This is a genomic window from Burkholderia sp. IT-111MI5, from assembly GCF_949752865.1.
In the GTDB taxonomy this organism is placed as follows: Bacteria; Pseudomonadota; Gammaproteobacteria; order Burkholderiales; family Burkholderiaceae; genus Burkholderia; species Burkholderia pyrrocinia_C.
The window spans coordinates 339,471-395,317 of the sequence record NZ_CATKIF010000066.1 but is presented as its reverse complement, the minus strand read 5'-3'; the positions used below and the strand labels follow the sequence as shown (position 1 = coordinate 395,317).

Annotated in this window: 55 protein-coding genes and 1 tRNA gene (2 of these 56 cut by a window edge); 32 read left to right on the top strand and 24 right to left on the bottom strand. The window is 66.5% G+C overall.

From position 1 onward, the window contains the following. From ftsZ to lpxC, 3 genes are all read left to right on the top strand, one after another. Positions 1-981, top strand: the 3' portion of a protein-coding gene (gene ftsZ, locus ACM6JT_RS31250; RefSeq protein WP_006477012.1) for a cell division protein FtsZ. 216 nt of this gene lie to the left of the window's left edge; only the last 981 of its 1,197 coding nucleotides appear in the window; its start codon lies beyond the left edge, outside the window; its stop codon occupies positions 979-981. Between the two features lie 188 nt (positions 982-1,169). Further along, positions 1,170-1,676, top strand: coding sequence for a peroxiredoxin (locus tag ACM6JT_RS31245; RefSeq protein WP_217588323.1), 507 nt, complete (start codon positions 1,170-1,172; stop codon positions 1,674-1,676). Positions 1,677-1,916: 240 nt separating this feature from the next. Then, positions 1,917-2,834 (top strand): UDP-3-O-acyl-N-acetylglucosamine deacetylase, encoded by a 918-nt coding sequence (gene lpxC / locus ACM6JT_RS31240; RefSeq protein WP_105389884.1) that lies wholly within the window; start codon positions 1,917-1,919, stop codon positions 2,832-2,834. 77 nt (positions 2,835-2,911) lie between these two features. Here the strand turns inward: lpxC and ACM6JT_RS31235 are convergent, their stop codons facing one another. Beyond that, positions 2,912-3,391 (bottom strand): DUF721 domain-containing protein, encoded by a 480-nt coding sequence (locus tag ACM6JT_RS31235; protein ID WP_034182644.1) that lies wholly within the window; start codon positions 3,389-3,391, stop codon positions 2,912-2,914. Positions 3,392-3,646: 255 nt separating this feature from the next. Between ACM6JT_RS31235 and secA the strand changes: the two genes are divergently transcribed. The 4 genes from secA to ACM6JT_RS31215 all read left to right on the top strand — a co-directional run bounded on the left by secA (position 3,647) and on the right by ACM6JT_RS31215 (position 9,175). Beyond that, the gene (secA, locus tag ACM6JT_RS31230; protein WP_105389882.1) at positions 3,647-6,445 is read left to right on the top strand and encodes a preprotein translocase subunit SecA; all 2,799 of its coding nucleotides are present in this window, start codon (positions 3,647-3,649) and stop codon (positions 6,443-6,445) included. 144 nt (positions 6,446-6,589) lie between these two features. Beyond that, positions 6,590-7,831, top strand: coding sequence for a bifunctional glutamate N-acetyltransferase/amino-acid acetyltransferase ArgJ (argJ, locus tag ACM6JT_RS31225; protein WP_105389881.1), 1,242 nt, complete (start codon positions 6,590-6,592; stop codon positions 7,829-7,831). Positions 7,832-7,850: 19 nt separating this feature from the next. Then, on the top strand, positions 7,851-8,720 hold the full coding sequence (locus tag ACM6JT_RS31220) for an ATP-binding protein (RefSeq protein ID WP_034182647.1): 870 nt from the start codon (positions 7,851-7,853) through the stop codon (positions 8,718-8,720). Beyond that, positions 8,717-9,175, top strand: coding sequence for an NUDIX domain-containing protein (locus ACM6JT_RS31215; RefSeq protein ID WP_034182648.1), 459 nt, complete (start codon positions 8,717-8,719; stop codon positions 9,173-9,175). Before ACM6JT_RS31220 ends, ACM6JT_RS31215 begins: the two co-directional genes overlap by 4 nt. 60 nt (positions 9,176-9,235) lie before the next feature. Here the strand turns inward: ACM6JT_RS31215 and ACM6JT_RS31210 are convergent, their stop codons facing one another. The 9 genes from ACM6JT_RS31210 to ACM6JT_RS31170 form a co-directional block, all read right to left on the bottom strand. Then, the gene (locus ACM6JT_RS31210; protein ID WP_034182649.1) at positions 9,236-9,436 is read right to left on the bottom strand and encodes a DNA gyrase inhibitor YacG; all 201 of its coding nucleotides are present in this window, start codon (positions 9,434-9,436) and stop codon (positions 9,236-9,238) included. A gap of 28 nt (positions 9,437-9,464) precedes the next feature. Beyond that, entirely contained in the window at positions 9,465-10,220 is a 756-nt protein-coding gene (gene zapD / locus ACM6JT_RS31205; protein WP_034182650.1) for a cell division protein ZapD, read from the bottom strand. Between the two features lie 109 nt (positions 10,221-10,329). Next, positions 10,330-10,938 (bottom strand): dephospho-CoA kinase, encoded by a 609-nt coding sequence (gene coaE / locus ACM6JT_RS31200; RefSeq protein WP_034182651.1) that lies wholly within the window; start codon positions 10,936-10,938, stop codon positions 10,330-10,332. A 1-nt stretch (position 10,939) separates the two neighbouring features. Then, positions 10,940-11,851 (bottom strand): prepilin peptidase, encoded by a 912-nt coding sequence (locus tag ACM6JT_RS31195; RefSeq protein ID WP_414857870.1) that lies wholly within the window; start codon positions 11,849-11,851, stop codon positions 10,940-10,942. Between the two features lie 45 nt (positions 11,852-11,896). Continuing rightward, on the bottom strand, positions 11,897-13,108 hold the full coding sequence (locus ACM6JT_RS31190; protein ID WP_414857869.1) for a type II secretion system F family protein: 1,212 nt from the start codon (positions 13,106-13,108) through the stop codon (positions 11,897-11,899). Positions 13,109-13,110: 2 nt separating this feature from the next. Further along, positions 13,111-14,388 carry a GspE/PulE family protein gene (locus ACM6JT_RS31185; RefSeq protein WP_414857868.1) on the bottom strand — a complete coding sequence of 426 codons (1,278 nt, stop codon included), beginning with the start codon at positions 14,386-14,388 and terminating at the stop codon, positions 13,111-13,113. Between the two features lie 83 nt (positions 14,389-14,471). Then, positions 14,472-15,764, bottom strand: a complete 1,293-nt coding sequence (locus tag ACM6JT_RS31180; RefSeq protein WP_414857867.1) for an HlyC/CorC family transporter — start codon at positions 15,762-15,764, stop codon at positions 14,472-14,474. A 142-nt stretch (positions 15,765-15,906) separates the two neighbouring features. Beyond that, a tRNA-Pro gene (locus tag ACM6JT_RS31175) sits at positions 15,907-15,983 on the bottom strand. 181 nt (positions 15,984-16,164) lie between these two features. Beyond that, positions 16,165-17,160: a polyprenyl synthetase family protein gene (locus ACM6JT_RS31170; protein ID WP_034182656.1), complete on the bottom strand. Its 996-nt coding sequence runs from the start codon at positions 17,158-17,160 to the stop codon at positions 16,165-16,167. Between the two features lie 210 nt (positions 17,161-17,370). Here ACM6JT_RS31170 and rplU point away from each other — a divergent pair, with 210 nt between their 5' ends. The 4 genes from rplU (at position 17,371) to proB (ending at position 20,478) form a co-directional block, all read left to right on the top strand. Continuing rightward, complete coding sequence (rplU, locus tag ACM6JT_RS31165) at positions 17,371-17,682, top strand: 50S ribosomal protein L21 (protein WP_006025184.1); 312 nt, start codon at positions 17,371-17,373, stop codon at positions 17,680-17,682. A 24-nt stretch (positions 17,683-17,706) separates the two neighbouring features. Next, the gene (gene rpmA / locus ACM6JT_RS31160) at positions 17,707-17,970 is read left to right on the top strand and encodes a 50S ribosomal protein L27 (protein WP_006476999.1); all 264 of its coding nucleotides are present in this window, start codon (positions 17,707-17,709) and stop codon (positions 17,968-17,970) included. A gap of 186 nt (positions 17,971-18,156) precedes the next feature. Beyond that, a complete protein-coding gene (gene obgE, locus ACM6JT_RS31155; RefSeq protein WP_034182657.1) occupies positions 18,157-19,269 on the top strand; it encodes a GTPase ObgE in 1,113 nt (370 codons plus the stop codon). Between the two features lie 90 nt (positions 19,270-19,359). Beyond that, on the top strand, positions 19,360-20,478 hold the full coding sequence (proB, locus tag ACM6JT_RS31150; protein ID WP_034182658.1) for a glutamate 5-kinase: 1,119 nt from the start codon (positions 19,360-19,362) through the stop codon (positions 20,476-20,478). Between the two features lie 96 nt (positions 20,479-20,574). Here the strand turns inward: proB and ACM6JT_RS31145 are convergent, their stop codons facing one another. Then, positions 20,575-21,132: a CNP1-like family protein gene (locus tag ACM6JT_RS31145; protein WP_034182659.1), complete on the bottom strand. Its 558-nt coding sequence runs from the start codon at positions 21,130-21,132 to the stop codon at positions 20,575-20,577. A gap of 63 nt (positions 21,133-21,195) precedes the next feature. Beyond that, the gene (locus ACM6JT_RS31140) at positions 21,196-21,843 is read right to left on the bottom strand and encodes an RNA pyrophosphohydrolase (protein ID WP_034182660.1); all 648 of its coding nucleotides are present in this window, start codon (positions 21,841-21,843) and stop codon (positions 21,196-21,198) included. Between the two features lie 218 nt (positions 21,844-22,061). On the opposite strand from ACM6JT_RS31140, the gene ACM6JT_RS31135 reads away from it, so the two are divergent. Together ACM6JT_RS31135 and ACM6JT_RS31130 are read left to right on the top strand one after the other, a co-directional pair. Next, the gene (locus ACM6JT_RS31135) at positions 22,062-23,798 is read left to right on the top strand and encodes a proline--tRNA ligase (RefSeq protein WP_034182661.1); all 1,737 of its coding nucleotides are present in this window, start codon (positions 22,062-22,064) and stop codon (positions 23,796-23,798) included. A 21-nt stretch (positions 23,799-23,819) separates the two neighbouring features. Then, complete coding sequence (locus tag ACM6JT_RS31130; protein ID WP_034182662.1) at positions 23,820-24,422, top strand: MarC family protein; 603 nt, start codon at positions 23,820-23,822, stop codon at positions 24,420-24,422. 79 nt (positions 24,423-24,501) lie between these two features. Here ACM6JT_RS31130 and ACM6JT_RS31125 read toward each other — a convergent pair whose 3' ends face one another. Next, entirely contained in the window at positions 24,502-25,053 is a 552-nt protein-coding gene (locus ACM6JT_RS31125) for a hypoxanthine-guanine phosphoribosyltransferase (RefSeq protein WP_034182663.1), read from the bottom strand. Positions 25,054-25,147: 94 nt separating this feature from the next. Continuing rightward, a complete protein-coding gene (gene ffh, locus ACM6JT_RS31120; RefSeq protein ID WP_034182664.1) occupies positions 25,148-26,515 on the bottom strand; it encodes a signal recognition particle protein in 1,368 nt (455 codons plus the stop codon). Between the two features lie 89 nt (positions 26,516-26,604). Here ffh and ACM6JT_RS31115 point away from each other — a divergent pair, with 89 nt between their 5' ends. The 7 genes from ACM6JT_RS31115 (at position 26,605) to ACM6JT_RS31085 (ending at position 34,516) form a co-directional block, all read left to right on the top strand. Next, positions 26,605-27,498, top strand: coding sequence for an inner membrane protein YpjD (locus ACM6JT_RS31115; protein ID WP_414857866.1), 894 nt, complete (start codon positions 26,605-26,607; stop codon positions 27,496-27,498). A gap of 13 nt (positions 27,499-27,511) precedes the next feature. Then, on the top strand, positions 27,512-27,820 hold the full coding sequence (locus ACM6JT_RS31110; protein ID WP_034182666.1) for a PP0621 family protein: 309 nt from the start codon (positions 27,512-27,514) through the stop codon (positions 27,818-27,820). Beyond that, positions 27,817-28,407: a 1,6-anhydro-N-acetylmuramyl-L-alanine amidase AmpD gene (ampD, locus tag ACM6JT_RS31105; protein WP_131947293.1), complete on the top strand. Its 591-nt coding sequence runs from the start codon at positions 27,817-27,819 to the stop codon at positions 28,405-28,407. The genes ACM6JT_RS31110 and ampD overlap by 4 nt, the downstream gene beginning before the upstream one ends. A gap of 452 nt (positions 28,408-28,859) precedes the next feature. Then, entirely contained in the window at positions 28,860-31,850 is a 2,991-nt protein-coding gene (locus ACM6JT_RS31100) for a ribonucleoside-diphosphate reductase subunit alpha (RefSeq protein WP_105389875.1), read from the top strand. Positions 31,851-32,213: 363 nt separating this feature from the next. Beyond that, positions 32,214-33,425: a ribonucleotide-diphosphate reductase subunit beta gene (locus ACM6JT_RS31095; protein ID WP_034182669.1), complete on the top strand. Its 1,212-nt coding sequence runs from the start codon at positions 32,214-32,216 to the stop codon at positions 33,423-33,425. Between the two features lie 82 nt (positions 33,426-33,507). Then, positions 33,508-33,834, top strand: coding sequence for a hypothetical protein (locus ACM6JT_RS31090; RefSeq protein ID WP_072436369.1), 327 nt, complete (start codon positions 33,508-33,510; stop codon positions 33,832-33,834). 28 nt (positions 33,835-33,862) lie between these two features. Then, entirely contained in the window at positions 33,863-34,516 is a 654-nt protein-coding gene (locus ACM6JT_RS31085; protein WP_034182670.1) for a histone H1-like DNA-binding protein, read from the top strand. A gap of 213 nt (positions 34,517-34,729) precedes the next feature. On the opposite strand, the gene ACM6JT_RS31080 is transcribed toward ACM6JT_RS31085, so the two are convergent. The 10 genes from ACM6JT_RS31080 to ACM6JT_RS31035 form a co-directional block, all read right to left on the bottom strand. Next, positions 34,730-35,203, bottom strand: coding sequence for a glycine zipper 2TM domain-containing protein (locus ACM6JT_RS31080; RefSeq protein WP_034182671.1), 474 nt, complete (start codon positions 35,201-35,203; stop codon positions 34,730-34,732). 19 nt (positions 35,204-35,222) lie between these two features. Continuing rightward, entirely contained in the window at positions 35,223-36,161 is a 939-nt protein-coding gene (locus ACM6JT_RS31075; protein ID WP_034182672.1) for a carbohydrate kinase family protein, read from the bottom strand. Between the two features lie 85 nt (positions 36,162-36,246). Then, positions 36,247-36,750: a thiol peroxidase gene (gene tpx / locus ACM6JT_RS31070; protein WP_034182673.1), complete on the bottom strand. Its 504-nt coding sequence runs from the start codon at positions 36,748-36,750 to the stop codon at positions 36,247-36,249. Between the two features lie 73 nt (positions 36,751-36,823). Further along, the gene (locus tag ACM6JT_RS31065) at positions 36,824-38,176 is read right to left on the bottom strand and encodes a DUF3426 domain-containing protein (protein WP_414857865.1); all 1,353 of its coding nucleotides are present in this window, start codon (positions 38,174-38,176) and stop codon (positions 36,824-36,826) included. Positions 38,177-38,221: 45 nt separating this feature from the next. Further along, on the bottom strand, positions 38,222-39,124 hold the full coding sequence (gene prmA, locus ACM6JT_RS31060; RefSeq protein WP_034182675.1) for a 50S ribosomal protein L11 methyltransferase: 903 nt from the start codon (positions 39,122-39,124) through the stop codon (positions 38,222-38,224). 2 nt (positions 39,125-39,126) lie between these two features. After that, positions 39,127-40,494 carry an acetyl-CoA carboxylase biotin carboxylase subunit gene (accC, locus tag ACM6JT_RS31055; protein WP_034182676.1) on the bottom strand — a complete coding sequence of 456 codons (1,368 nt, stop codon included), beginning with the start codon at positions 40,492-40,494 and terminating at the stop codon, positions 39,127-39,129. Positions 40,495-40,578: 84 nt separating this feature from the next. Beyond that, positions 40,579-41,052, bottom strand: coding sequence for an acetyl-CoA carboxylase biotin carboxyl carrier protein (gene accB, locus ACM6JT_RS31050; RefSeq protein ID WP_034182677.1), 474 nt, complete (start codon positions 41,050-41,052; stop codon positions 40,579-40,581). A gap of 66 nt (positions 41,053-41,118) precedes the next feature. Beyond that, positions 41,119-41,571 carry a type II 3-dehydroquinate dehydratase gene (aroQ, locus tag ACM6JT_RS31045; protein ID WP_011350880.1) on the bottom strand — a complete coding sequence of 151 codons (453 nt, stop codon included), beginning with the start codon at positions 41,569-41,571 and terminating at the stop codon, positions 41,119-41,121. Between the two features lie 194 nt (positions 41,572-41,765). Next, positions 41,766-42,317 (bottom strand): TlpA family protein disulfide reductase, encoded by a 552-nt coding sequence (locus ACM6JT_RS31040; RefSeq protein WP_034182678.1) that lies wholly within the window; start codon positions 42,315-42,317, stop codon positions 41,766-41,768. A 7-nt stretch (positions 42,318-42,324) separates the two neighbouring features. Beyond that, the gene (locus ACM6JT_RS31035; RefSeq protein ID WP_034182679.1) at positions 42,325-42,969 is read right to left on the bottom strand and encodes a hypothetical protein; all 645 of its coding nucleotides are present in this window, start codon (positions 42,967-42,969) and stop codon (positions 42,325-42,327) included. A gap of 124 nt (positions 42,970-43,093) precedes the next feature. On the opposite strand from ACM6JT_RS31035, the gene mpl reads away from it, so the two are divergent. The 12 genes from mpl to ACM6JT_RS30975 form a co-directional block, all read left to right on the top strand. Beyond that, positions 43,094-44,590 carry a UDP-N-acetylmuramate:L-alanyl-gamma-D-glutamyl-meso-diaminopimelate ligase gene (gene mpl, locus ACM6JT_RS31030; protein ID WP_414857874.1) on the top strand — a complete coding sequence of 499 codons (1,497 nt, stop codon included), beginning with the start codon at positions 43,094-43,096 and terminating at the stop codon, positions 44,588-44,590. Further along, on the top strand, positions 44,587-45,156 hold the full coding sequence (locus ACM6JT_RS31025) for a YqiA/YcfP family alpha/beta fold hydrolase (protein WP_034182681.1): 570 nt from the start codon (positions 44,587-44,589) through the stop codon (positions 45,154-45,156). Before mpl ends, ACM6JT_RS31025 begins: the two co-directional genes overlap by 4 nt. Positions 45,157-45,236: 80 nt before the next feature. Continuing rightward, positions 45,237-47,324: an RNB domain-containing ribonuclease gene (locus ACM6JT_RS31020; RefSeq protein ID WP_414857864.1), complete on the top strand. Its 2,088-nt coding sequence runs from the start codon at positions 45,237-45,239 to the stop codon at positions 47,322-47,324. Then, positions 47,321-48,187, top strand: a complete 867-nt coding sequence (aroE, locus tag ACM6JT_RS31015; RefSeq protein WP_414857863.1) for a shikimate dehydrogenase — start codon at positions 47,321-47,323, stop codon at positions 48,185-48,187. The genes ACM6JT_RS31020 and aroE overlap by 4 nt, the downstream gene beginning before the upstream one ends. A 14-nt stretch (positions 48,188-48,201) precedes the next feature. Next, positions 48,202-48,939 carry a monofunctional biosynthetic peptidoglycan transglycosylase gene (gene mtgA, locus ACM6JT_RS31010; protein ID WP_414857862.1) on the top strand — a complete coding sequence of 246 codons (738 nt, stop codon included), beginning with the start codon at positions 48,202-48,204 and terminating at the stop codon, positions 48,937-48,939. Positions 48,940-49,365: 426 nt separating this feature from the next. Next, positions 49,366-50,976, top strand: a complete 1,611-nt coding sequence (locus tag ACM6JT_RS31005; RefSeq protein ID WP_181152194.1) for a S10 family peptidase — start codon at positions 49,366-49,368, stop codon at positions 50,974-50,976. An 82-nt stretch (positions 50,977-51,058) separates the two neighbouring features. Beyond that, the gene (locus ACM6JT_RS31000; protein ID WP_072436355.1) at positions 51,059-51,457 is read left to right on the top strand and encodes an EF-hand domain-containing protein; all 399 of its coding nucleotides are present in this window, start codon (positions 51,059-51,061) and stop codon (positions 51,455-51,457) included. Positions 51,458-51,806: 349 nt separating this feature from the next. Then, positions 51,807-52,706, top strand: coding sequence for an IclR family transcriptional regulator (locus ACM6JT_RS30995; RefSeq protein WP_034182687.1), 900 nt, complete (start codon positions 51,807-51,809; stop codon positions 52,704-52,706). Continuing rightward, positions 52,703-53,728 carry a 2-dehydro-3-deoxygalactonokinase gene (locus ACM6JT_RS30990; RefSeq protein ID WP_034182688.1) on the top strand — a complete coding sequence of 342 codons (1,026 nt, stop codon included), beginning with the start codon at positions 52,703-52,705 and terminating at the stop codon, positions 53,726-53,728. Before ACM6JT_RS30995 ends, ACM6JT_RS30990 begins: the two co-directional genes overlap by 4 nt. 23 nt (positions 53,729-53,751) lie before the next feature. Beyond that, positions 53,752-54,429: a 2-dehydro-3-deoxy-6-phosphogalactonate aldolase gene (locus ACM6JT_RS30985; protein ID WP_034182689.1), complete on the top strand. Its 678-nt coding sequence runs from the start codon at positions 53,752-53,754 to the stop codon at positions 54,427-54,429. Further along, complete coding sequence (locus tag ACM6JT_RS30980; protein ID WP_175750264.1) at positions 54,429-55,208, top strand: SDR family oxidoreductase; 780 nt, start codon at positions 54,429-54,431, stop codon at positions 55,206-55,208. The genes ACM6JT_RS30985 and ACM6JT_RS30980 overlap by 1 nt, the downstream gene beginning before the upstream one ends. Before the next feature lie 102 nt (positions 55,209-55,310). Further along, positions 55,311-55,847, top strand: the 5' portion of a protein-coding gene (locus ACM6JT_RS30975; protein ID WP_034182691.1) for an arabinose ABC transporter substrate-binding protein. Its footprint extends 459 nt past the window's final position; only the first 537 of its 996 coding nucleotides appear in the window; its start codon is at positions 55,311-55,313; the stop codon falls past the right edge of the window.

The window sequence follows — 55,847 nt, the reverse complement described above, 5'->3', positions numbered from 1 at the left end:
CCGGAAATGGGCCGTGCGGCAGCGGAAGAAGCGCGCGAGCGCATCGCCGACGCACTGCGCGGCGCGCACATGGTGTTCATTACGGCCGGCATGGGCGGCGGTACGGGCACGGGCGCGGCACCGGTGGTCGCGCAGATCGCGAAAGAGATGGGCATCCTGACGGTCGGTGTCGTCAGCAAGCCGTTCGAGTTCGAAGGCGGCAAGCGGATGCGCGTCGCCGAAGCAGGTTCGCAGCAACTGGAGGATCACGTCGACTCGCTGATCGTCGTGCTGAACGACAAGCTGTTCGACGTGATGGGCGACGACGCCGAGATGGACAAGTGCTTCCAGTGCGCGGACGACGTGTTGAACAACGCGGTCGCAGGCATCGCCGAAATCATCAACGTCGACGGCCTCGTGAACGTCGACTTCGAAGACGTGAAGACGGTGATGGGCGAGCAGGGCAAGGCGATGATGGGCACGGCGACGGTCGCCGGCGTCGATCGCGCACGCCTCGCGGCGGAACAGGCCGTGGCGAGCCCGCTGCTCGAAGGCGTCGATCTGTCGGGCGCGCGCGGTGTGCTGGTCAACATCACGTCGAGCCGTTCGCTGCGCCTGTCGGAAACGCGCGAAGTGATGAACACGATCAAGAGCTACGCGGCGGAAGATGCCACGGTGATCTTCGGTGCGGTGTACGACGACGCAATGGGCGATGCGTTGCGCGTGACGGTCGTGGCAACGGGTCTGGGCCGTGCGGCGAAGAAGCAGCAGTCGGCTCCGATGACGCTGCTGCGCACGGGTACGGACAACCAGCCGGTCAGCGCGGTGTCGCATGGCTATGCGCAACCGCATCACGTCAGCACGGCCGACTACGGCGCGCTCGATACGCCGGCGGTGTGGCGCAACTCGCGCGAAACCGCGGCATCGCACGTGCAGGCGCTGCAGGAGAAGGGTGTCGACACCTACGACATCCCGGCTTTCCTGCGCAAGCAGGCTGACTGACGCAAACACAGGCGAAGCCGCGGCGGATTCGCCGCGGTATCGCCGGCGTGACGGATGCTGCGGACCACGACAGGCCGCGTCGGATGCGACGCCGGGCCGGGAAACGTGCCCTCTTCGCTTCGGCGGGGCGGGATGGGCCGTGCTGTCCGCAACACGCCGAAAAACCGTATCGCTATGAGGGACCAGCCATGATTCAAGTGGGCGACGCGCTGCCCGACGTGCAGTTGTTCGAGTTCATCGACGACGCGCGCGAAGGGTGCACGCTGGGGCCGAATGCCTTCAGCGTGCGCGACCAGGTTGCGGGAAAGCGGGTGGTGATCTTCGGATTGCCGGGCGCTTTCACGCCGACCTGCTCGGCGCAGCATGTACCGGGCTACGTCGAACACGCCGAGCAACTGCGCTCGGCGGGTATCGACGAGATCTGGTGCGTGTCCGTCAACGACGCATTCGTGATGGGCGCATGGGGACGTGATCTGCACACCGCGGGCAAGGTGCGCATGATGGCGGACGGCAGCGCGGCTTTCACTCATGCGCTGGGGCTGACGCAGGATTTGTCCGCGCGTGGCATGGGAATTCGTTCCCTGCGCTATGCGATGGTGATTGACGGCGGTGTGGTCAAGACGCTGGCCGTCGAGGCGCCGGGCAAATTCGAAGTGAGCGATGCGGCGAGTGTTCTCGCGACGTTGACGTCCTGATCGTGCGGTGCGCCGTTGCCTGCCGGCAACGCTGCTCACCAGCCTCAGGACGGTTGTAACACGGGCTGATGACCGGAAACGCCTCCGTTCCGGGCATCGGCCCGTCCCGTATCGGCGCGGGTAAACTGCCGAAACAGATTGATACGCAGTTTCAAACAGCGTTGAATAGGGAATTACGCTATAATCCCATCTATCGAATATAACTCCTGATTGATATCTTCAATCAAGACGAAGAACACCATGCTGAAGCAGCGCACCATCAAATCGATCGTGAAGACCGTGGGTATCGGTCTGCACTCGGGCCGCAAGGTCGAACTGACGCTCCGTCCGGCGGCGCCCGGCACGGGCATCGTCTTCTCGCGCGTCGACCTGCCCACGCCCGTCGATATTCCCGCATCGGCCATGTCGATCGGCGACACGCGGCTCGCGTCGGTGCTGCAGAAGGATGGCGCGCGCGTGTCGACCGTCGAGCACCTGATGTCGGCGTGCGCGGGGCTCGGCATCGACAACCTGTATGTCGACGTGACGGCCGAGGAAATCCCGATCATGGACGGCAGCGCCGCGTCCTTCGTGTTCCTGATCCAGTCCGCCGGCATCGAGGAGCAGAACGCGCCGAAGCGGTTCATCAAGGTGACGAAGCCGGTTGAAATCCGCGATGGCGACAAGTTCGCGCGTCTCGATCCGTTTTTCGGCTTCAAGCTGAAATTCACGATCGACTTCCGTCACCCGGCCGTCGACAAGACCGGCCAGGAACTCGAGGTCGATTTCGCGAACACGTCGTACGTGCGCGAGATCGCGCGTGCGCGCACGTTCGGGTTCGCCCATGAAGTCGAAATGATGCGCGAGCTCGGCCTGGCGCGCGGCGGCAGCATGGACAATGCGATCGTGCTCGACGAGTACCGGATCCTGAACAACGACGGGCTGCGCTACGACGACGAGTTCGTGAAGCACAAGATGCTCGACGCGATCGGCGACCTGTACGTGGTCGGCCATCCGCTGCTGGCGTCGTACACCGCGTACAAGTCGGGGCACGGGCTGAACAACGCGCTGCTGCGCGAACTGCTCGCGCACGAAGACGCATACGAGATCGTCACGTTCGACGATCCGCAGGCCGCGCCGAGCGGCTTCGCGTTCGACGCGCAGACTGCGTTCGCCTGACCGGCGTTCGGCACCAGCGATAAAAAAACGGCCTGCGGGCCGTTTTTTTTATTGGCAGGCCGCCGCCGGCGGCGCGCTCAGCGCGGCGATTTCGCGCCGTGCCGGGCCGCCATCCTCGCGAGCGCGGCCTGCAGCGGCGACGGTTCGAGGTGGTCGGCGAGGTCGCGCAATGCGGCGGCACCGACCGAGGTCATCCGCGCCTGCTTCACGTGCGGCGGCTCGGGCGCGTCCTTCGGACGCACGCGCACGCGCAGCGTCGCGACGGGCCAGCCGCGCTTCTGGAGATCGCCGAGCAGCCGCGGCTCGACCTGCCGCAGCCGCGCGGCCAGCGCATTGTGCGCGGCAAAGAGGGTCAGGGTGCCGTCCTTGACGAAGCCCGGTTCGACATGATTCGCAAGATAGTCGGGCAGGAGCGCGGACAGATCGCGCTGCAGCGACGCGATCTGCTCGACGCCGGCGCGCAGCGCGGTGAACGCGTCGGTGCGGCCGAGCACTTCGGACACGGGTTGCGGGCGATGCGCGGCGAGCGGGCCGAAACGCTTGGAAAATCGGTTCATCGAGGCATTCTTCGGGCGCGCACGCGCGCGGACGTTGACGCCGATTGTACCCGCGCCGGCCCGTGCACGGGCGGCTTTCGCCCCGTCCGCCCGGCCTCGGCGCGCAATGCCCGTCCGGCCGAGACGCGGGCGCACGCGCCCCCGCGTGCTAAAATTCACCGTTTGAGTCCACTAATTCGCTAAGCCGCCGAGGCTCGGGCGTCGAGGCGCGCAACACGCGCCGGACGCCGGTGCTGCGACGCAGGATCCGATCCGATGACAACCGGTTTTCTCCAGAAAATTTTTGGCAGCCGCAACCAGCGGCTCGTCAAGCAATACCAAAAGACCGTCACGACGATCAATGCGCTCGAAACGCAGATCGAGAAGCTGACGGACGACCAGTTGCGCGGCAAGACGGATGAATTCCGCCAGCGGGTCGCGGCCGGCGAGTCGCTCGACAAACTGCTGCCCGAAGCGTTCGCGGTCTGCCGCGAGGCAAGCCGTCGCGTGCTGAAGATGCGGCACTTCGACGTGCAGTTGATCGGCGGCATGGTGCTCCACTACGGCAAGATCGCGGAAATGCGCACCGGCGAAGGCAAGACGCTCGTCGCGACGCTGCCCGTGTACCTGAATGCGCTGGCCGGGCGCGGCGTGCACGTCGTGACCGTCAACGACTATCTCGCGCAGCGCGACGCCGAATGGATGGCGCGCCTCTACAACTTCCTCGGTCTGTCGGTCGGCATCAACCTGTCCGGCATGGAGCACGACCAGAAGCAGCAGGCCTACGCGGCGGACATCACGTACGGCACGAACAACGAGTTCGGCTTCGACTACCTGCGCGACAACATGGTCTACGAGACCGACGCGCGCGTGCAGCGGGCACTGAATTTCGCGGTCGTCGACGAAGTGGACTCGATCCTGATCGACGAGGCGCGCACGCCGCTGATCATCTCGGGCCAGGCCGAGGATCACACCGAACTGTACGTGCGGATGAACGCGCTGCCGCCGCTGCTCGAGCGCCAGATCGGCGAGGAGAAGGCCGACGGCACGGGCGTCGAGAAGCCGGGCGACTACACGCTCGACGAGAAGTCGCGCCAGGTGTTCCTGACGGAATCGGGCCACGAGAAGGCCGAGCGGCTGCTCGCCGAATGGGGCCTGATCGGCGATGGCGAGAGCCTGTACGCGCCGCAGAACATCACGCTGATGCACCACGTGTACGCGGCGCTGCGCGCCCACACGCTGTTCTACAAGGACCAGCACTACGTCGTGCAGAACGGCGAAGTGGTCATCGTCGACGAATTCACGGGCCGCCTGATGGCCGGCCGCCGCTGGTCCGACGGCCTGCACCAGGCCGTCGAGGCGAAGGAACACGTGAAGATCCAGAGCGAGAACCAGACGCTCGCATCGATCACGTTCCAGAACTACTTCCGGATGTACGCGAAGCTCGCGGGCATGACGGGTACCGCGGATACCGAAGCGTACGAATTCAACGAGATCTACGGTCTCGAGACGGTCGTGATCCCGACCAACCGTCCGCCGAAGCGGATCGACAAGCAGGACCAGATCTACAAGACGGCCAAGGAGCGCTACGACGCGGTGATCCGCGACATTCGCGACTGCTACGAGCGCGGCCAGCCGGTGCTGGTCGGCACGACGTCGATCGAGAACTCCGAGCTGCTGTCGCACCTGCTGAAGCAGGCCGGGCTGCCGCACGAAGTGCTGAACGCGAAGCAGCACGAGCGTGAAGCCGCGATCGTCGCGGAAGCCGGGCGTCCGAAGCGCGTCACGATCGCGACCAACATGGCCGGTCGCGGCACCGACATCGTGCTCGGCGGCAACGCCGAGAAGCAGGCCGCGTTCATCGAGGCCGACGAAGCGATCCCGGCCGACGAAAAGGCGCGCCGCATCCAGCAGCTGCACGACGAGTGGGAAACGCTGCACGAGCAGGTGAAGGCCGCGGGCGGCCTGCACATCATCGGCACCGAGCGCCACGAATCGCGCCGGATCGACAACCAGCTGCGCGGCCGTGCGGGCCGCCAGGGCGATCCGGGCTCGTCGCGCTTTTACCTGTCGCTCGACGATCCGCTGCTGCGCATCTTCGCGGGCGATCGCGTGCGCTCGATCATGGATCGCCTGAAGATGCCGGAAGGCGAGGCGATCGAGGCCGGCATCGTCACGCGTTCGATCGAATCCGCGCAGCGCAAGGTCGAAGCGCGCAACTTCGACATCCGCAAGCAGCTGCTCGAATACGACGACGTGTCGAACGACCAGCGCAAGGTCATCTACCAGCAGCGCAACGAACTGCTCGAAGCACACGACATCACCGAGACGATCACCGCGATGCGCCACGGCGTGATTACCGAAGTCGTCCGCCAGTTCGTGCCGGAAGGCAGCATCGAGGAGCAGTGGGACGTGCCCGAGCTCGAGGAAGCGCTGCGCAACGACTGGCAGCTCGACCTCGCGATCCAGGAAATGGTGAACGAGTCGACGTCGATCACGGCCGAGGAGATTCTCGACGCCGTGACGACGGCCGCCGACGAGCAGTACGACGCAAAGGTCGCGATGGTCGGCCGCGAATCGTTCAGCGCGTTCGAGCGTTCGGTGATGCTGCAGACGGTCGACCGCCTGTGGCGCGAACACCTTGCGGCGCTCGATCACCTGCGCCAGGGCATCCACCTGCGCGGTTATGCGCAGAAGAACCCGAAGCAGGAATACAAGCGCGAAGCGTTCGAGCTGTTCGCCGCGATGCTCGACGCGATCAAGCAGGAAGTCACGCGGATCGTGATGAACGTGCAGATCCAGTCGCCGGAGCAGCTCGAGGAAGCGGCCGAGCAGATCGAGGAGCGCAGCGGCCATCTCGAGAACGTCGAGTACCAGCACGCCGAGTTCGCTGAAGCCGCCGCACCGGTGGCCGGCGGGGCAGCCGTTGCGGCTGCTGCTGCGACGGCCGACATGGTCGGCAGCGCAATGGCCCACAGCGGCCCCGGCGGCGAGCAGCCGAAGGTCGGCCGCAACGATCCGTGCCCGTGCGGCAGCGGCAAGAAGTACAAGCACTGTCACGGGAAGCTGTCATGATCGACGGCGGCGCGCGTCACGCGCGCCGCTTCGTTCGCAGCTTCGAGTGAGTGATGTGAGTTGCGGCGGCCCGCGCGTGCGGCCGCCGGTTCTTCCAATCGATGCCGGCGTGTGCCGGCATTTTCCATCCGGCAGGTGTGCCCCATGGCTGTCAATTTTCCGTCGATCGATCCCGCCCAACTGCATCCCGTCGCCGGCGTCACGCTCGGTTGGGCGGAAGCGAACATCCGCAAGCCGAATCGCAAGGACGTGCTGGTCATCTCCGTCGACGAAGGGGCGACGGTCGCGGGCGTGTTCACCGAAAACCGTTTCTGCGCCGCGCCGGTCACCGTCTGCCGCGAGCATCTGGCGAAGGTGCGCGCGGGCGGCGCGGGCATTCGCGCGCTCGTCGTGAATACGGGCAATGCGAATGCCGGCACCGGCGAGCCGGGCCTCGTGAACACCCGCGAGACCTGCACGGAACTCGCGCGCCTCGCGGGCATCGAGCCGGCGCAGGTGCTGCCGTTCTCGACCGGCGTGATCCTCGAGCCGCTGCCGATCGACCGCCTGAAGGCCGGCCTGCCGGCCGCGCTCGCGAACCGCAAGGCCGCGAACTGGTTTGACGCCGCGCAGGCGATCATGACGACCGACACGCTGCCGAAGGCAACGTCGCGCCAGGTCGCGATCGATGGCCATACGGTTACGCTGACGGGCATCAGCAAGGGCGCCGGCATGATCAAGCCGAACATGGCGACGATGCTCGGCTTCCTCGCGTTCGACGCGAACGTCGCGCAGCCGGTGCTCGACACGCTCGTGAAGGAAGTCGCCGACCGCTCGTTCAACTGCATCACGATCGACGGCGACACGTCGACGAACGACTCGTTCATCCTGATCGCGTCGGGCAAGAGCACGCTGCCTGCAATCACGTCGACCGATTCGCCGGCCTATGCAGCGCTGCGCGATGCGGTGACGGAAGTCGCGCAGGTGCTGTCGCAACTGATCGTGCGCGACGGCGAAGGCGCGACGAAATTCATGACGGTGCAGGTCGAAGGCGGCAAGAGCGTCGCCGAATGCCGCCAGATCGCGTACGCAATCGGCCATTCGCCGCTCGTGAAGACGGCCTTCTACGCATCCGACCCCAACCTCGGCCGGATTCTCGCGGCGATCGGCTATGCGGGCGTCGCGGATCTCGACGTCGGCAAGATCGACCTCTATCTCGACGACGTGCTCGTCGCGAAGGCCGGCGGCCGCAATCCGGCCTACCAGGAAGAGGACGGCCAGCGCGTGATGAAGCAGAGCGAAATCACGATCCGCGTGCTGCTCGGCCGCGGCGACGCGCAGGCCACCGTGTGGACGTGCGACCTGTCGCACGATTACGTGAGCATCAACGCGGATTACCGCTCCTGATCGGGAGTGTTCGAACGACATGGACAAGCTTGAACAGTTTCTGACGCGCGCGGAAGCGCTGCTCGGCCGGCTCGAGGGGATGCTGCCGCCCACGCCGGCGGCCATCGACTGGAACGCCGCGCACGCGTTCCGCTGGCGCAAGCGCCAGGGGCGCGGCTACCTGCAGCCGGTGCCGGCCGTATCGTCGATCACGCTCGGCGACCTGTACAACATCGATCGCCAGAAAGGGCTGATCGAACAGAACACGCGGCAGTTCGTGCAGCAGAAGCCGGCCAACAACGTGCTGCTGACCGGCGCGCGCGGCACCGGCAAGTCGTCGCTGATCAAGGCGTGCCTGAACGCGTATGCGAAGGACGGGCTGCGCCTGATCGAAGTAGACAAGGACGACCTGCACGATCTCGGCGACATCGTCGACCTGATCTCGCAGCGTCCCGAGCGGTTCATCGTGTTTTGCGACGACCTGTCGTTCGAGGAAGGCGAATCGGGCTACAAGGCGCTGAAGGTCGCGCTCGACGGCTCGATCGCCGCGCAGTCGGACAACGTGCTGATCTACGCGACGTCGAACCGCCGCCATCTGCTGCCCGAGTACATGAGCGACAACGAGTCGTACAAGCATCTCCCGGATGGCGAGATTCACCCCGGCGAAGTCGTCGAGGAGAAGATCTCGCTGTCGGAGCGCTTCGGCCTGTGGGTCAGCTTCTATCCGTTCAAGCAGGACGACTACCTCGGCATCGTCGCGCACTGGCTGCGTCATTTCGGCTGCGCGGATGCGGAGATCGAGTCCGCGCGCGGCGACGCGCTCGTATGGGCGCTCGAGCGCGGTTCGCGGTCGGGGCGCGTCGCGTGGCAATTCGCGCGCGACTGGTCGGGTCGCAAGGAGCAGGCATGAGCACGGATTTCGCACAGGGCGCCGTGCGCGCGCCGGATGGCCGCAAGGTGACGGAAGTCGCGGTTGGGGTGATGGTGCAGCCGGATGGCCCGGTCGGCCGCTGCCGCTACCTGCTCGCGCAGCGGCTGCAGGGCAAGCCGTATGAAGGCTACTGGGAGTTTCCGGGCGGCAAGCTGGAGGCCGGCGAGAGCGTCGAGGACGCGCTGGCGCGCGAACTGCACGAGGAACTCGGCATCGTCGTCACGGCGAGCCATCGCTGGCACACGCTCGAACACGATTATCCGCACGCGTACGTGCGGCTTTATTTCTGCAAGGTGACGGGCTGGACCGGCGAGCCGCACAGCAAGGAAGGGCAGGCGTTCGTGTGGCAGCAACTGCCGGTCGACGTCGCGCCGCTGCTGCCGGCGGCGCTGCCGGTGCTCGAACTGCTCGAGAAGGAAGCTGCGTCGCAATGATGCCGCGGCGGCCTGCCTGAAAGGCGGGCCATATCGCCGGCGGGCGGTGCCGCGCGCCGCTCAGCTGTCGCGGCGGTCGTCCGTGCCGTCTTCTTCCGACGAAGGGCCTTCGTCGGACGTACCGCCGATCCGGTACTTTTCCGCAGCCCAGGCGCCGAGGTCGAGCTGCTTGCAGCGAGCCGAACAGAACGGGCGGAACTGATTTTCAGGGATCCAGCGCACTTCGGCGCCGCACGACGGGCATTTCACAACGGTAGTCATACGAAAGCGTCGATCCGGCACGCGGCCGTTACAGATTGCACAGAGTCAGGTGGAACGGTACGTCGATGTCCACCGCGCGCGGCCGCACATCGCCGTCCTGCATGGTGAACCGTACCCACAGCATGTATTTGTTCGCGCTCGCTTCGGGAATGACGCGCAATTCCGGCGGCACGCGCACCTGCATCAACTGGTACGTGCGGCCGGACAGCATCTGCTGGTAGCTGCCCTGCATCGCCATGACCTTCGACGCCTGGCCCGATTCGCGCGCGAGGCGCAGCACGATCGACGCGGCGTCGCGCAGCGGCAGCATCGGCATAATCCACTTCGCGATGTCTTGGCGCCGCTGCTCGGCGGGCCATTGCTGCCACGCGTAGTACGACGGCAGGTCGAACTTGCAGGTGCCGCCGGGAATCACCGCGCGACTGCGGATGCTGGCGAGCCACTCGTTGTCGATGAGGTGCTGCCCGGTCTTGCCCTGCATCTGCGCGAGATTCGCGAGCGTCTGCTCGATTTCGCCGAGCACGGCTTCGAGCGCGTTCTGCTCGATGCCCGGATTACCGCGAAAGGGGGCGAGCGTCTGGCGCTGACGTTCGAGCTCCTTCATCAGATCCGATTTCAGGTCCGCGCGGCCGGTTACTTCGGCGATTTCGAACAGCGTCGTCAGCGCGACGTGGTGTTCACGCGGATCCTCCTGAGCCAAGAAGAACGCGAAGCGCTCGAACAGGTCTTCGAGGCGCAGCAGCGTGCGAATTCGCTCGTTGAACGGATACTCGTAAAGAATCAAGCGCGCTCGCCTCTAGGGTAGGAATTGAAACAATGCAGCACATTCTAATGCTCACTCTCTACCCTAGCAACGCACCAATTTCGTACGCCATCACGATCGCGCACGAGGGTCAGTGCGCGGCGGCCGCGAATCCGAGATAGCGTTGGTGCAGCGCATCGACCTGCGCGGCGAGCGCGTCGGGCGTCGTCGCGTCGTTGACGATCACGTCGTCGGCCGCCGCGAGACGGGCTTCGCGCGTCGCCTGTCTCGCGATGATCGCCTCGACCTGCTCGCGCGTGAACCCGTTGCGCTGCATCACGCGCGCGATCTGCGTCTCGACCGGGCAGTCGACGACGAGCACGCGATTGCTGCGCGCCTTCCAGTTGCCCGACTCGACGAGCAGCGGCACGACGAACATCACGTACGGGCCCTGCGCTTCGCGTGCGTCGCGATCGGTTTCCGCGCGGATCAGCGGATGCGTGATCGCTTCGAGGCGCCGGCGCGCGTCGTCGTCGCTGAAAATCAGTGCGCGCATCTTCGCGCGATCGAGCGAACCGTCCGCGGCAACGAAGCCGCGGCCGAATGCCTGTTCGATCGCAGGCATCGCGAGGCCGCCCGGCGCGGTGATGCGGTGGGCGATCAGGTCGGTATCGACGAGCGATGCGCCGCGGGCGCCGAACAGGTCCGCGACGGTCGTCTTGCCGCTGCCGATGCCGCCGGTGAGTCCTACTGCGAACATGTCAGCCTCCGAGCGCCGCGTAGAAAGGGGTGCCGAAAAACAGCGTCGCGACGCCGCCCGCCGCGAGGAACGGGCCGAACGGAATCGGCTCCTCGAAGCGCATGCGGCCGCGCCAGGTCGCGACGAGCCCGACGGTCGCGCCCGTCACCGCGGCGAACAGCACGACCTGCGGCAGCGCGGCCCAGCCCATCCACGCGCCGAGCGCGGCGAGCAGCTTCAGGTCGCCGAAGCCGATACCCTCGATGCCGCGCAACCATTTGAACAGCCAGTAGATCGACCACAGGAACAGGTAGCCGGCCATTGCGCCGATCACGGCCGAGCGCAGCGACGTGAACGTGCCGTCGAGGTTCAGCACGAGCCCGGCCCAGAGGAGCGGCAGTGTCATCGAATCGGGCAGGTAGCCGGTGCGGATATCGATCGCGCTCATCGCCAGCAGTGCGGCGCACAGCGCGAAGGCGGCAAGCGCGGCTACGGTCGGGCCGAACGCGGCGAGCGAGCCGGCGGCGAGCAGTGCGCACGCGAGTTCGACGAGCGGATAACGGATGCCGATCGCGTGGCCGCAGCGGCGGCAGCGTCCGCGCAATATCAGGTAGCTGACGAGCGGGATGTTTTCCCATGCGCGCAGCACGTGGCCGCAATGCGGGCATGCGCTGCGCGGGCGCCACAGATCGTAGCGCGGCGGATAACCGTCATCGGGGGCGGTGCCGGCGTTGCCGGTCGCTTCGGCGATCTCGGCCTGCCATGCGCGCTGCATCATCACGGGCAGCCGGTGCACGACCACGTTCAGGAAGCTGCCGATGCAAAGGCCGATGACGACCGCGAACGCATACTGCAGCGCGGGCGGCAGCATCGCCAGCGCGAACAGCGTGCTCTCGGGCGAATCGGGAACGGCGGACAGGGGCGCGGGCGTCATGAGGCTCAAGGTTTGGACTAAAAGGCGACAGAATCGGTTGCGATGCTACACCACGTTGCCGAGCTGAAGGATGGGCAGATACATCGCGATCACGAGGCCGCCGACGAGTGCGCCCAGTACGATCACGATCAGCGGTTCGCCGAGCGCCGCGAGCGTATCGAGACGCGCGTCGAGCTGGCGTTCGCACAGCGCGGCGAGGTCGGCGAGCATCGTGTCGAGCGCGCCGGTCTCCTCGGCGACGGCGATCGGCTGCACGACGTCGTCCGGAAAGCAGCCGGCCGACTGCATCGCATCGGCGAGACGCGCGCCGCGCAGCACGCGTGCCGCGATGTGCGCGGTGGCCTGCTCGAACACCGGATGGCCGGCCGTGCGCTCGAGCGTGGCGAAGGCGTCTGCGAGCGGCACGCCGGCACCGAGCAGCGTCGCAAGCGAGCGGCACCAGCGTGCGGCTGCGAACCGCGTGAGCGCGCTGCCTGCGAGCGGGGCGTGCAGCAGGCGCCGCGCGAGCGCATGGCGCAGCGGCGCCGAGCGCCGAAGCGCGTGATGAGCGGCAAGCCCCGTTGCCACGGCACCGGCCACGAGCACACCGCCCCACGCCGACAGCGCGGAGGACAGCGCAAGCAGTGCACGGGTCGGCGCCGGCAGTGCGGTGCCGAATCCGTCGAAGATCTGCCGGAACGTCGGCACGACCCACACCATCAACGCAGCCGAGATCGCGAGCGCGAACAGGATGACGGCTGCCGGATACGCGAGCGCGGCACGCAGCTTGCGCCACTGCGCGTCGGCACGCTCGCGGTGTTCCGCGACCCGTGTCAGCACGATGCCGAGCGAGCCGGACGCTTCGCCGACCTCGATCAGCTGGCGATACAGCGTGCCGAACTGCGCGGGATAGCGGGCGAGCGCATCGGCGAAGCGCTGCCCGCCGACGATCTCGCGGGCGAGGCCCGCGGCGATGCGCGGCACGCCGTCGCGCGTGCGCGTGCGCGTGCGCGCGAGCATCTCGAGCGACGGCGCGAGCGGCAGCCCGGCCTGCAGCAGGCTCGCGAGCTGGCGCGTGAAGCGCGTGATGTCGCGTGCGCCGGCCGTCGGCGGCCGGGCCGGCCCGCGGACGTCGAGCGACAGCACCGCGATGCCGTCGCGCGCGAGCGCGGCGCGCGCAGCCGCGGCGTCGAAGGCAATGACGGCCCCGCGGCGCGGCGTGCCGTCACGGCGGCGGCCGCGCCACGCGAAGCGGGTTTCGCGCGGCGGTGTGCGCATGCTCAGGCCGCCGGTGTCGCGGCGACGGCTTCCGCGATGCTCGTCGTGCCGTCCCGGACGCGCGCGAAGGCAGCGTCGCGCAGATTGCGCACGCCTTCGGCCACCGCGCATTGTGCGAGTTCGCCGACGCTCGCCCGCGTGACGATGCGTTCCGCCAGCGCGGGCGATACCGGCATCGTCTGATGCAGGCCGATGCGGCCGCGATAGCCGATACCGTGACACACGGAACAGCCGCGCGCGACGAACGGCCGCCATCCGGCTGCCAGGGCCGCCGGGTCGCAGCCGGCTTCCCGCAGCACGCGCGCCGGTGCGTCCGAGTGCATGCGGCACGCGACGCACAAGCGCCGGACGAGGCGCTGCGCGGTGACGAGGTGCAGCGCGGCCGCGAGGTTGTACGGCGCGACACCGATGTCGAGCAGCCTCGCGACGGCGGCCGGCGCGTCGTTCGTGTGCAGCGTCGACAGCACGAGATGGCCGGTCTGCGCCGCCTTGATCGCGACGTCGGCCGTCTCCGCATCGCGAATCTCGCCGACCATGATGATGTCCGGATCCTGTCGCAGCAGCGCGCGCAGCGCCGTCGCGAACGTGAGCCCTGCCTTTTCGGCGACACCGACCTGGCTGATCCCGTCGAGCTGGATCTCGGCGGGATCCTCGACCGTGCAGACGTTGTGTGCGTCGCGATCGAGCATCTGCAGCGCGCAGTAGAGCGACAGCGTCTTGCCGCTGCCGGTCGGACCCGTGACGAGCACGAGGCCGTGCGGTGCACGTATCGCGGCTTCCATTGCTGCTGCCTGCTGCGCGTCGAAGCCGAGGCGGGCGAGCGTCAGATCGGGCGGCAGCGTTTCGAGGCGACGCAGCACGAGCTTTTCGCCGAACAGCGTGGGCAGCGAACTGACGCGATAGTCGCCGCGCGTGCCGCCGTCGATCGCGATGCGCAGCCTGCCGTCCTGCGGCAGCCGCCGCTCGGCGATGTCCATGCGCGCGAGGACCTTGATCCGCGTGACGAGCGCGTCGCGCAGGTGTAACGGCGGCCGCGCATGTTCGTGCAGCACGCCGTCGATGCGCAGGCGGATGCGCCAGCCGGCTTCGAACGGTTCGACGTGGATGTCGGATGCGTCGCGCACGCGTGCCGCGTGAAGCGTGTCGGTCAGCAGCCGCACGGCCGGTGCGTCGTCGAGTTGGGCCGCGTCGAGCGCGTATGGTGCGGCGGCGGGCGACGCATCGGAGTGGGCGGGCTGCGGCTGCGTGCGCAGCGGCGCCCCGGGAGGAGGGAAATGCATGTGAGCCGGCGCGTCGGCCGCCTGTTGAACGTGACCTGCAGATGGTCGCGCGTCGCGGGCGGCGCCGGCAGTCGGCCGTTCGGCTAACGCAGGGCGGTGCGTGCGGTGCGCGCGCCGCGCGGCTTGAAGAGCTTGACGGTGCGCACGGCCTGGTCGTCGCTGCGCATCACCTCGAGCATCACGTCGCCGATTTTCAGGCACACGTCGTCTTCCGGAATTTCCTCGAGGGTTTCGAGAATCAACCCGTTCAGCGTCTTCGGCCCGTCGGTCGGCAGCTTCAGGTGCAGCCAGCGGTTCAGTTCGCGCAGCGGCATGCCGGCCGTGACGATGCATTCGCCGTTCTCGTCCCAGCCGCCCGCGCGTTCGCTGCGCGGCATCGACGTCGTGAATTCGCCGATCAGCTCCTCGATGATGTCTTCGGGCGTGACGAGCCCTTCGAGCTCGCCGTATTCGTTGACGACGAGCGCGGTACGCTGCCGGGTCTCCTGGAAATACTGGAGCTGCTGAACCACCGGCGTGCCCGACGGCACGTAGTACGGCTCGGCGAGCAGCGAGCGCAGCGTTTCGCGGTCGAACTCCTGGTTGTGCAGCGCGGTCAGCGTCTTGCGCACGTGCAGCACGCCGAGCACCTTGTCGATGTCGCCTTCGTAGACGACGAGCCGGTTGTGATAGCAGGTTTCGAGCTGGTGCAGGACGTCGTCGAGCGGCGCATAGAAGTTGAGCGATTCGATCTGGCGGCGCGGCACCATCACGTCGTCGACCGTGATGTTCTCGAGGTCGAACAGGTTGAGCAGGATGCTGCGGTGCTTGGTCGGCATGAAGCTGCTCGACTCGAGCACGATGGCCCGCAGTTCGTCGGCGGACATCCGCTGGTCGCGGCCCTTCTTCGTGTTGATGCGCAGCACCCACAGCACGCCGTTCGCGAGCGCGTTGACGAACCAGACGACCGGCTTGAACACGCGCATCAGCGGCGCGATCACGAGGCTCGCGGGCAGGGCGATGCGTTCGGGGAAGGTCGCGCCGACGATCTTCGGCGCGATTTCCGCGAACACGATGATCAGGAACGCGACGATGCCGGTCGCGATCGACAGCGCGAGATTGTTGCGGCCGAACGTATGGAGCGCGAGCGACGTCGTCAGGACCGGGATGATCGTGTTGAACAGGTTGTTGCCGATCAGGATCACGCTGAGCAGCAGGTCAGTACGCGTGAGAAGCCCCTGGGTGGTCTTCGCGCCGAGTGCGCCCTGGCCGGCGAGATGCTTCAGCCGATGGCGATTGAGCGCCATCATCGCGGTCTCGGAAATGGAGAAGAAGCTGGAACAGAGGAGAAGCAGGAAGACGGCGCTGATTTGCGCCCATAAGGGAATTTGGTCCACGCGTCGGAAAGGGCAGTGAAGGACAGGAATGGAGGGAATATAGCAGAGGCCGGCGACCGCGATGTGTCGTGCGCGACACGATGGGCCCGCAGCGGCCGGGCAAAAAAAAACCGTGCACGCAGTGCACGGTTTTTTACAAATCTGGTCGGGGTGAGAGGATTCGAACCTCCGGCCTCTACGTCCCGAACGTAGCGCTCTACCAGGCTAAGCTACACCCCGATTTGGACTCTTCCGATTTCGCAGTCTTCTTCAAGACCGCTGCGTCGTCGAGCAAGAACATAACTATAACGACGTTTCTTCGAAAATGGAATACCTTGGCGAAGAAATTTTTCGAGACGGGGGAATCGCACCGTGTCGAACGTGCGTCGTTGCAGCAGTGGCGACGACGCACGCAATGCGTTTACGACTGCCGCGACGTCGAGTACGAGCACAGCGCGAGCAGGCTCTCCTTATAGATCGAATCGGGGAACGCGGCGATCGCTGCCGCTGCCGCCTGCGCTTCCTGGCGTGCGCATTCGAGCGTGTGATCCAGCGCGCCCGAACGTGTGATCGCTTCGAAAATCGTGTCGAAGCGATCGGTGCCGCCCTGTTCGATCGCCTCGCGTGCAAGCGCCGACTGTTCCGGCGTGCCGCGTTCGATCAGGTAGATGAGCGGCAGCGTCGGTTTGCCTTCGCGCAGGTCGTCGCCGGCATTCTTGCCCATCGCCTCGACGGTGCCAGCGTAGTCGAGCCAGTCGTCCATGATCTGGAACGCGGTGCCGATCCGGCGGCCGTATTCGGCGGCGGCGGCTTCGGTCGGCGCATCGGCGCCGGCGAGCACCGCGCCGAGACGCGCCGACGCCTCGAACAGTTTGGCTGTCTTGTAGCGGATCACCTGCATGTAGCGCGTTTCGTCGACGTCCGCGTCGTGCATGTTGAGGAGCTGCAGCACCTCGCCTTCGGAAATGATCGTCGTCGCTTCGGACAGGATCTCCATCACGCGCATCTTGCCGACGCCGACCATCATTTCGAACGAGCGCGAATAGAGGTAATCGCCTACCAGCACGCTCGCCGCGTTGCCGAACAGCGCGTTGGCGGTCTGGCGGCCGCGGCGCAGCTCGGATTCGTCGACGACGTCGTCATGCAGCAGCGTGGCCGTATGGATGAACTCGACGACGGCGGCCAGCACGTGCCGCTGGTGCGACGTCTCGCCGAGCGCGCCGGCGACGAGCAGCAGCAACGCCGGACGCAGCCGCTTGCCGCCCGCACCGATGATGTACTCGGCGATCTGGTTGATCAGCAGCACGTCGGACGCGAGGCTTTGCCGGATAACGCGATTCACCTGCTCCATGTCGCTGGTGATCGGAGCGAGCAGGTGGGCGGCGCTGAGGGTGGGGGAGGCGGTGGACGACGACATGATGATGGAATTGGGTGATGCCGCGGATTATAAGTCGAATCCGAGATCTCCCGGTCTGTCGGACGTGCCGCAGCCGCGATTTTGGCCGTCCGGCCGAGGCCGGCGTACGGCAATCGTCGATCGGTTTTGACTTGGGTGCTAACCCCATGTATAATCACGTGTTTTCCGCGCGTGGTGTGCGGAAAAATTGGATCCAGAGTGAGGTTCTCAATGTACGCGGTCATAAAAACCGGCGGCAAGCAGTACAAGGTTGCCGTTGGCGAAAAACTCAAAGTAGAACAGATACCGGCTGACATTGACGCTGAAATCACGCTCGACCAGGTTCTCGCAGTGGGCGAAGGCGAATCGATTAAGTTCGGTACGCCGCTGGTCAGTGGGGCTTCCGTCAAGGCCACCGTTGTGTCGCACGGTCGTCACGCCAAGGTCACCATCTTCAAGATGCGTCGCCGGAAGCACTACCAAAAGCACGGCGGCCACCGCCAGAACTACACTGAGCTGCGCATCGACGCGATCAACGCGTAAGCGCCTCGGTTAAGGAGCAATCAGATGGCACACAAAAAGGCAGGCGGCTCTTCCCGGAACGGCCGCGACTCCGAGTCGAAACGTCTCGGCGTGAAGGTGTACGGCGGCCAGGCAATCAATGCCGGCGGCATCATCGTGCGTCAGCGCGGCACGCGCATGCACGCAGGCGAGAACGTCGGCATGGGCAAGGATCACACCCTGTTCGCGCTGGTCGACGGTCACGTGAAGTTCGCGACGAAGGGCGCGGACAAGAAGCATCTGGTCATCGTCGTCCCGGCGGCTGCCTAAGTTCAGGCACCCACGGGCTTCGAGCCGAAAGGCCCCGCAGTCTTCGCGGGGCCTTTTTTATTTGGCCGCCGGGCGCATGTGCGTTCCGGCGACCGTCGTGCAACCGGCGTACGATCGGCCGAACGGCAGATTGTTCAAGCGCGCCGGCGCGCGGCACAATAGCGGAAATACTGGGCGGAGTGACGAATGAAGTTCATTGACGAAGCACGAATCGAAGTCATCGCCGGCGACGGAGGCGATGGCAGCGCGTCGATGCGCCGCGAGAAATTCGTCCCGTTCGGCGGGCCGGACGGCGGCGACGGCGGCCGGGGCGGTAGCGTCTACGCGATCGCCGACCGCAACATCAACACGCTGATCGACTACCGTTACGCGAAGAAGCACCTGGCGCGCAATGGCGAAAACGGTCGCGGCTCGGATTGCTACGGCAAGGGCGGCGACGACGTCACGCTGCGCATGCCGGTCGGCACGATCATCAGCGACATGGATACCGGCGAGCTGATCGCCGACCTGACCGAGCACGACCAGCAGGTGATGCTCGCACAGGGTGGCTCTGGCGGCCTCGGCAACCTGCATTTCAAGTCGAGCACGAACCGCGCGCCGCGTCAGAAGACAGACGGCAAGCCCGGCGAGCGGCGCATGCTGAAGCTCGAGTTGAAGGTGCTCGCCGATGTCGGCCTGCTCGGTATGCCGAACGCGGGCAAGTCGACGTTCATTTCGTCGGTGTCGAATGCGAGGCCGAAGATCGCCGACTACCCGTTCACGACGCTCGCGCCGAATCTCGGCGTGGTGCGCGTCGGCCCGAGCAAGAGCTTCGTGATCGCCGACATCCCGGGGCTGATCGAGGGCGCAGCCGAAGGCGCGGGCCTCGGGCATCAGTTCCTGCGTCACCTGCAGCGCACCGGCGTGCTGCTGCATCTTGTCGATCTCGCCCCGTTCGACGAAAGCGTCGATCCGGTCGCGGAAGCGACTGCGATCGTCGGCGAGCTGCGCAAGTACGATGAGGCGCTGTACGAGAAGCCGCGCTGGCTCGTGCTCAACAAGCTCGACATGGTGCCGGAAGACGAGCGCGAGGCGCGCGTCGCGGATTTCCTCGAGCGCTTCGGCTGGGACGGCCCCGTGTTCGAGATTTCGGCGCTGACGGGGCAGGGCTGCGAAGCGCTGTGCTACGCGATCTACGATTACCTGTCCGAGCATTCGGACGCGCATCGCGCGGCGGAGGCGGAAGATCTCGCGGCGGACGTGCGTTTCCGCGATGCGCCGCCTGCGAACGGCGGTGCAGTGCCGGGCGACGACGCCTGAGCGGTTCCGGAACGCGCCGGGCGTGCCGCCCGGCGTCGGCGTTCAATCGCGCCCGGCCGGGCTGGCATCAGATACAGGAGACAGTGCAGGATGCGTTCGATCATCGCGGATTCGAAGCGATTGGTGGTGAAGGTGGGCTCCAGCCTCGTGACCAACGACGGCAAAGGGCTCGATCATGCTGCAATCGGCCGCTGGGCCGCCCAGATCGCCGCGCTGCGCGCTCAGGGCAAGGAAGTCGTGCTCGTCAGTTCGGGCGCGATTGCCGAAGGGATGCAGCGGCTCGGCTGGAGCAAGCGGCCGCGCGAAATCGACGAGCTGCAGGCCGCCGCCGCTGTCGGCCAGATGGGGCTCGCGCAGGTCTATGAGAGCCGTTTCACCGAACACGACATCCGCACCGCGCAGATCCTGCTCACGCACGCCGACCTGGCGGACCGCGAGCGTTACCTGAATGCGCGTTCGACGCTGCTCACGCTGCTGCGGCTCGGCGTCGTGCCGATCATCAACGAGAACGACACGGTCGTTACCGACGAAATCAAGTTCGGCGACAACGACACGCTCGGTGCGCTCGTCGCGAACCTGATCGAAGGCGATGCGCTGATCATCCTGACCGACCAGTCGGGGCTGTTCACGGCCGATCCACGCAAGGATCCGAACGCGACGCTCGTCGCCGAGGCCAATGCGGGCGCGCCGGAACTCGAGGCGATGGCGGGCGGTGCGGGCTCGAGCCTCGGCCGCGGCGGGATGCTGACGAAGATTCTCGCGGCGAAGCGTGCGGCGCACAGCGGCGCGAACACCGTGATCGCGAGCGGCCGGGAGTCGGACGTGCTCGTGCGTCTGGCGGCCGGCGAGGCGATCGGCACGCAACTGATCGCACGTACCGCGCGGATGGCGGCGCGCAAGCAATGGATGGCCGATCACCTGCAGGTGCGCGGCCATGTCGTGATCGATGCCGGCGCGGTCGAGAAACTGACGGCCGGCGGCAAGAGCCTGCTGCCGATCGGCGTGACCGGCGTGCAGGGCGCGTTCGCGCGCGGCGAGGTGATCGCGTGCGTCGGTCCCGACGGGCGCGAAGTGGCGCGTGGGCTCACGAACTACAGCAGCGCCGAGACGAAGCTGATTCAGCGCAAGCCGAGCGGCGAGATCGAGACCGTGCTCGGCTACATGCTGGAGCCTGAACTGATCCATCGCGACAACCTCGTGCTGGTGTGACTGTCCGCTCCGGATCCGGTAGCCAAATAAAAAGCCCGCGTGATGCGGGCTTTTTGCATGGTGCGGGACGGAGCAGGCGGCTCGTGCCGCGTACCGTCAGCGCAACTGGCTCATTGCGGTGCGGTGAAACCGGATGTTCTCCAGGATCTGCTTGGTCGAGCCTTGCGGCATCTTGTTCGCGCAGAAATAGTCCTGATAGAGCGACGAGTGGTACGCATTCAGTTCGCCGTTCTCGATGCGCCGCCAGTCGTTCTCGACCGTGCGGTCCCAGCCGTCGTGTTCCGCATTCAGGCCGGCGTACTGCCGCCATTCGTAGGTGTCGCAGCGGATGCCTTCGTAGTTCACATTGCGCGCGCCGGCCGGGCTCGTGATGACGACGGCGTAGCGCACGACGCCATCGGTGCCGACCGCGAGCGACTTCGCATCGACGAAGAACTTGAGCGGCGTGTTCTGCGATACGTTGAACGGCAGCAGGTCGCCCGTCTGCGGCAGCGGCGGCAGTGTGTCGACCGCGTTTTCCTTCCAGGTGCCCTGGCGGTCCAGCAGATACACGAACTCGCTGTCATCCTTGTTGGTCGGCGTCTTCGAATTCGCGCAACCGGCCAGCATGGCCGCTGCGGCAATCGATGCGAGCGCGAGAGCAATCGCTTTCAATATGCATTCCTCGTAAAAAAAGGGCGCGACACAAGGTCGCGCCCGGTCATGCAGTCCGACTCGTCATTTGCCGACGATCACGTGGGGCGGCATCTCGTCGAGCGTGCCCGCTTCCACTTCGATCTCCGAACAGACTACCGATGTGTCGACAATCGTCAACGTCTGCTGGGCCTGTGCGCCGATGACGCGCGGATAGCGCGACAGACGCGGCCCGCGCGGCTTTTCGGCTCGCTGCGCCGGGCGGCGCAGGAAGCGCGACAGTTCCGTCAGCGCCAACTGATAGACATCCCGCTTGAACTCGATCACCGCATCGAGCGGCACCCAGTACTCGTTCCAGCGCCACGCATCGAACTCCGGGTGATCGGTCGCGCGCAAGCAAATGTCGCAATCGCGTCCAACCATCCGCAGCAGGAACCAGATCTGCTTCTGGCCGCGGTAATGACCGCGTACTTCGCGTTTGATGAACTTGTCAGGCACCTCGTAACGCAACCAGTCGCGAGTGCGGCCGATTATCTTGACGTGTTCCGGATGCAGGCCCGTTTCCTCGTGCAGTTCCCGGTACATCGCCTGCATGGGGGTCTCGCCGTACTTGATCCCACCTTGAGGAAACTGCCAGGAGTGCTCGCGGAGCCGCTTGCCCCAAAACACCTCGTTGCGCGCGTTCAAGAGGATGATGCCGACGTTCGGGCGAAAGCCTTCACGATCCAGCATACAACCACCTTCGAATCCTTTAAAATTGCTTTGATTATAAACAGATAACGGGCGCTGCGCACCGTGACGGAGCGAATCCGCGCGGGGCACACCGGCTGAATTGTCCCTGATTAGTCTGCTACGTCATCTGCGCCATCGTCGTTCGTCGCGCGCAGCTTTTTCACCTTGAAACTTTTTCGGGCGCCCCGCCTGGGGGCGCCGTTTTTGGAACCGTCCGCATGAAAGCTTCCCGTTTCTTTATCGGCACCCTGAAAGAAGCACCCGCCGACGCAGAGATCGTCAGCCACAAGCTGATGGTACGCGCCGGCATGATCCGTCGCGTCGCCGGCGGCATCTATAACTACCTGCCGGTCGGCCTGCGTTCGATTCGCAAGGTCGAGGCGATCGTGCGCGAGGAAATGAACCGGGCGGGCGCCATCGAGCTGCTGATGCCGGCCGTGCAGCCGGCCGAGCTGTGGCAGGAATCGGGCCGCTGGGAACAGTACGGCCCCGAGCTGCTGCGCTTCAAGGACCGCAAGGACAACGATTTCGTGATCGGGCCGACGCACGAGGAAGTCGTCACCGACATCGCGCGCAACCAGATCAAGAGCTACCGGCAGATGCCGGTGAACTTCTACCAGATCCAGACGAAGTTCCGCGACGAGATCCGTCCGCGCTTCGGCGTGATGCGCGGCCGCGAATTCATCATGAAGGACGCATATTCGTTCGACAAGGATGCGGCCGGCCTGAACGAGTCGTATCGCAAGATGTACGACGCGTACGTGCGCATCTTCACGCGCCTCGGCCTCGAGTTTCGTGCGGTCGCGGCCGACAGCGGCTCGATCGGCGGCAACTTCTCGCACGAGTTCCACGTGATCGCCGACACCGGCGAGGACGCGATCGCCTACTGCCCGACGTCCGAGTTCGCGGCGAACATCGAGGCGGCCGAAGCGCTGCCGCTGATTGCCGAGCGCGCTGCGCCGGCAGAAGCGATGGAAAAGGTCGCGACGCCGGGCAAGGCGAAGTGCGAAGCCGTCGCCGAACTGCTGGCCATCCCGCTCGAGCGCACGATCAAGTCGATCGTGCTCGCGACCGACAACGAAGGCGCCGAGCCGACCATCTGGCTCGTGATGCTGCGCGGCGACCACGACCTGAACGAGATCAAGGTGTCGAAGCTGCCGGGCCTGAAGAACCACCGCTTCGCGACCGAACAGGAAATCGTCGAGTGGTTCGGCACGCCGCCGGGCTACCTCGGCCCGGTCGGCACGAAGAAGCCCGTGAAGGTGATCGCGGACCGCACGGTCGCGAACATGAGCGACTTCGTCGTCGGCGCGAACGAGGTCGACTATCACATCGCGGGCGTGAACTGGGGCCGCGACCTGCCCGAGCCGGACGTCGCCGACGTACGCAACGTGCAGAAGGGCGACCCGTCGCCGGACGGCAAGGGCGTGATCGACATCTGCCGCGGCATCGAGGTTGGCCACGTGTTCCAGCTCGGCACCAAGTACTCGGAAGCGCTGGGCGCGACGTTCCTCGACGAGTCGGGCAAGCCGCAGCCGATGCTGATGGGCTGCTACGGCGTCGGCGTCACGCGCATTCTCGGCGCGGCGATCGAACAGAACTTCGACGACCGCGGCATCATCTGGCCGGAGTCGATCGCGCCGTTCGAGGTCGTGCTGTGCCCGATGGGCTATGACCGCAGCGAAATGGTGCGCGAGACCGCCGACAAGCTGTACGCGGAACTCGTTGCGGCCGGCATCGACGTGATCCTCGACGACCGCGGCGAGCGTCCGGGCGTGATGTTCGCCGACTGGGAGCTGATCGGCGTGCCGCATCGCCTCGTGATCGGCGAGCGCGGCCTGAAGGAAGGCAAGATCGAGTATCAGGGCCGCCGCGACGCCGAAGCGACGCTGCTGCCGGTCGACGCGGCCGCGGCGACGGTCGCGGAGAAGATCCGCGCCGCGCTCGCGCACTAAGCGCGGCGACCGGGGGGCACGATGGAATACACGTTCCTGTCGGCCACCGTGCTCCTGGTGCTGATCACCGATCCGCTCGGCAACATCCCGCTGTTCATTACGGCGATGCGGGACGTGCCGCGCGAGCGGCGCGTGAAGCTGATCCTGCGTGAAGTGGGGATCGCGTTCGTGATCCTGCTGTTCTTCATGGTGGTCGGCGACCGCTTCCTGCGGATGATGAGCCTCACCGACCTGTCGTTGCGGCTCGGCGGCGGGATCGTGCTGTTCCTGATCGCACTGCGGATGATCTTCCCGCATCCGGACGGCGCGCTCGGCAGCGATCCGCGCGCGGGAGGCGAACCGTTCATCGTGCCGCTCGCGATTCCGGCACTCGCCGGGCCGTCGGCGCTCGCGACGGTGATGCTGCTGACGTCGCAGGCGCCGGGCAAGATGTTCGAGTGGGTCGGCGCGCTGACGGTCACGATGCTCGTCTGCGCGGTCACGCTGGTATTGGCCGAACGGATCCAGCAGTGGCTCGGCGAGCGGACGGTCGCGGCGTTCGAGCGGCTGATGGGCCTCGTGCTCGTCGCGATTTCGGTCGAGATGCTGCTGGCCGGCATCCGCGCGTTCGTGCACCAGCTGTAGGGCGGCGCGCACACGAAAAAAAGCGGCGCTCCGGGAAACCGGAGCGCCGCTTTCTTTTATATAGCGGGCAGCGCGGCGATCAGACGTTCGCGGTCAGCGCGCGGATCGTCGGCAGGTTGCGCCAGTAGCCCTTCGCATCCATCCCGCAGCCGAACACGTAGCGGTCCGGCACCGAGAAGCCGCAGAAGTCGGGGTGCAGCGGTTTGGCCTTTGCGAGCGTCTTCTCGCACAGCACGGCCGACATGAAGCGCTGCGCGCCCATGTCGAGGATGCGGTCGCGGATCGCGGCCATCGTCTCGCCTTCGTCGAGGATGTCGTCGAGCACGAGCACGATCCGGTCCTTCACCGACTCGCGCGGCGCGACGCGCCAGTGCATCTCCGGGCTGCCCTGCGTCGTGTTGCGGTAGCGGGTCAGGTGGATGTAGTCGAATTCGAGCGGGAAATCGAGATGCGGCAGCAGCATCCCGGTAAACACCGCGGCGCCGCCCATCACCGAGAGAACGAGCGGGAACGCATCGCCGATCTCGGCGCGGATCGCGTCGGCCATCCGGGCGATCGACGCATTGACGGCGTCGGCCGAGACGATCTCTTCGGAGTGGTCGAAAATGTGGAGGGCTTCTTCGCGGTTCATGTGTTCTGGCGGGCAGTCGGTATACAAATAAGGATGAAGCAGAACGGACGGCGCGCGCTACAGCAAAAACCCGCGCGCCGGCCGACGGGCGGAATCAGCGCATGCCGGGCATCATGCCCTTCAGGCCGCGCATCATCTTCTGCATGTTGCCGCCCTTCAGCTTCTTCATCATCGTACGCATCTGGTCGTACTGGTTCAGCATCCGGTTGACTTCCTGCACCGGCACGCCCGCGCCGGCCGCAATGCGGCGCTTGCGCGTCGCCTTGATGATTTCGGGTTTCGCGCGCTCGGCGGGCGTCATCGAGCTGATGATCCCTTCCATCCGGCGGATCTGCTTTTCGGCCTGGCCCATGTCGGCGCCGGCCGCCGCCTGCTGGAATTGCGCGGGCAGCTTGTCCATCAGCGACGACAGGCCGCCCATGTTCTTCATCTGCGAGATCTGCGCGCGGAAATCGTTCAGGTCGAAGTCGCCGCCCTTCTTGACCTTGTCGGCGAGCTTCTGCGCGGCCTGCACGTCGACGCCGCGCTGCGCTTCCTCGACGAGCGCGAGGATGTCGCCCATGCCGAGGATCCGGTTCGCCATCCGGTCGGGGTGGAACACCTCGAGGCCGTCGAGCTTTTCGGCGACACCGACGAACTTGATCGGCTTGCCCGTGATGTGGCGCACCGACAGCGCGGCGCCGCCGCGCGAATCGCCGTCGAGCTTGGTCAGCACGACGCCGGTGAGCGGCAGCGTGTCGTTGAACGCCTTCGCGGTGTTGACCGCGTCCTGGCCGAGCATCGCGTCGACGACGAACAGCGTTTCGGCCGGCTTCAGCGTGCTGTGCAGCGCGGCGATTTCCTGCATCATCGCCTCGTCGATGCCGAGGCGGCCGGCCGTGTCGACGATCAGCACGTCATGGTAGTGGCGCTTCGCCCAGTCGACGGCCGCCAGCGCGATGTCGACGGGCTTCTGGTCCGGCGTCGACGGGAAGAAGTCGGCGCCGACCTGTTCGCTCACCGTTTTCAACTGCATGATGGCGGCCGGACGATACACGTCGCACGACACGGTCAGCACCTTCTTCTTGTACTTCTCGCGCAACAGCTTCGCGAGCTTGCCGACGGTCGTGGTCTTGCCCGCGCCCTGCAGGCCGGCCATCAGGATCACGGCGGGCGGCGTGACCGCGAGATTCAGCTCGGCGGCCTTGCCTTCGTAGTCGCCGCCGATCACGGCGGTCAGTTCCTTCTGGACCACGCCGACGAGCGCCTGACCCGGCGACAGGCTGCTGATCACTTCTTCGCCGAGCGCCTTTTCCTTGACCTTGGCGATGAATTCGCGGACGACCGGCAGCGACACGTCGGCTTCCAGCAGCGCGAGACGCACCTCGCGGAGCATCTCCTGCGTGTTGGCCTCGGTGAGCCGGGCCTCGCCGCGCAGCGTCTTGACGACGCGCGCCATCCGTTGAGTGAGATTGTCGAGCATGGGGAGCGATGGACAGTGGGGCCCGAAGGCGCGGCGGAACCGAACAAAGGGAGCCGTCGCGGGAAGGGGGCCTAGTGTAAACTTCGAACATGGATATTGTACTGTATGCCCTCACCGCATTCCTGTACGGCGGCCTCGCCGTCGCAGGCTGGCGCACGCATCGCCAGGGCGCGACGCCGCTCGTCGCGAGCGTGCCGGCCGTGCCGGTTCCCGCGTCCGCCGCGTCCGGGATGAGCGGGGCCGGCCGCGCGCTGCTGTTCGCCGCGCTCGTCGCGCACGGCGTGCTGCTCCACATGACGATTTTTCCGAACGACGCGATGGTGTTCGGCTTCGCGTTCGCGCTGTCCGCGATGTTCTGGCTCGGCGCCGGCATCTACTGGATCGAGAGCTTTTTCTTCCCGCTCGACAGCCTGCGCCTGCTGGTACTGCCGCTCGCGTGCGGCGCGTCGCTGCTGCCGCTGGTGTTCGGCGGCGTGCGGGTGCTGCCTTATGCCGCGGCGCCGCTGTTCAAGCTGCACTTCCTGATCGCGAACATCGCGTACGGCCTGTTCGCGATCGCGGCGCTGCACGCGATCCTGATGCTGATGGTCGAGCGGCGCCTGCAGTCGCTGCGCAACGGCGGGCGCGACGGCTCGACGGGCTGGATCGCGAGCTGGCTCGAAACGCTGCCGCCGCTGCTCACGCTCGAGAAGCTGCTGTTCCGCCTGATCGGCGCCGGCTTCGTGCTGCTCACGCTGACGCTCGCGTCGGGCATCCTGTTCAGCGAGCAGGTCGACGCGCGCGCGCTGCGGCTCGACCACAAGACCGTGTTCGCGATCCTGTCGTGGCTGATGTTCGGCGGCCTGCTGGTCGCCCGCAAGACATCGGGCTGGCGCGGGCGCGGCGCCGCGCGCTGGGTGCTCGTGTCGTTCACCGCGCTGCTGCTCGCGTATGTCGGCAGCCGGTTCGTTTTCGAGGTGCTGCTGCACCGTTCCGTGGTTTGACCGCAGGTTTCCGATGCGACAGATTCTTCTCCTGATTCTTCTCTTCTTCGCCGGTTCGTGGCTCGCACGCAAGCTGCGCCAGGCCCAGGAGCACGCGCAGGCACGCACCGGCCGCGGCGCGGGTGACGGCGGCGCGCCGGGTGCCGGCGCTGCGCGCCCGAACGGCGACACGCGGTCGCTGCCCGAGCCGATGGTGCGCTGCGCCGAATGCGGCGTGCATGCGCCGAAGGGCGACGCCGTCGCCGCGGGCGGCGAATACTTCTGCAGCGCCGAGCACGCACAGCGCCACGCCGCGCGCGCGAGCGGTCACGACGCACGATGAGCGGCGCGCCGCCGTTGTCGGTCGACGCGAACGGCTGGGTGCGCGAAGCGCGCCATGCGCCGTCGCCGAACTTCGAGGCGCGGCCCGCGGGTGCGGTGCCGACGCTCGTGGTCGTCCACAACATCAGCCTGCCGCCCGGCGAATTCGGCGGCGACGCGATCGAGGCGCTGTTCCTGAATCGCCTCGACTGCGATGCGCACCCCTATTACCAGAGTCATCTGCGCGGGGTGCGCGTGTCCGCGCACTTCCTGATCCGCCGCAGCGGTGAGCTCGTGCAGTTCGTGTCGTGCGACGAGCGCGCGTGGCACGCGGGCTCGTCCGAGTTCTTCGGTAGGGCGCGCTGCAACGATTTCTCGATCGGCATCGAGCTCGAAGGCGCGGACGACGTGCCGTTCGACGACGCGCAGTACGCGATGCTCGCCGCGCTCTCGCGCGCGCTCGCCGCACGTTATCCGGTCGACGCATTCGCGGGGCACTCGGACGTCGCGCCGGGTCGCAAGACCGACCCGGGCCCGCATTTCGATTGGCAACGCTTCGCGAGCGATGCCGGTTTTTCCGCCGAATACTTTCCTTTCCGTCAGTACTGATCGCGGGGTTTTTTGACCGGAGAAAGTTTTTTCTCCGACCAATGCCTTGTCGTGTCGGCGCGCGAGCGATGTCAAGACCTCTATCGCAAATTATCCGTTTTGACCTCGTCCGAATGTCCACTATACTTGGTGCCAGTTGAGCAGTTCTGCACTAGATATAGTGTGTGTCGCAGGGGAAACCCCGAGCGGCACCGGCCGGCGGGCAACGCCGGCGGACGGGGTTCTCAGGGCGGCGCGTCGGGCCGGGCGGTCACAGCGTCGCGATCAGCGCAGCGAATTTCGACGGGGCAGGGTACACATGACGAAGCACACGACCGGCTCGGTTGTCGCGCATCGACCGAACCGGCTTCCCCGACGCATCGCTCGCCTCTTACCGCTCGCGCACCGCATTGCGCAGCGTTCGTTTTAATCCGCGGTTCTCTCCGCACCATCCAACACCAGGAGCTTTGCACATGCAAACCACCGACAACGCGACGTCCCAGTACGAGAGCGCCTCGAGCCGTCCGCTCGGCGGGACCGAACAGGGCGCGCAAGCGCTCGCGCCGCAAGCCACGTTTGCCGACTACAAGGTGATCCGCCGCAACGGCAGCGTGGTGTCGTTCGAGCCTTCGAAGATCGCGATCGCGGTGACCAAGGCTTTCCTGGCCGTCAACGGCGGGCAGGGCGCGGCATCGGCGCGCGTGCGCGAGCAGGTCGAACAGCTGACGCACAACGTGGTGCGCGCGCTCGTGCGCAGCCGCCCGAACGGCGGTACGTTCCATATCGAAGACATCCAGGACCAGGTCGAACTCGCGCTGATGCGCGGCGGCGAGCACAACGTCGCGCGTGCGTACGTGCTGTATCGCGAGAAGCGTCACCTCGAGCGCCAGCATGCGGGCGAGGAGGCAGCGGCGGCAGGCGGCGAGTCGAGCACCGGCATCAACGTCGTCGACAACGGCGTCTCGCGTCCGCTCGACATGAACGCGCTGCGCGCGCTGATCGTGTCGTCGTGCGATGGCCTCGGCGCTGCGGTTAACCCTGAGCCGATCGTCGCGGAGACGGTGAAGAACCTGTACGACGGCGTGCCGATGAGCCAGGTCTACGACTCGGCGATCCTCGCTGCGCGCACGATGATCGAGAAGGACCCGGCATACAGCCAGGTCACGGCCCGCATCCTGCTGCACACGATCCGTCGCGAGATCCTCGGCGAGGAAGTGGTGCAGGCCGAGATGTCGGCCCGCTACGCGGAATACTTCCCGCAGTTCCTGAAGCGCGGCGTCGACGCCGGCCTGCTCGACGACAAGCTGCTGCAGTTCGACCTGAAGCGCCTCGGTGAAGCGCTCGACGCGAACCGCGACCTGCAGTTCGGCTACCTCGGCCTGCAAACGCTGTACGACCGCTACTTCCTGCACGTCGACGGCACCCGCATCGAAATGCCGCAGGCATTCTTCATGCGCGTCGCGATGGGCCTGTCGCTGAACGAGATCGACCGCGAAACGCGCGCGATCGAGTTCTACAACGTGCTGTCGAGCTTCGACTTCATGAGCTCGACGCCGACGCTGTTCAACTCGGGCACGCATCGCTCGCAGCTGTCGTCGTGCTACCTGACGACGGTCGCGGACGATCTCGACGGCATCTATGAAGCGCTGAAGGAAAACGCGCTGCTGTCGAAGTTCGCCGGCGGTCTCGGCAACGACTGGACGCGCGTGCGCGCACTCGGCTCGCATATCAAGGGCACGAACGGCAAGTCGCAAGGCGTGGTCCCGTTCCTGAAGGTCGTGAACGACACGGCCGTTGCGGTCAACCAGGGCGGCAAGCGCAAGGGCGCGGTCTGCGCGTACCTCGAATCCTGGCACCTCGACATCGAGGAGTTCCTCGAGCTGCGCAAGAACACGGGCGACGATCGCCGCCGTACGCACGACATGAACACGGCGAACTGGATTCCCGACCTGTTCATGAAGCGCGTGATGGAAGGCGCCGACTGGACGCTGTTCTCGCCGTCGACCTGCCCGGACCTGCACGACAAGTTCGGTGCCGATTTCGAGAAGGCTTACACGGCTTACGAAGAGAAAGTCGCGCGCGGCGAGATCAAGCTGTTCAAGAAGATCCCGGCGCAGCAGCTCTGGCGCAAGATGCTCGGCATGCTGTTCGAGACGGGCCACCCGTGGATCACGTTCAAGGATCCGTGCAACATCCGCTCGCCGCAGCAGCACGTCGGCGTCGTCCACTCGTCGAACCTGTGCACGGAAATCACGCTGAACACGAGCGACACCGAAATCGCGGTGTGCAACCTCGGCTCCGTGAACCTGCTCGCACACCTGGTGAAGCAGGCCGACGGCAGCTACGCGCTCGACCACGACAAGCTGAAGCGCACGATCAGCGTCGCGATGCGCATGCTCGACAACGTGATCGACATCAACTACTACGCGGTGCCGAAGGCGCGTAACTCGAACCTGAAGCACCGCCCGGTCGGCATGGGCATCATGGGCTTCCAGGACTGCCTGCACCTGCTGCGCACGCCGTACGCGTCGGAAGCGGCGGTCGAGTTCGCCGATCGCTCGATGGAAGCGGTCTGCTACTACGCGTACTACGCGTCGACCGAGCTGGCCGAAGAGCGCGGCCGCTACTCGAGCTACCGCGGCTCGCTGTGGGATCGCGGCATCCTCCCGCAGGACACGCTGAAGCTGCTGACGGAAGCGCGCGGCGGCTACGTCGAGGTCGACACGTCCGAGTCGCTCGACTGGACGACGCTGCGTTCGCGGATCGCCGCGCACGGCATGCGCAACTCGAACTGCGTCGCGATCGCGCCGACGGCGACGATCTCGAACATCATCGGCGTGTCGGCGTGCATCGAGCCGACCTTCCAGAACCTGTACGTGAAGTCGAACCTGTCGGGGGAATTCACGGTGGTGAACGAGTTCCTCGTTCGCGACCTGAAGGAACGCGGCCTGTGGGACGAAGTGATGGTCGCCGACCTGAAGTACTTCGACGGCATGCTGTCGCGCATCGACCGCATCCCGGCCGACCTGCGCGCGATCTACGCGACCGCGTTCGAAGTCGATCCGACGTGGCTGGTCGAAGCCGCATCGCGTCGCCAGAAGTGGATCGACCAGGCGCAGTCGCTGAACATCTACATGGGCGGCGCGTCGGGCAAGAAGCTCGACGAGGTCTACAAGCTCGCGTGGCTGCGCGGCCTGAAGACGACCTACTACCTCCGCACGATGGCGGCGACGCACGTCGAGAAGTCGACGGTCGCACACGGCGCGCTGAACGCGGTGCCGACGGGTGGTTCGAGCAGCGGCGGCGCGCAAGGCGCGGCAGGCGGCTTCGGTGCGGCAGGCGGCGATGCGTCGTCGGGCGCGATCGGCGCAGCGGCGGCACTCGCGCCGGTCGAGGCCGACGGTCCGGTGTGCACGATGCGTCCGGGCGATCCGGGCTTCGACGAATGCGAAGCGTGCCAGTAACGCAGCGCGCCTGACCTGAAGATGTGCCGTGCGGCGCGCACGACGACCGATCGAGGTTGAAGTGTGCGCCGCTCTCAACTAAAAAAATGATAAGGAATCTGTAACGCGGCACCAGCGTTGCAGGCAGCGACAAGCGATCGAAACATCCCCGACGACGTCGCGTTTCGATCAGCGTTCGATGCGTCGAGCGCACCTCGCGATACACGCGCGACACACGTCGCGCTCTGCATGAACGACGATGCGTTGCTCAAAGTGTTGTATCGAGGTCGCAACGCGAATCGAAAAAAGGATTTTTCGTGAGCGAACCCTTTTATCGCTCAGGAAAAGATGGTACAAACCGTTCTAAATTGATGGTGAGAATTTATGCTCAACTGGGATGACGAGAAGACTGCCGTAACTCCCGCGAGCGGAGCGCAGCACAATGCGATGCGCGCCCCCGCAGGAGTGGCTGTCGGAATGCAGGCTGCGTCGCCTGCCGCCCATCAGGTCCGCGACATTTTCGAAGGCGATCTTGCGGTGCCGCCGCAAGCATCGGCTGTTCCCGCCGGCGGTTCGGAAGCGCGGGTCAATGTCGCCGACAAGCGCATCATCAACGGCCAGACTGACGTCAATCAGCTGGTGCCGTTCAAATACAAGTGGGCGTGGGAAAAGTATCTGGCCGGTTGCGCGAACCACTGGATGCCGCAGGAAATCAACATGTCCCGCGACATCGCTCTGTGGAAGGACCCGAACGGTCTGACCGAGGACGAGCGCCGCATCGTGAAGCGCAACCTTGGCTTCTTCGTGACGGCCGATTCGCTCGCGGCGAACAATATCGTGCTCGGCACGTACCGCCACATCACGGCGCCCGAGTGCCGGCAGTTCCTGCTGCGCCAGGCGTTCGAAGAGGCAATCCACACGCACGCGTATCAATATATCGTCGAATCGCTCGGTCTCGACGAAGGCGAGATCTTCAACGCGTATCACGAGGTCGCGTCGATCCGCGCGAAGGACGAATTCCTGATCCCGTTCATCCACACGCTGACGGACCCGGCCTTCAAGACCGGCACGCTCGAAGCGGATCAGAAGCTGCTGAAGTCGCTGATCGTGTTCGCCTGCATCATGGAAGGCCTGTTCTTCTATGTCGGGTTCACGCAGATCCTCGCCCTCGGCCGCCAGAACAAGATGACGGGTGCTGCAGAGCAATATCAGTACATCCTGCGCGACGAGTCGATGCACTGCAACTTCGGCATCGACCTGATCAACCAGATCAAGCTCGAGAACCCGCATCTCTGGACCGCGGAATTCCGCGCCGAGATTCGCGAGCTGTTCAAGCAGGCTGTCGAACTCGAATACCGCTACGCCGAGGACACGATGCCGCGCGGCGTGCTGGGTTTGAACGCGTCGATGTTCAAGAGCTATCTGCGCTTCATCAGCAACCGCCGTTGCCAGCAGATCGGCCTCGATCCGCTGTACCCGAACGAGGAAAACCCGTTCCCGTGGATGAGCGAGATGATCGACCTGAAGAAGGAGCGCAACTTCTTCGAGACGCGTGTGATCGAGTATCAGACGGGGGGCGCGCTGTCCTGGGAATGACCCGCAGCAGCGAACCCGTCACATGATGGAGCAGCCGGCGGCCTCTCGGCCCCGGCCCAAGGTTTAGGAGCAAGAACGCCTGATGCAAAGCATGCCCGGTGCCTTAGCGGCCCAACGACACGACAGGCACTTTGCGAACCCTTCAGTGGGATGGGCAAACTTCCCTCCGGATAAAGCGGACGGCCGTGTGGCGGTCCGCTTGATCAAGCGATTAGGGGTAGCGGCGCGAGGCGCGCCGGCTACCGACTTGATTTGGCGCGCGAGGCCGGGTGGTCACGCGCGCCATACCGTATTCATTAGCGTAAGCGCGCGGTATCCGCGTACGCCGATGAATAGCCCGCTTCGAAGCGCACGTCCTGAACAGCGTCCGCGGGAAGCGGGTTTTGACGAAGGGTGTAGTTTGAACTGACTCTCATCTGAACCTGAAGGAGAACAACATGGCTACCGCCAAGAAGAAACCGGCTGCTAAGAAAGTTGCTGCCAAGAAGACCGTCGCGAAGAAGGCCGCTGCTCCGGCGAAGAAGGCCGCTGCAGTGAAGAAGGTTGCTGCGAAGAAGGTCGCGGTGAAGAAGGTTGCCGCGAAGAAGGCAGCACCGGCGAAGAAGGCCGCTGCGAAGAAGGTCGCGGCCAAGAAGGTCGCAACGAAGAAGGTTGCAGCCAAGAAGGTCGCAGCGAAGAAAGTCGCAGTGAAGAAGGTTGCTGCGAAGAAGGCAGCGCCGGCCAAGAAGGCCGCTGCGAAGAAGGTTGCAGCCAAGAAAGTCGCAGTGAAGAAGGTTGCTGCGAAGAAGGCCGCACCGGCCAAGAAGGCTGCTGCCAAGAAGGCCGCGCCTGCGAAGAAGGCTGCTGCCAAGAAGGCTGCGCCTGCGAAGAAGGCCGCTGCGAAGAAGGCTGCACCCGCCAAGAAGGCTGCCCCTGCTGCGAAGAAGGCTGCCGCTCCGGCGAAGAAGGCTGCTGCTCCGAAGAAGGCCGTCGTGAAGAAGGCTGCACCGGCAACGACCGCGTCGACCGCATCGGTTGCGCCGGCATCGGGCGTGAAGACCGCGCTCAACCCGGCAGCGGCATGGCCGTTCCCGACCGGCAGCCGTCCGTAATCGCGGCTGACCAGCATCACCCGGGCACTCACGTGGTGTCCGTGGGTTGAGTAGCGCTACTCAATCAGTCCCGCCATCTGGCTCAGGTGGCGGGATTTTTTTCGTCCGTATTCGCCCATGTACCGGCCGCGGCGAGTACGGACGAAAAAAAACGCATGTGCAGCTTCGCACATGCGTTCGACTGCGGCTTGCGCCGCATGCTGAGGTACCCGGTTAGTGCGTGACGCGCGTGACGCCGCCGCTCGACAGCAGCCGCACACGCTCGCCGGCGCGGAACGCTTCGCCGCTTGCTGCCTGCGTGATCGAGCGCAGGTCGCCGTTGTCGAGGCGCACGGTGATTTCGACACCGTTCGCCGTGCTGAGGTTTTCGCCGACCGCGTTGCCCGCGACCGCACCGACGAGACCGCCGGCGATTGCCGTCAGGATCGATCCCTTGCCGCCGCCGATCGCGCTGCCTGCGACCGCGCCGAGTGCGCCGCCGCCGAGCGTGCCGATCGCGCTGCCGCCGCCGTCGGACTGGATGCGAACCGCACGGACGCTTTCGACCGTGCCCATGCGGACCGTCTGTTCGCGCTGCGCCTGGCCGACGCTATAGACATCTGCCGAACCGGGTGCCGTGAAGCAGCCGGCGAGGGTCAGCGTGGCAGTCAGCATGGCCGCGAGCGTGAGGTTTTTTTTCGTCAACATTTTGGCTCTCCCACAATATTCATTTGAGACTGTAACCGAATGCAGCCTCGAAGCGCGCGTCGATTTCGGTGCGCGTCAGTACGTAAGTCTGGGGCCCCTGGTGAGCGATCTTGATCGAGCCCATCAGGCTCGCGAGGCGGCCCGTGGTTGCCCAGTCGAGGCCGTTCTCGATACCGTACAGCAGGCCGCCCCGGAAGGCATCGCCGCAGCCGGTCGGATCGACGACACGCTCGGCCGGCACAACCGGAATCTGCTCCGTGCCCTGCTTGTGGCGGATGGTCGCGCCGTGCTCGCCACGCGTAATGACGAGGGCGTCGACCCGGCTGGCGATTTCGTCTTCGGACCATCCCGTTTTGTCGCTCACCAGCTTGGCCTCGTAGTCGTTGACCGCGACATAGGTCGCAAGTTCAATGCTGCGGCGCAGCGTCGCGCCGTCGAACAGCGGCAGGCCCTGGCCCGGATCGAACACGAACGGCACACCGGCCTTGGCGAGCTCTTCCACGTGCTGCACCATCCCGTCGAAGCCGTCGGGGCCGACGATCGCGAGCTTGATGTCCGGCGCGTCGCCCGCATGGTTCAGGTGCGACTGCATCATCGCGCCGGGGTGGAACGCAGTGATCTGGTTGTTGTCGAGATCGGTCGTGATCATCGCTTGCGCCGTGTACGTATCGGGCAACACGCGAACGTGATCGCAGCGCAGGCCGAGCTGGTCGAACCGGTCGAGATACGGCTGCGCGTCGAGCGCGCCCATCGTCCCCATCATGCGCGCATCGCCGCCGAGCAGGTGCAGCGCGTACGCGATGTTGCCCGCGCAGCCGCCGAATTCGCGGCGCATCGTCGGCACGAGGAAGCTCAGGTTGATGAGGTGCACCTGGTCGGGCAGGATGTGCTCGCGGAACCGCCCTTCGAAGGTCATGATGGAGTCGTAGGCGATCGAGCCGCAAATCAGCGTAGCCAAGGTGTGCGTTCCTGTAGAAATGAGAGGCCCTGCGCGACAGCGCCGCGCGAAGGGCGCGGCGCGGCAGGGGACAGCGGGGAAATGCTTACTTCAGTGCGGCGAGCGCGGCGTCGTAGTTCGGCTCGTCCTTGATCTCGCCGACGAGTTCCGCGTGGATCACCTTGTCCTGCGCGTCGAGCACGACGACGGCACGTGCGGTCAGGCCGTTCAGCGGGCCGCTCGTCACGTCGACGCCGTATGCGTTCGCGAACGCGCGGCCGGTGCGGAACGTCGAAGCCGTCACGACGTTCGCGAGGCCTTCGGTCGTGCAGAAGCGCGTGGCGGCGAACGGCAGGTCGGCGGACACGACGACCACGACCGTGTTGTCGAGCGACGACGCGGCTTCGTTGAACTTGCGGGTCGACGTCGCGCAGGTCGGCGTGTCGAGGCTCGGCACGATGTTCAGCACCTTGCGCTTGCCGGCGAAGCTGGCGAGCGACAGGTCGGCGAGGTCCTTGCCGACCAGCTTGAAATCGGCGGCTTGGGCGCCGACGGCCGGGAACGTGCCGGCGAGATCGATCGGGTTGCCACCCAGCGTAACTTTGCTCATGTTCGTGCTCCGAAATAGCGCGCCGCTCGGGCGCGCGGGTTGAGACGGGCGCGCAGGCGCGCGCCGCGGCGCGTCACGGATAGAAGATCTGGACGCGGAAATTCGAGGCGGGCGTGCCGTTCGTTTCGACGCGGACGATCATCGTCTGCGTCTTGCCGGGCGGCAGCCCGGCGTCGATCGGCGTGCCCGGGCGCACGTAGTCGCGCGGCGCGAGCACGCGGCGCACGGTCACGTGATTGGTGTCGTCGAGCAGCGTCAGTTCGAGCGACGGGTACGCGAGCGCGACACGGTAGCGGTTCGTCAGCGGCACCTTCAGCTCGAGCACGCGCGGGCCGTCGAGCTGGCGCAGGTCGGTCGCGTCGAGCCGCAGGCCGTCGATCGCGCGCGGCGGCGCGACCGTGCAGCCGAGCGGCGCGCACGCCTGACGGAACCAGCCCTGCGTGACGGGCCAGTAGATCATCAGCGTCTCGCGCTGCCACCATGCGAGTTGCGCGACGAGCAGGAAGGCCAGTACCGCGGCGACGAGGCCGCCGAAAAAGCCGCCGAGCAACCCGCGCCGCTGCGGCGCGCGCGTCTCGCGCGTGACGGCGAAGGGCGGGCGATCGTCGTCGGTCAGCGCGGCCGGGAACGGCGCGGCGGGCGCGTCGGTGATCGCGGCCGGTGTTTTGTCGTGCCGGGCGGCGGCGTCGGGTTCGGATCCGGTTTCGGGTGCGGTTACGGCCGGCGCCGGAGCGAACGCAAAACGCGGCTCGCGCGGAGCGCGCTCGTCGTCCGGTACGGCGAAGTGCGCGTGGCCCACGGGTCCGGTGTCGTCGGTAGCGGCTTCTGCTTCCGACGGAATGTGGGCGACGAAGCGGGGCTCATGCGGGTCGCGTTCGACGGGGGGCACGACGGGCGCGGGCGATGCTTCGGCTTCCTGTTCCGTTTGCGTCGAATGCGGTTCGGCCGGTTGCACGGCGTCGGCGGATGCATCGAGCTCGGTCGGGGACGGGAACGGCGCGGGCGTACCCGACAGGTGAACGATGCCGGCTTCGGTGGACGGGAGCGCGAGCGGCACCAGCGGCGCGCTGCGCACGGTCTGCACGTTGTGCTGCAGCGACGGATCGACGCCGGCGTCGAGCCACGGCGCCCACATGTCCCAGCCTTCCGGCTTGTAATCGGTGTCGGACGGCAACCCGGCCGGCGCGTCGGCGGCGAACAGCCGTGCGGGCGCGGCCTGGTGGTGCGCGTCGCCGTTCTCCGGCGCGGCAGCCGTTTCGGTCAATGCCGGTTCGGGCTGCTGCGCGTGCTCGGGAACGAGCGATTCCGACGCGTTGAAGACTTCGTGGCAACGCCCGCAGCGCACGAGCCCTTCATGCAGCGAGAGCTGTTCCTGCTGCAGTCGGAAGACGGTTTCGCAATGGGGGCAGCGCGTCGCAAGAAGCATGTCGAGCCGGGCGGCCTGCTGGCCAGAGTGAAGGACAGCGCTATTCTAATGGCTTTCCCGCCGGGTTCCGGCAAGGCAGACCCAACCTTCGTGTTCGCGCCAGACCGAGATGTCGATGTAGCGCGCATAGACGGCTGCGACTTCGTCCGCCTGGCGCGCGAGCACGCCCGACAGCGCGATGCGCCCGCCCGGTTTGACCTTCGACGCGAGCATCGACGCCATCAGCTTCAGCGGGTTCGACAGGATGTTCGCGACGACGATGTCGAATTCGCCGTCCGGGCATGCATCGGGCAGCCCGTACGTGACTTCCGCGCGATTGCGTTCGCTGTTCTGCCGTGCCGATTCGACGGCCTGCGGATCGATGTCGATGCCGATGACGGGGTTCGCCCCGCATTTCTTCGCGAGGATCGCGAGAATGCCGGAGCCGCAGCCGTAGTCGAGCACCGACTGGCCGGGCTTCACCGACTGTTCGAGCCATTCCATGCAAAGGCGCGTGGTCGGGTGGCTGCCGGTGCCGAACGCGAGGCCGGGGTCGAGTTCGAGTACGAGCGCGTCGGGATCGGGCGCGTCGTGCCACGACGGCACGACCCAGATCCGCTCGCCGATCGGGATCGGCTCGAACTGCGATTGCGTGAGCCGCACCCAGTCCTGTTCCTCGACTTCGCGGACGTCGAATTTCGGTGTCCCGGCGAGGCCGATCTCGTTCGCGGCCGCCGCGAGCAGCACGGCCGGCTCATGGTCGGGCGACAGCAGCGCGACCACGCGCGAGTGCTGCCACGCGGTGCGATCGGGCACGAGGCCGGGCTCGCCGAAGAGCGGCTGTTCGTCGGGCGTGTCGGCGTCGGCGTCCTCGACGGACACCGACAGCGCGCCGAGGTCGAGCAGCGCGTCGGACAATGCCTCCGCATGCTCACGGGCCAGTTCGACGACGAGTTCGCGATAGCTCATGCTTACGCTTCTTCCGGTGCGACCTGCTGCTTCTGCGCGAGCCGGTTTTCGAGGTAGTGGATGCTGGTGCCGCCTTCGACGAACTTCGAGTCGATCATCAGCTCGCGGTGCAGCGGGATGTTGGTCTGGATGCCTTCGACGACCATTTCCGACAGCGCGATGCGCATCCGGCTGATCGCCTGCTCGCGGGTCGCGCCGTAGGTGATCAGCTTGCCGATCATCGAATCATAGTTCGGCGGCACGAAATAGCCATTGTAGGCATGCGAGTCGACGCGCACGCCGGGGCCGCCCGGCGTATGCCACGACGTGATCCGGCCCGGCGACGGCGTGAACTTGAACGGATCTTCTGCGTTGATCCGGCATTCGATCGCATGTCCGCGGAACTGGATGTCGCGCTGGCGCAGCGCGAGCTTCTCGCCAGCCGCGATGCGGATCTGTTCCTGCACGATGTCGACGCCCGTGATCAGTTCCGACACCGGGTGCTCGACCTGCACGCGCGTGTTCATCTCGATGAAGTAGAACTCGCCGTTTTCGTACAGGAATTCGAACGTGCCCGCGCCGAGGTAGCCCATCTTCTTGCACGCGTCCGCGCAGCGGTCGCCGATGCGGTCGATCAGGCGGCGCGGAATGCCCGGTGCCGGTGCTTCCTCGATCACCTTCTGGTGGCGGCGCTGCATCGAGCAGTCGCGCTCGCCGAGCCAGATCGCGTTCTTGAACGCGTCGGACAGCACCTGGATCTCGATGTGGCGCGGGTTCTCGAGGAACTTCTCCATGTACACCTGCGGGTTGCCGAACGCACGGCCGGCTTCCTCGCGGGTCATGTTGACCGCGTTGACGAGCGCGGCCTCGGTGTGCACGACGCGCATCCCGCGCCCGCCGCCGCCGCCTGCCGCCTTGATGATGACCGGATAGCCGATCGCGCGCGCAATCTTGACGATCTCCTTCGGATCGTCCGGCAACGCGCCTTCCGAGCCCGGCACGCACGGCACGCCGGTCTTGATCATCGTCTGCTTGGCGGTGACCTTGTCGCCCATCATCCGGATCGTTTCCGGGCGCGGGCCGATGAACGTGAAGCCCGACTGCTCGACGCGTTCCGCGAAATCGGCGTTCTCCGACAGGAAGCCGTAGCCGGGATGGATCGCCTCGGCATCGGTGACTTCCGCGGCGCTGATCAGCGCCGGCATGTTCAGGTAGCTCAGGTTCGACGGAGCCGGGCCGATACAGACGGCTTCGTCCGCGAGGCGCACGTACTTGGCTTCCTTGTCGGCTTCCGAGTAGACGACCACCGTCTTGACGCCGAGCTCGCGGCACGCGCGCTGGATGCGCAGCGCGATTTCACCGCGATTGGCAATGAGGATTTTTTCAAACATAGCGAGTATTCGTCTCTTCGAGGGGCGCGCGAACGGCGCCTGGCGAGCATCGGCGGCGCGCGGCCGGAAGGCCGCGCAGCGGGCTTAGCCGATCACGAAAAGCGGCTGGCCGTATTCGACGGCCTGGCCGTTCTCGACGAGGATTTCCTTGATCACGCCGGCCTTGTCCGACTCGATCTCGTTGAGCAGCTTCATCGCTTCGATGATGCAGATCGTCTGGCCTTCCTTGACCGTGTCGCCGACCTGGACGAACGGGTCCGCGCCCGGCGACGGCGCGCGATAGAACGTGCCGACCATCGGCGACGTCACGACGTGGCCTTGCGGGACGGCCGGCGCGGCTGCGGCGCCGGCTGCCGGTGCAGCGGCACCGTCGGTCGGCAGCGCGGCCGACGGAGCGGGCGCGCTGATTTGCGGGGCATACCCAGCCGTCGGCTGTACGTAGACCGGCGGTGCGTTCTTGACGATGCGCACCTTGCCTTCGCCTTCCGTCACTTCCAGCTCGGAGATGCCGGATTCGGAGACGAGGTCGATCAGAGTTTTCAGCTTACGAAGATCCATCGGGAATTCCCCTTTCAATACGTGAAAGCGCCGGTTAGGGGCCGGCGCTGAATCTAGATCGCGAATTCAGCCGCGCGACGTGCCTTGCAGCTTGTCCAGCGCGTACTCGAGCGCGTACAGATAACCTTTCCAGCCGAGCCCGCAGATCACGCCTTCGGCCTGGTCGGAAAAGTAGGAGTGGTGCCTGAACGCTTCGCGGCGATGCACGTTCGACAAGTGAACCTCGACGAACGGGATGCCAACGCCGGCGATCGCGTCCCGGATCGCGACGCTCGTGTGCGTATACGCGGCCGGATTGATCAGGATGAAATCGGTCTGTTCCTCCCGCGCGGCCTGGATGCGGTCGACCAGCGCGCCTTCATGGTTGCTCTGGAACGACGACAGTTCGGCGCCGGCTTCCCGGGCGCGCGCGGCAAGCGCCTGATCGATCTGCGCCAGCGTGACGCGGCCGTACACCTCCGGTTCCCGGGTGCCGAGAAGGTTCAGGTTCGGGCCGTGCAGCACCAGCAATCGTGTCATGGTCGCTTCTATTTCTGCGGAATTGCGCGAACTTTAGCGCTATTTAGAGAAATTTGTCTAGTTTTGCCGAACGGCCGAATTCGCCGGACCTGCAAGAATTACCGGTGCGGATGCAAAGTGTCGGCGAATTCACGCGAAATTGCGGCGATCGACGGGCAAATTGCCGCGAACGTGCGGGCCGGCGTTCGGGCAGGTTACAGCGCGTCGAGCGTCTTTTTCAGCTCGGCCGGCTGGATTTGTCCCAATTTTGTCTCGCGAATCTTGCCGGTTTCGTCGATGACGACCGTAAACGGCAACGCGCCAGCCGTATTCCCGAAATTACGGGCCAGATCGGCGCCCGCATAACCGCTGACGAAAACCGGATAGTCGACCTTCACTTTCTGCAGAAAGTTCTTCACGTTCTGCTCGGAATCGACGCCGATCCCGATGAAACGGATGCCTTTCTGTTTGTACTGATGCGACAGCGCGACGAGCTCGGGCATCTCTTCGACGCACGGGCCGCACCACGACGCCCAGAAATTGACGACGACCTTCTGGCCCTTGAAGGCGGACAGCGTAGCCGGCTTGCCGTCGACACCCGTCAGCGCCGCCGCCCACAACTGGTCGACCGGGCTGCCCGCTGCGGCGGGCGAGGCGACGGCGGCGCCGTCGTCGGCATTGCCGCGGAACCAATGGCCGGCGGTAATCCCGCCGGCGACGGCGGCGGCCGCGACCACCGCGAGCGCCAACATGCGTTTCATCATCATCGTTGAATCATTCAGGTTCGGAAGGGGCTTTGCCTGCTTCGACGAGCGTGCGCAGCGCGGCGGCATCCGCACGGGCGACCCGGCCGCGCGAGTCGGCCTTGACCGCGCCGCGCAGGTCGTCGCTCGCATAGAGCGCGAGGTGGATGCCGATCGCGTCCACATCGCGCCGCGGGCGCCACAGGAAGCTCAGCGTCTCGACGTCGCCACGGCCCGCGAAGTGCCGCGTCTCGGACACGTCGTACTGGATGTTCTGGTTCAGCAGGTAGATCGCGACGTCCTTCGGGTTGTCGGTGAATGCCTGCAGATGGATATCCGAATGCGCGTTTGCGGTGCCGTTCAGCACGGCGCCCGTCACATACGGACGGAACTCGGCGAGCCGGCGCATCCAGTCGAGCGCGATCTCGCGCAGCAGACGCAGTTCGTCCGGCTGCGTGTCGCTCTGGAACAGTGCGAGGTACTCGCGCAGTTCTTCCTCGATCTGATCGTTATCCGGCAGCCATTCGCCGGCAACGCGCGAATCGCCGAGCAACTGGCGCGCGGCCTTGCGTTTCGCGCCGGCATAGTCCAGCCCGTCCTCCGCGATCAGGCGGGCGGCGGACTGGGCGATTTCCTCGCGGACGCGCCGCGGGTCGACAAGAGGTTTGCGAGACATGATCCGGCAATCATACTAGATCGCCGCGGCGCCCGAACGCGGGTGCGGCGGCCTGCCGCCCGGTGCGCCGGCGGCGTTCGCGCGCATCGTTCCGGCCGCCGGGCACGGCAGGCCGTCAGTTACAATACTGCTCTTTGTGTCGCGGCGACGAGCGCCGGTCGCACGGCCTGTCCGGCGCGCCGCAGACGCATCTTTTCCGAATCGACGGCGCCCGGCGGCGCGAAAGCATTCATCTATGCACATCCACATTCTTGGCATCTGCGGCACCTTCATGGGCGGTCTCGCCGTACTCGCGCGCGAGGCGGACCACACGGTGACGGGTTGCGACGCGGGCGTCTATCCGCCGATGAGCACGCAGCTCGAGGCGCAGGGCATCACGCTGATCGAGGGCTACGGCGCCGAACAGATCGACCTGAAACCGGACCTGTTCGTGATCGGCAACGTCGTCACGCGCGGCAATCCGCTGATGGAGGCGATCCTCGATCGCGGCCTGCCGTACGTGTCGGGCCCGCAGTGGCTCGGCGAGCACGTGCTGGCCGGCAAATGGGTGCTCGCGGTCGCGGGCACGCACGGCAAGACGACCACGTCGTCGATGCTCGCATGGCTGCTGGAAGACGCGGGCCTGAACCCGGGTTTCCTGATCGGCGGCGTGCCGCTGAACTTCGGCGTGTCGGCGCGGCTCACCGATTCGAGCTTCTTCGTGATCGAGGCCGACGAATACGATACGGCGTTCTTCGACAAGCGCTCGAAGTTCGTCCATTACCGGCCGCGCACCGCGGTGCTGAACAACCTTGAATTCGATCACGCCGACATCTTCCCGGATCTCGCCGCGATCGAAACGCAATTCCACCACCTCGTGCGCACCGTGCCCGGTGTCGGCCGGATCGTCACGAACGGCCGCTCGGACGCGCTCGAGCGCGTGCTGGCGCGCGGCTGCTGGAGCGAGGTCGAGCGGTTCGGCGTCGACGGCGGCTGGCAGGCGCTGCCCGCCGAGGACGGCGTGCCGGTCGACGAGCGCTTTGCCGTGTATTCGCACGCGGAGCGTGTCGGCGAAGTCGCGTGGCAGGTGCAGGGCGATCACAACCGGATGAACGCGCTCGCGGCGATCGCCGCCGCGCGCCACGTCGGCGTGCCGCCCGCGCAGGCCGCGGCCTCCCTCGCGGCGTTCCGCAACGTGAAGCGCCGCATGGAAGTACGCGGCAGCGTGGACGGCGTGACCGTCTACGACGACTTCGCGCACCATCCGACCGCAATCGAAACCACGATCGCCGGCCTTCGTGCGCGCATCGGCAGCCGGAATGCCCGCATCCTCGCGGTACTCGAGCCGCGCTCGAACACGATGAAGCTGGGGGTGATGAAGGCGCAATTGCCCGCGAGCCTGGCCGATGCCGATCTCGTGTTCGGCTACGGCGCGCCGACCGGGCGTGACGCGCTCGGCTGGAATCTCGGCGAGGCGCTCGCGCCGCTCGGCGACAAGGCGCGCGCGTTCGACGATCTGCACCTGCTGGTGAAGGCCGTGACCGAGGCCGCGCGCCCGGGCGACCACGTGCTCGTGATGAGCAACGGCGGCTTCGGCGGCGTGCACCAGAAGCTGCTCGATGCGCTCGGGAGCCGCACGTGATCCTGTATCTGCATGGCTTCCGGTCGTCGCCGGAATCGCAGAAGTCGCGGCTGCTTGCCGCGCGCATGGCCGAACTCGGCCGCACGGCCGAGTGGCGGTGCCCGTCGCTGTCCGTGTCGCCGCTCGACGCGATCGCCGTCGCGGAAGCCGAGGTTGCCGGTGCGCGCGACGTGACCGTCATCGGCAGCTCGCTCGGCGGCTATTACGCCACGTGGCTGGCCGAAAAGCACGGCTGGAAGGCCGTCCTGCTGAATCCGGCCATCGTGCCGCAGCGCGATCTCGAGCAGCATCTGGGCGAACAGCCGTTGTGGCACGGCGGCGGCACGATCGTCGTCGAGCGCCGTCACCTGCACGAGCTCGACGCGCTGCGCGTGCCGGCGATCACGCGTGCCGAGCGCTACTATCTGTTCGCGGCGACCGGCGACGAAGTGCTCGACTATCGCGAGATGCTGGCCCATTACCCCGGCGCGAAAACGCGCGTGATCGAAGGCAGCGATCACGGCATCAGCGAATTTGCCGACTATGTCGACGACGTTCTCGCGTTTTGCGACGGAAAAACGCGATAAACCGGCCGCGTGCCGATCGAATCCCCATCATCATGCGGCGCCGCCGATGCGGCGTCCGGCAGTCTGAACGAGAGTACTGAGTGAACGTTTTCTTCGAGGAATCGGGCAGTTTCAAGGCGGGCAGCGTGCTGTCGCGCCAGGGCGACGCATTTCAGGTCGAGTTGCCCGGCGGGCGGCGTGCGAAGGTGCGCGCGAAAGACGTGCTGATCGAATTCGACAAGCCGGCCGCGGGCGAACTGATGCAGGAGGCCGACACGGCCGCGCAGCAGATCGATCTGGATTTCCTGTGGGAATGCGCGCCGGCCGACGAGTTCGCGTATACGGCGCTGGCCGAGGAGTACTTCGGCGCGGCGTACGGCCCGGTCGAGCGCGCGGCGCTGGTGCTGCGGCTGCATGGCTCGCCCGTCTACTTCCGCCGCAAGGGGCGCGGCCAGTACCAGCGCGCGCCGGAAGAGCAGCTCAAGATGGCGCTCGCGGCGCTCGAACGCAAGCGCCAGCAGGCGCTGGTCCAGGCGCAGTATGAAGAGGAACTGAAGGCCGGCAAGCTGCCGGAAGCGTTCGCGGGCAAGGTGCTCGGGCTGCTGACGCGGCCGGACAAGAACGCGATCGAATACAAGGCGATGGAAGCGGCGGCCGGCGCGCGCGGCGTGTCGCCGGCGCGGCTGATGCTCGACTGCGGCGGCATCGCGTCGCCGCGTGCGCTGCACGAGGCGCGCTTCCTCGCGGAATTCTTCCCGCACGGCACGGGCTTTCCGCCTGTCGCGGTCGGCGCGCTGCCGGACGACCTGCCGCGCGCGAACGTCGAGGCGTTCTCGATCGACGACATCACGACGACCGAAATCGACGATGCGTTCTCGGTCGAACACCTGTCCGACGGCCGCGTGCGGATCGGCGTGCACATCGCGGCGCCGGCGCTCGGCATCGTGCGCGGCGACGCGGTCGACGCGATCGCGCGCACGCGCCTGTCGACCGTCTACATGCCGGGCGACAAGATCACGATGCTGCCGGACGACGTCGTCGACGTGTTCACGCTGAAGGAGGGCGATTACCGCCCGGCGCTGTCGCTGTACATCATCGTCAACCGCGAAACGCAGGACATCGTCGCGAACGAGACGCGCGCCGAACTCGTGTTCGTGAAGAACAACCTGCGTCACAACACGCTGGACGAGCTCGTCAACGAAGAGACGCTCGCGGCCGGCACCGGCGACTACCCGCACAAGGACGACATCGCCGTGCTGTGGCCGCTCGCGCAGGCGCTGTTCGAGAAGCGCCAGCTCGCGCGCGCGGGCTACGGCCTGAAGCGCGAAGTGCAGCGCAACACCGACTACAACTTCTACGTCGAAGGCGAGCACGTGTCGATCACGCCGCGCCGCCGCGGTTCGCCGCTCGACCTGATCGTGTCCGAGCTCGCGATCCTCGCGAACTCGACCTGGGGCGCATTCCTGCACGACCACACGGTGCCCGGCATCTACCGCTCGCAGCGCGGCTTCGGCGCGCCGGGCCCGAAGCGCACGCGGATGCAGACGACGGCCGCGCCGCACGAAGGCCTCGGCGTGCCGCAGTACGCATGGAGCACGTCGCCGCTGCGACGCTACGTCGACCTCGTGAACCAGTGGCAATTGCTCGCGTGCGTGCAGCATGGCGTCACCGCCAAGCTCGCCGCGCCGTTCAAGCCGAAGGACGCCGACCTGTACGCGGTCGTGCAGGGCTTCGACGACACCTACACCGCGTATGCCGACTACCAGCGCCGGATGGAATATTTCTGGTGCCTGCGCTGGCTCGCGCAGGAGCAGAAGAAGCAGGTCGTCGCGAGCGTCGTGAAGGGCGATCTCGTGCGCCTCGAGGAAATTCCGCTGCTGCTGCACGTGCCGGGGCTCGGCGTGCATGCGCGCGGCACGCGCGTGCTGCTCGACGTGATGTCGCTCGACGAGCTGACGATCGAGGCGTCGGTGCGGTTGCTGAACGTGCTCGACGCGCCGACCGTGACCAGCGGCGATGCGGCCGAGGAAGAGGATGACGCCGAAAGCGGCGACGACACGCTGATCGACGCGGAAGATGCTTCGGCCGAAACCGAGGCGGAAGCGCTGGCCGAAGCGGACGGTGCGGCGGCAGGTGACGGTGGCGAAGCCTCGCGCGGCAACGACGGCGAACAGGAGCGCGCATCATGAACGCGGTTGCGTCGACGAGCGGCGCCGACCGCTACGTGGTGTTCGGCAACCCGGTGGCGCACAGCAAGTCGCCGTTCATCCACGCGCAGTTCGCCGCGCAGACCGGCGAGGCGATCGAGTACGCGCACCGGCTCGCGCCGGTCGACGGCTTCGAAGCGGCCGTGCGCGCGTTCGTCGCCGAAGGCGGTCGCGGCGCGAACGTGACGGTGCCGTTCAAGCTCGAAGCGCATGCGCTCGCCGACACGCTGTCGCCGCGCGCGGCGGCGGCGGGCGCGGTGAATACGCTGCGCATCGACGCCGACGGAAGCATCTACGGCGACAACACCGATGGCGTCGGTCTCGTGCGCGACATCGAAGCGAACCTCGGCGTGTTGCTCGCGGGCGCACGCATCCTGCTGCTCGGTGCGGGCGGCGCCGCGCGCGGGGTCGTGCTGCCGCTGCTCGAGCGCGCGCCGCTGTCGATCACGATCGTGAACCGCACCGCAAGCAAGGCCGAGGCGCTCGTCGGCCAGTTCATGCAGGCCGCACACGATGCGGGCTGCACGCTCGCGGGCGGCGGCCCCGATGTGGTGCGCGCGGAGCCGTACGACGTGATCGTCAATGCGACGGCCGGCAGCCTCGATGCCGCGCTGCCGGCGTGCGACGCGGCCGCATTCGGCGCGGGCACGCTGGCGTACGACATGATGTACGGCGCGCAGCCGACCGTGTTCATGCAGCATGCGGCGTCGCTCGGCGCACGCACGGCCGACGGGCTCGGGATGCTCGTCGAGCAGGCGGCCGAATCGTTCTTCATCTGGCGCGGCGTGCGGCCGGACGGTGCGCCGGTGCTTGCCGCGCTGCGCCAGGCGCTCGCGGCGAGCTGAACGGAGCGCGGCACGTGGTGGCGGTAAGCAGCACGCAGCGCACGCGAGCGGTGAGCCCGGCTCGCTGGATCGTCTACGCGGGTGCGGTGTTCGCGGGCGCGTGGCTCGCGACGCAGCTGTTCTATCTCGCGCAGATCGCGTTGTGGTCGTTCGTGAACCCGGGTTCGACCGCATTCATGCGCACCGACGCGTGGTGGCTGTCGCGCGACAAGCCGCCTGCGCAGATCCAGCACCAGTGGGTGCCGTACGACCAGATCTCGCGCAACCTGAAGCGCGCGCTGATCGCATCCGAAGACTCGACCTTCGCGACCAACAACGGCTACGACGTCGATGCGATCCTGCAGGCGTGGGAGAGGAACAAGGCGCGCGGCCGGATCGTCGCGGGCGGTTCGACGATCACGCAGCAGCTCGCGCGCAACCTGTTCCTGTCGCGCGAGAAGAGCTATATCCGCAAGGGGCAGGAGCTCATCATCACGTGGATGCTCGAAACGGTGCTCGACAAGGAGCGGATCTTCGAGATCTACCTGAATTCCGTCGAATGGGGCCGCGGCGTGTACGGTGCCGAAGCGGCCGCGCGCTATTACTACAGGATTCCCGCGAGCCGGCTCGGCGCGTGGCAGTCGGCGCGTCTCGCGGTGATGCTGCCGAAGCCGCGCTGGTTCGACGCGCATCGCGGCTCGGCCTACCAGGCACAGCGCGCGGCAATCATCGCCCGCCGGATGGGCGCGGCCGCGCTTCCGCAATCGGAGTGAACGGCGCGCTCGCGCCGCCGCATTGTCCGTTCTGCCGTCAATGCGCCATTGGTGCGCTGCAGCGCATTCGTGTCGCGTGCATTTCGGGCCACATCCTTTAGACGAATTCATCTATTTCGCTTTGCTGAGCAATGCCCGTGACTGCGCGATTTTGTTTGCCGATATGGCGCGAAATCCGCGCTTTTTTAGTATTCCCGGGTAAACACGAAAGACGTTGAAAGCAGCGCGAAATGCAACGTTTCGCGAACCGAAGCATTCCTGAAAGGTGTGCGCCGCACCGGCCGCCGGCCAAATATTTCAAAATTTTTCAAAGCCGATGTGCTCGCGTATATTGGCCAGCGCCTCGGCTTATCGGCCGCAATCGAGGCGGGGGGCGGCTTATCCGGCTGCTCGACACAAAAAACATCCGAGAGAAGGAAAGCAACGATGCCAGCGAGCAAAGCGAAGCTGTTGTTGGGGGTGGTTTTTTCTTCGCTGATTCTGACGGCCTGCAACGACGACGTGACATCGTCCGCTGCTGCGAGCGCCGACAACTCAGCCGATCCCGCCAGTCAGGTGGACAGGGCGTACAACGATCCGAACAGTTATTCGTCGAGCGCGAACGCGTCGCTCGACGCATCCGCCGCGGTCGAAAAGGCCGCCGTCACGCATCACCAGATCACGCTGAACGGCAAGACGATCCGCTACACGGCCACGGCCGGCCACCTCGTCGCGCGCAATCCGCAGACGGGCGCGCCCGAGGCATCGTTCTTCTACGTCGCCTACACTGCCGACAACCAGCCCGCGGCGAAGCGGCCCGTCACGTTCCTGTACAACGGCGGCCCCGGCTCGGCATCGGTGTGGCTGCACCTCGGCTCGTTCGGCCCGCGGCGGGTCCAGACGGGCGACCCGAACGCGAACGCGTCGACGTTCCCGTTCGTCGACAACCAGGAAAGCCTGCTCGACACGACCGACCTCGTGTTCGTCGATGCGATCGGCACCGGTTTTTCCGAAGCGATCGCGCCGAACACGAACCAGACGTTCTGGGGCGTCGACCAGGACGCTGGCGCGTTCCGCGATTTCGTGACGCGCTACCTGACCGTGAACCAGCGCAACGATTCGCCGAAATACCTGTTCGGCGAGTCGTACGGCACGCCGCGCACCGACGTGCTCGCGAACCTGCTCGAGACGGCCGGCGTGAAGCTTGCCGGCATCGTGCTGCAGTCGTCGATCCTGAACTACAACACGAACTGCGACATGGCGAGCGACTATGTCGGCAACTCCAACAACGGGTCGAGCCCGGTGAGCTGCGCGGGCTTCGCGCCGTCCTACGGCACCGTCGGCGCGTACTACCAGCTCGACAATCCGAACCCGTCGAACCTGCCGCAGTATGCGGACCAGATGCGCCTGCTGACGGCCGGCAGCTACGCGCCCGCCGTGAACGCGTACCTGGCGAGCCATACGCCGCCGCCGCCGAGTCTCGTCACGACGATGGCGAACTCGACCGGCGTGAAGCAGGCGCTGTGGAACGCGGATTTCAACGTGATCCCGACCTTCTTCGACAACAGCTTCCAGCTGTCGCTGATTCCGGGCACGCTGATCGGTCGCTACGACGCGCGCGTGAACGTGCCGGTGTCGAGCCCGCTCGCGGCGGACGGCGATCCGTCGAGCACGTTCATCACGAAGCCGTTCACCGACACGATCGGCAGCTACCTGCCGAACGAGCTGAAGTACACCGCGCAGTCGGCCTACTCGTTGAGCAGCAATGCGATCAACACATGGGACTGGACGCACGACGGCCTCGCGATGCCCGACACGATCCCCGATCTGGCCGCTGCGCTGACGCTGAATCCGTCGTTGAAGGTGCTGTCGCTGAACGGGTATCACGACATCGCGACGCCGTTCTACCAGACCGAGCTCGACCTCGCGCGGCTCGGGACGCAACCGAACCTGACGATCAAGGACTATCAGGGCGGACACATGGTCTATCTCGACGATACGTCGCGTCCGCAGGAGAAAGCCGACCTCGTGACCTTCTACAACGCGGCCGCGCACTGATGCGATACGCGACGCCGGCGAATGGCGCCCCCGGCGGCGCCTCGCCTGCCGTCGACGACCTCATTCCAGACTGGAGCCTGATATGAAGAATCGTTTCATCGTCGTTGCCGCGGCGCTCGCATGCGCCGCCGCTGCAGCATCCGTATCCGCGTTCGCTCAGGCGAGCGACGCTGCCGCACCGGCGCGTGCGCGCCAGGCGCAGCTCGGCGATCCGTACGTGCCGCCGGCCGCGCGCAAGCCGACCGCCGGCACGCAGACGACGGGCGCCGCACTGCATGCGCAGGTGGTGCGCAAGCTCGCGCGGCAGTTCGACTCGGCCGATACGCAGAGCACAGGTTCGATCACCGAGGCGCAGGCGCGCGCGGCCGGGCTCGGTTATGTCGCGAACCACTTCCGGCAGATCGATTCGGGCGGCAGCGGCCGCGTGTCGTTCGCCGACGTGCAGCGCTACATGCAGGCACGCAGCACGAGCCAGCAGTAAGCGCGGCGCGTGGTGAACAAACGGGGGCGGAACCTGCTGCGCGGCGGGTTCCGCCCCCGTGCACATGGCGCGGCCGTCGCGTCACGCGCGCAGCGTATCTCGTCTGAATTCTCATTATCTGGACAACGCATTCAAATATTGGAGACGAGTGCGTGCGCTCCTACAATCCGAAGCACATCGACAGCTTCGGACCCACGCATCGCGCGGCGCCCGACGCACACGGAGACACATTCCATGAAGTTCGCCGGGCGCCTTATTCGGTGCATCGACCGCCGCCACGCCGCAGCACCGGACGCAGTTCCGGCGCCGCGCGAGCGGCTTCACCGATTCCGTTGAAGAAGCCCGCCCCATGACCAAGATGCCCGACTCCCTTGCCCTCGATGCCCGGCGTGCGACGCCGGACGATGGGTCGCTGACCGACAGCATCGGCGCGACCAGCACGCCGCTCGATCTCGCCGCACAGCAGGCCGGCACGCAGACGCTGCTGCGCGGTCTCGCGATCCTCGAGGCGATCGCGAACGGCGCGCGCGACATGCGCGCGATCGGCGCCGCGCTCGGCACGACACGCAGCACGACGCACCGCCTCGTCAGCAGCCTCGTGCAGGCGCGCTACCTGCGCCAGGTGCAGGGCGGCTACCTGCTCGGCCCGAAGCTGATCGAGCTCGGCACGATCGCGCTCGAGCAGATGCCGCTCACCGCGGTGGCGCGGCCGCATCTCGAAGCGCTCGCGGAAGCGACGCTCGACACGATCCATCTCGGCGTGCGCGACGGCGACGACGTGCTGTACATCGACAAGATTCCCGGCACGCGCGGCCTCGAGATGCGCTCGCGCGTCGGCCACCGGATGCCGCTCGCATCGACGGGCATCGGCAAGGCGATGATGCTCGACCTCGATCCCGACCTGTGGCGCTCGCTGTTCGAGGCCGCGCGGCGCGCGCTGGCCGGCGTCAATTTCAAGCCCGACAACCGGCCGGAGACGAGCGCGTTCCTGCAGCGCATGGCCCATTACGCGGCCGGCGGCTATACGTTCGACCTCGAGGAGAACGAGGCGTCGATCCGCTGCGTGGCTGCGCCGATCCGCGACGCATCGGGTGCGATCGTCGCGGCCGTGTCGGTCGCGAGCACGATTCCGTACATGCCGCACGACCGGATGGACGAACTGATTCCTCTCGTGCAGCGCGAAGCGCGAGCCATTTCCGCGGAACTGGGCTGGAGCCCGCCGCAGGGTACCCGCAGGATCAAACGATGACGACTTCGACCCGGGCCGTTCCGGTTGCCAGCTCCGCCACCCCGTCGCTGATCGCGCTCGACTGGGGCACGACGTCGCTGCGCGCGTATCTGTACGACGCGCACGGCGCGCTCATCGACACGCGCAGCCGCGCGGCGGGCGTCATGCACGTGCCGGGCGGCGGCGCGCGCGCGTTCGACGCGGTGTTCGAGGACGCCTGCGGCGACTGGCTCGACCGCACGCCCGGGCTGCCGGTGCTCGCCGCCGGGATGGTCGGCAGCGCGCAGGGCTGGCGCGAGGCGCCGTACGTCGCGGTGCCGGCCGGCGCCGACGCGCTTGCCGCGGGTCTTATTACAGTGACGACGTCGCGCGGCGCGACGGTATCGATCGTGCCGGGCGTGATCGCGACGGGCGAATTGCCCGACGTGATGCGCGGCGAAGAAACGCAGATATTCGGCGCGCTCGCGAGCGATCCCACGCTTGATGCAGATCGTTCAGGGGTACTGATCGGCTTGCCGGGTACGCATGCCAAATGGGCGTGGGTCAAGGACGGGCTGATCGAGCGCTTCCAGACCTTCATGACGGGCGAGCTGTTCGCGGCGCTGCGCGACCACACGATTCTCGGCCGCACGATGCGCGCGGGTGCGTTGCCCGATCATGCGGCGTTCGTGCACGGCGTGTCGGTCGCGCGCGGCGCGCAGCGCACGGGGCTGCTCGCGACGATTTTCAGCACGCGCACGCTCGGCCTGACCGACCGGCTCGCGCCCGACGCGCAGGGCGACTACCTGTCCGGCCTGCTGATCGGCCATGAGCTCAATGCACTCGACGCGATGCTCGCGGAGCGCGGCATCGCGCTCGCGGACCAGCCGCTGCTGCTGATCGGCGACGACGGCTTGTGTGCGCGCTACGTCGATGCGCTCCAGGTATTCGGCCACACGCACGCGCGGGTCGTCGCGCATGCGACCGAGCGCGGCCTGTGGCGGATCGCATCGCGCGCCGGGCTCGTGCGCGCGGACGGCGAGCCTGTCCTGGCCGACCAATGAACCGATTGCAGAGGAACCCAGTCATGCCGTCCGACCTTACGTTGCCCGCGCCGTACACGCCCCACGCCGCACTGATGCGCGCGTTCGATGCGTGCCCGCTGATCGCGATCCTGCGCGGGATCACGCCCGCCGACGCGGCCGACCACGGGCATGCGCTTTACGAAGCCGGCTTCCGGATCGTCGAGGTGCCGCTCAACTCGCCGGATCCGTTCGACAGCATCGCAAAGCTGCGGCGCGCGTTGCCCGACGATGCGATCGTCGGCGCGGGCACCGTGCTGCGTGCCGAGTATGTCGACCGCGTGCAGGACGCGGGCGGCGCGCTGATCGTGATGCCGCACAGCGACGCGGCCGTGATACGCCGCGCACGCGAGCGCGGCCTCGCGAGCGCACCGGGCGTCGCGACGCCGACCGAAGCGTTCGCGGCGCTCGCGAACGGCGCCGACGTGTTGAAGATGTTCCCGGCCGAGCAGCTCGGAGTGACGGTCGTGAAGGCATGGCGCGCGGTGATCGACCGCGCGGTGCCGCTGATCCCGGTCGGCGGAATTTCGCCGGACAACATGCAGCCGTTCCTCGCGGCCGGCGCGAACGGCTTCGGGCTCGGCTCGGCGCTGTACCGGCCCGGCCAGGCGGCCGACGCGACCGCGGCGAACGCGCGCGCGTTCCAGGCCGGATTGCGCGTCGCGCGCGGCGGAGCCGCATGATGGGCCGCCTCGCGGGCAAGGTCGCGATGGTGACGGGCGCGGGCCGCGGAATCGGCGCCGCGATCGCCCGAGCGTTCGCGCGCGAAGGCGCGGCCGTCGCGCTCGTCGATCTCGACTTCCCGCAGGCGCAGCACACGGCCGCCGCGATCGCGCACGACGTCGACGGCGCGCGCGTGCTGCCGCTGCAGGCCGACGTCGCACGGCAGGAGGCGGTGCGCGATGCGCTCGCGCAGACCGAAGCGGCATTCGGCCCGCTCGACGTGCTGGTGAACAACGCGGGCATCAACGTGTTCGCCGATCCGCTGACGATGACCGACGACGACTGGCGCCGCTGCTTCGCAGTCGATCTCGACGGCGTGTGGCACGGCTGCCGCGCGGCGCTGGAAGGCATGGTCGAGCGCGGCCGCGGCAGCATCGTGAACATCGCGTCGACGCACGCGTTCCGGATCATCCCGGGCTGCTTTCCGTACCCGGTCGCGAAACACGGCGTACTGGGGCTCACGCGCGCGCTCGGCATCGAATACGCGGCGCGCAACGTGCGCGTGAACGCGATCGCGCCGGGCTACATCGAGACGCAGCTCACGCGCGACTGGTGGGACGCGCAGCCCGATCCGGCTGCCGCGCGCGCCGAGACGCTGGCGCTGCAGCCGATGAAGCGGATCGGCCGGCCCGACGAGGTCGCGATGACGGCCGTGTTCCTGGCGTCCGACGAGGCGCCGTTCATCAATGCCGCGTGCATCACCGTCGACGGCGGGCGCGCGGCGCTGTATCACGACTGACGCAACGATTCGAAAGACCGCACGTGCGACGGCCGCGCGCACACTGCGTCGAAACCAACAAGCGGCTGCATCCTGTTCGATGAAAACAAGGAGACACTGGAGATGAAACGCAGAACGTTCGTAACGCTGGCCGCGGCAGCCGCGGTGGTGATGGGTAGCCCGGTTGCGCACGCGGCAGACCCGGTCAAGATCGGCTTTCTGGTGAAGCAGCCGGAAGAGCCGTGGTTCCAGGATGAGTGGAAGTTCGCCGAGATGGCGGCGAAGGAAAAGGGCTTCACGCTCGTGAAGATCGGCGCGCCGTCGGGCGAAAAGGTGATGAGCGCGATCGACAACCTGTCCGCGCAGAAGGCGCAGGGCTTCATCATCTGCACGCCCGACGTGAAGCTCGGGCCGGGCATCGTCGCGAAGGCGAAGTCGCACAACCTGAAGATGATGACGGTCGACGACCGCCTCGTCGACGGCGCGGGCAAGCCGATCGAAGCGGTGCCGCACATGGGGATCTCCGCGTACAACATCGGCAAGCAGGTCGGCGACGGCATCGCGGCCGAGATCAAGAAGCGCGGCTGGAACGTGAAGGAGGTCGGCGCGATCGACATCACCTACGAGCAGCTGCCGACCGCGCACGACCGCACGAGTGGC

Excerpts from the sequence above, each read along its gene's own strand:
- ACM6JT_RS31245 (WP_217588323.1), top strand. The coding sequence starts at position 1,170 with ATGATTCAAGTGGGCGACGCGCTGCCCGACGTGCAGTTGTTCGAGTTC.
- lpxC (WP_105389884.1), top strand. The coding sequence starts at position 1,917 with ATGCTGAAGCAGCGCACCATCAAATCGATCGTGAAGACCGTGGGTATC.
- ACM6JT_RS31235 (WP_034182644.1), bottom strand. The coding sequence starts at position 3,391 with ATGAACCGATTTTCCAAGCGTTTCGGCCCGCTCGCCGCGCATCGCCCG.
- secA (WP_105389882.1), top strand. The coding sequence starts at position 3,647 with ATGACAACCGGTTTTCTCCAGAAAATTTTTGGCAGCCGCAACCAGCGG.
- argJ (WP_105389881.1), top strand. The coding sequence starts at position 6,590 with ATGGCTGTCAATTTTCCGTCGATCGATCCCGCCCAACTGCATCCCGTC.
- ACM6JT_RS31220 (WP_034182647.1), top strand. The coding sequence starts at position 7,851 with ATGGACAAGCTTGAACAGTTTCTGACGCGCGCGGAAGCGCTGCTCGGC.
- ACM6JT_RS31215 (WP_034182648.1), top strand. The coding sequence starts at position 8,717 with ATGAGCACGGATTTCGCACAGGGCGCCGTGCGCGCGCCGGATGGCCGC.
- ACM6JT_RS31210 (WP_034182649.1), bottom strand. The coding sequence starts at position 9,436 with ATGACTACCGTTGTGAAATGCCCGTCGTGCGGCGCCGAAGTGCGCTGG.
- coaE (WP_034182651.1), bottom strand. The coding sequence starts at position 10,938 with ATGTTCGCAGTAGGACTCACCGGCGGCATCGGCAGCGGCAAGACGACC.
- ACM6JT_RS31195 (WP_414857870.1), bottom strand. The coding sequence starts at position 11,851 with ATGACGCCCGCGCCCCTGTCCGCCGTTCCCGATTCGCCCGAGAGCACG.
- ACM6JT_RS31190 (WP_414857869.1), bottom strand. The coding sequence starts at position 13,108 with ATGCGCACACCGCCGCGCGAAACCCGCTTCGCGTGGCGCGGCCGCCGC.
- ACM6JT_RS31185 (WP_414857868.1), bottom strand. The coding sequence starts at position 14,388 with ATGCATTTCCCTCCTCCCGGGGCGCCGCTGCGCACGCAGCCGCAGCCC.
- ACM6JT_RS31170 (WP_034182656.1), bottom strand. The coding sequence starts at position 17,160 with ATGTCGTCGTCCACCGCCTCCCCCACCCTCAGCGCCGCCCACCTGCTC.
- rplU (WP_006025184.1), top strand. The coding sequence starts at position 17,371 with ATGTACGCGGTCATAAAAACCGGCGGCAAGCAGTACAAGGTTGCCGTT.
- rpmA (WP_006476999.1), top strand. The coding sequence starts at position 17,707 with ATGGCACACAAAAAGGCAGGCGGCTCTTCCCGGAACGGCCGCGACTCC.
- obgE (WP_034182657.1), top strand. The coding sequence starts at position 18,157 with ATGAAGTTCATTGACGAAGCACGAATCGAAGTCATCGCCGGCGACGGA.
- proB (WP_034182658.1), top strand. The coding sequence starts at position 19,360 with ATGCGTTCGATCATCGCGGATTCGAAGCGATTGGTGGTGAAGGTGGGC.
- ACM6JT_RS31140 (WP_034182660.1), bottom strand. The coding sequence starts at position 21,843 with ATGCTGGATCGTGAAGGCTTTCGCCCGAACGTCGGCATCATCCTCTTG.
- ACM6JT_RS31135 (WP_034182661.1), top strand. The coding sequence starts at position 22,062 with ATGAAAGCTTCCCGTTTCTTTATCGGCACCCTGAAAGAAGCACCCGCC.
- ACM6JT_RS31130 (WP_034182662.1), top strand. The coding sequence starts at position 23,820 with ATGGAATACACGTTCCTGTCGGCCACCGTGCTCCTGGTGCTGATCACC.
- ACM6JT_RS31125 (WP_034182663.1), bottom strand. The coding sequence starts at position 25,053 with ATGAACCGCGAAGAAGCCCTCCACATTTTCGACCACTCCGAAGAGATC.
- ffh (WP_034182664.1), bottom strand. The coding sequence starts at position 26,515 with ATGCTCGACAATCTCACTCAACGGATGGCGCGCGTCGTCAAGACGCTG.
- ACM6JT_RS31115 (WP_414857866.1), top strand. The coding sequence starts at position 26,605 with ATGGATATTGTACTGTATGCCCTCACCGCATTCCTGTACGGCGGCCTC.
- ACM6JT_RS31110 (WP_034182666.1), top strand. The coding sequence starts at position 27,512 with ATGCGACAGATTCTTCTCCTGATTCTTCTCTTCTTCGCCGGTTCGTGG.
- ampD (WP_131947293.1), top strand. The coding sequence starts at position 27,817 with ATGAGCGGCGCGCCGCCGTTGTCGGTCGACGCGAACGGCTGGGTGCGC.
- ACM6JT_RS31100 (WP_105389875.1), top strand. The coding sequence starts at position 28,860 with ATGCAAACCACCGACAACGCGACGTCCCAGTACGAGAGCGCCTCGAGC.
- ACM6JT_RS31095 (WP_034182669.1), top strand. The coding sequence starts at position 32,214 with ATGCTCAACTGGGATGACGAGAAGACTGCCGTAACTCCCGCGAGCGGA.
- ACM6JT_RS31090 (WP_072436369.1), top strand. The coding sequence starts at position 33,508 with ATGCAAAGCATGCCCGGTGCCTTAGCGGCCCAACGACACGACAGGCAC.
- ACM6JT_RS31085 (WP_034182670.1), top strand. The coding sequence starts at position 33,863 with ATGGCTACCGCCAAGAAGAAACCGGCTGCTAAGAAAGTTGCTGCCAAG.
- ACM6JT_RS31080 (WP_034182671.1), bottom strand. The coding sequence starts at position 35,203 with ATGTTGACGAAAAAAAACCTCACGCTCGCGGCCATGCTGACTGCCACG.
- tpx (WP_034182673.1), bottom strand. The coding sequence starts at position 36,750 with ATGAGCAAAGTTACGCTGGGTGGCAACCCGATCGATCTCGCCGGCACG.
- ACM6JT_RS31065 (WP_414857865.1), bottom strand. The coding sequence starts at position 38,176 with ATGCTTCTTGCGACGCGCTGCCCCCATTGCGAAACCGTCTTCCGACTG.
- prmA (WP_034182675.1), bottom strand. The coding sequence starts at position 39,124 with ATGAGCTATCGCGAACTCGTCGTCGAACTGGCCCGTGAGCATGCGGAG.
- accC (WP_034182676.1), bottom strand. The coding sequence starts at position 40,494 with ATGTTTGAAAAAATCCTCATTGCCAATCGCGGTGAAATCGCGCTGCGC.
- accB (WP_034182677.1), bottom strand. The coding sequence starts at position 41,052 with ATGGATCTTCGTAAGCTGAAAACTCTGATCGACCTCGTCTCCGAATCC.
- aroQ (WP_011350880.1), bottom strand. The coding sequence starts at position 41,571 with ATGACACGATTGCTGGTGCTGCACGGCCCGAACCTGAACCTTCTCGGC.
- ACM6JT_RS31040 (WP_034182678.1), bottom strand. The coding sequence starts at position 42,317 with ATGATGATGAAACGCATGTTGGCGCTCGCGGTGGTCGCGGCCGCCGCC.
- ACM6JT_RS31035 (WP_034182679.1), bottom strand. The coding sequence starts at position 42,969 with ATGTCTCGCAAACCTCTTGTCGACCCGCGGCGCGTCCGCGAGGAAATC.
- aroE (WP_414857863.1), top strand. The coding sequence starts at position 47,321 with ATGAACGCGGTTGCGTCGACGAGCGGCGCCGACCGCTACGTGGTGTTC.
- ACM6JT_RS31005 (WP_181152194.1), top strand. The coding sequence starts at position 49,366 with ATGCCAGCGAGCAAAGCGAAGCTGTTGTTGGGGGTGGTTTTTTCTTCG.
- ACM6JT_RS31000 (WP_072436355.1), top strand. The coding sequence starts at position 51,059 with ATGAAGAATCGTTTCATCGTCGTTGCCGCGGCGCTCGCATGCGCCGCC.
- ACM6JT_RS30995 (WP_034182687.1), top strand. The coding sequence starts at position 51,807 with ATGACCAAGATGCCCGACTCCCTTGCCCTCGATGCCCGGCGTGCGACG.
- ACM6JT_RS30990 (WP_034182688.1), top strand. The coding sequence starts at position 52,703 with ATGACGACTTCGACCCGGGCCGTTCCGGTTGCCAGCTCCGCCACCCCG.
- ACM6JT_RS30985 (WP_034182689.1), top strand. The coding sequence starts at position 53,752 with ATGCCGTCCGACCTTACGTTGCCCGCGCCGTACACGCCCCACGCCGCA.
- ACM6JT_RS30980 (WP_175750264.1), top strand. The coding sequence starts at position 54,429 with ATGGGCCGCCTCGCGGGCAAGGTCGCGATGGTGACGGGCGCGGGCCGC.